General features: G+C 38.5%; 45 protein-coding genes, 1 riboswitch and 1 other annotated feature. Of the genes, 23 read left to right on the plus strand and 22 right to left on the minus strand.

Features of this window, described 5'->3' with window-relative positions; all coding sequences use genetic code 11:
• A partial coding sequence (locus tag L323_RS28745; RefSeq protein ID WP_020815098.1) for an NTTRR-F1 domain occupies window positions 1-624 on the minus strand: 624 nt, incomplete at its 3' end.
• 196 nt (window positions 625-820) lie between these two features.
• On the opposite strand from L323_RS28745, the gene L323_RS28750 reads away from it, so the two are divergent.
• Complete coding sequence (locus tag L323_RS28750; protein WP_020815099.1) at window positions 821-3,709, plus strand: methyltransferase domain-containing protein; 2,889 nt, start codon at window positions 821-823, stop codon at window positions 3,707-3,709.
• Window positions 3,710-3,877: 168 nt separating this feature from the next.
• Here the strand turns inward: L323_RS28750 and trpA are convergent, their stop codons facing one another.
• The 7 genes from trpA to trpE are packed head-to-tail and all read right to left on the minus strand — an operon-like array spanning window position 3,878 to window position 10,325.
• The gene (gene trpA, locus L323_RS28755; protein ID WP_020815101.1) at window positions 3,878-4,648 is read right to left on the minus strand and encodes a tryptophan synthase subunit alpha; all 771 of its coding nucleotides are present in this window, start codon (window positions 4,646-4,648) and stop codon (window positions 3,878-3,880) included.
• On the minus strand, window positions 4,641-5,825 hold the full coding sequence (trpB, locus tag L323_RS28760) for a tryptophan synthase subunit beta (RefSeq protein WP_020815102.1): 1,185 nt from the start codon (window positions 5,823-5,825) through the stop codon (window positions 4,641-4,643). Before trpB ends, trpA begins: the two co-directional genes overlap by 8 nt.
• Window positions 5,826-6,443: a phosphoribosylanthranilate isomerase gene (locus tag L323_RS28765; RefSeq protein WP_020815103.1), complete on the minus strand. Its 618-nt coding sequence runs from the start codon at window positions 6,441-6,443 to the stop codon at window positions 5,826-5,828.
• 24 nt (window positions 6,444-6,467) lie between these two features.
• Entirely contained in the window at window positions 6,468-7,256 is a 789-nt protein-coding gene (trpC, locus tag L323_RS28770) for an indole-3-glycerol phosphate synthase TrpC (protein WP_020815104.1), read from the minus strand.
• Complete coding sequence (gene trpD, locus L323_RS28775) at window positions 7,256-8,281, minus strand: anthranilate phosphoribosyltransferase (protein ID WP_020815105.1); 1,026 nt, start codon at window positions 8,279-8,281, stop codon at window positions 7,256-7,258. Before trpD ends, trpC begins: the two co-directional genes overlap by 1 nt.
• On the minus strand, window positions 8,278-8,859 hold the full coding sequence (locus tag L323_RS28780) for an anthranilate synthase component II (protein WP_020815106.1): 582 nt from the start codon (window positions 8,857-8,859) through the stop codon (window positions 8,278-8,280). Before L323_RS28780 ends, trpD begins: the two co-directional genes overlap by 4 nt.
• On the minus strand, window positions 8,859-10,325 hold the full coding sequence (gene trpE / locus L323_RS28785; RefSeq protein WP_020815107.1) for an anthranilate synthase component I: 1,467 nt from the start codon (window positions 10,323-10,325) through the stop codon (window positions 8,859-8,861). Before trpE ends, L323_RS28780 begins: the two co-directional genes overlap by 1 nt.
• 505 nt (window positions 10,326-10,830) lie before the next feature.
• Here trpE and ytaF point away from each other — a divergent pair.
• The gene (gene ytaF, locus L323_RS28790; RefSeq protein WP_020815108.1) at window positions 10,831-11,454 is read left to right on the plus strand and encodes a sporulation membrane protein YtaF; all 624 of its coding nucleotides are present in this window, start codon (window positions 10,831-10,833) and stop codon (window positions 11,452-11,454) included.
• Here the strand turns inward: ytaF and L323_RS28795 are convergent, their stop codons facing one another.
• Window positions 11,455-12,051: a DUF1836 domain-containing protein gene (locus L323_RS28795; RefSeq protein ID WP_020815109.1), complete on the minus strand. Its 597-nt coding sequence runs from the start codon at window positions 12,049-12,051 to the stop codon at window positions 11,455-11,457.
• A gap of 196 nt (window positions 12,052-12,247) precedes the next feature.
• Between L323_RS28795 and L323_RS28800 the strand changes: the two genes are divergently transcribed.
• Complete coding sequence (locus L323_RS28800; RefSeq protein WP_020815110.1) at window positions 12,248-12,940, plus strand: SGNH/GDSL hydrolase family protein; 693 nt, start codon at window positions 12,248-12,250, stop codon at window positions 12,938-12,940.
• Window positions 12,941-13,018: 78 nt separating this feature from the next.
• Here the strand turns inward: L323_RS28800 and L323_RS28805 are convergent, their stop codons facing one another.
• Window positions 13,019-13,720: a tetratricopeptide repeat protein gene (locus L323_RS28805; protein WP_020815111.1), complete on the minus strand. Its 702-nt coding sequence runs from the start codon at window positions 13,718-13,720 to the stop codon at window positions 13,019-13,021.
• A 96-nt stretch (window positions 13,721-13,816) separates the two neighbouring features.
• Here L323_RS28805 and L323_RS28810 point away from each other — a divergent pair, with 96 nt between their 5' ends.
• Window positions 13,817-14,857: a nucleoid-associated protein gene (locus tag L323_RS28810; protein WP_242835258.1), complete on the plus strand. Its 1,041-nt coding sequence runs from the start codon at window positions 13,817-13,819 to the stop codon at window positions 14,855-14,857.
• A gap of 30 nt (window positions 14,858-14,887) precedes the next feature.
• Here L323_RS28810 and L323_RS28815 read toward each other — a convergent pair whose 3' ends face one another.
• Together L323_RS28815 and L323_RS28820 are read right to left on the minus strand one after the other, a co-directional pair.
• Window positions 14,888-16,342, minus strand: coding sequence for an LTA synthase family protein (locus L323_RS28815; RefSeq protein WP_242835259.1), 1,455 nt, complete (start codon window positions 16,340-16,342; stop codon window positions 14,888-14,890).
• A 427-nt stretch (window positions 16,343-16,769) separates the two neighbouring features.
• Window positions 16,770-18,041, minus strand: a complete 1,272-nt coding sequence (locus tag L323_RS28820) for a CapA family protein (RefSeq protein ID WP_038275486.1) — start codon at window positions 18,039-18,041, stop codon at window positions 16,770-16,772.
• A gap of 238 nt (window positions 18,042-18,279) precedes the next feature.
• Here L323_RS28820 and L323_RS28825 point away from each other — a divergent pair, with 238 nt between their 5' ends.
• The 4 genes from L323_RS28825 to L323_RS28840 all read left to right on the plus strand — a co-directional run bounded on the left by L323_RS28825 (window position 18,280) and on the right by L323_RS28840 (window position 23,162).
• Entirely contained in the window at window positions 18,280-19,461 is a 1,182-nt protein-coding gene (locus tag L323_RS28825; protein ID WP_020815115.1) for a phosphopentomutase, read from the plus strand.
• Between the two features lie 96 nt (window positions 19,462-19,557).
• Window positions 19,558-19,739: riboswitch (cobalamin riboswitch) on the plus strand.
• Between the two features lie 134 nt (window positions 19,740-19,873).
• Complete coding sequence (locus L323_RS28830) at window positions 19,874-20,878, plus strand: ABC transporter substrate-binding protein (protein ID WP_020815116.1); 1,005 nt, start codon at window positions 19,874-19,876, stop codon at window positions 20,876-20,878.
• Window positions 20,879-20,890: 12 nt separating this feature from the next.
• Window positions 20,891-21,943 carry a FecCD family ABC transporter permease gene (locus tag L323_RS28835; protein ID WP_020815117.1) on the plus strand — a complete coding sequence of 351 codons (1,053 nt, stop codon included), beginning with the start codon at window positions 20,891-20,893 and terminating at the stop codon, window positions 21,941-21,943.
• A gap of 1 nt (window position 21,944) precedes the next feature.
• A complete protein-coding gene (locus tag L323_RS28840) occupies window positions 21,945-23,162 on the plus strand; it encodes an ABC transporter ATP-binding protein (protein ID WP_020815118.1) in 1,218 nt (405 codons plus the stop codon).
• A gap of 16 nt (window positions 23,163-23,178) precedes the next feature.
• Here L323_RS28840 and L323_RS28845 read toward each other — a convergent pair whose 3' ends face one another.
• Genes L323_RS28845 through L323_RS28855 form a run of 3 tightly spaced genes read right to left on the minus strand, consistent with a single transcriptional unit; the run spans window position 23,179 to window position 26,463 of the window.
• Entirely contained in the window at window positions 23,179-25,020 is a 1,842-nt protein-coding gene (locus L323_RS28845) for an ASKHA domain-containing protein (protein WP_020815119.1), read from the minus strand.
• Window positions 25,013-25,774, minus strand: a complete 762-nt coding sequence (locus L323_RS28850; RefSeq protein WP_020815120.1) for a DUF1638 domain-containing protein — start codon at window positions 25,772-25,774, stop codon at window positions 25,013-25,015. The genes L323_RS28845 and L323_RS28850 overlap by 8 nt, the downstream gene beginning before the upstream one ends.
• A 44-nt stretch (window positions 25,775-25,818) precedes the next feature.
• On the minus strand, window positions 25,819-26,463 hold the full coding sequence (locus L323_RS28855; protein ID WP_020815121.1) for a corrinoid protein: 645 nt from the start codon (window positions 26,461-26,463) through the stop codon (window positions 25,819-25,821).
• 324 nt (window positions 26,464-26,787) lie between these two features.
• Between L323_RS28855 and adhE the strand changes: the two genes are divergently transcribed.
• The 3 genes from adhE (at window position 26,788) to L323_RS28870 (ending at window position 31,672) form a co-directional block, all read left to right on the plus strand.
• Entirely contained in the window at window positions 26,788-29,391 is a 2,604-nt protein-coding gene (gene adhE / locus L323_RS28860) for a bifunctional acetaldehyde-CoA/alcohol dehydrogenase (protein ID WP_020815122.1), read from the plus strand.
• A gap of 202 nt (window positions 29,392-29,593) precedes the next feature.
• A complete protein-coding gene (locus L323_RS28865; protein ID WP_020815123.1) occupies window positions 29,594-30,763 on the plus strand; it encodes an iron-containing alcohol dehydrogenase in 1,170 nt (389 codons plus the stop codon).
• A 183-nt stretch (window positions 30,764-30,946) separates the two neighbouring features.
• Window positions 30,947-31,672 carry a hypothetical protein gene (locus L323_RS28870; protein WP_031341945.1) on the plus strand — a complete coding sequence of 242 codons (726 nt, stop codon included), beginning with the start codon at window positions 30,947-30,949 and terminating at the stop codon, window positions 31,670-31,672.
• A gap of 68 nt (window positions 31,673-31,740) precedes the next feature.
• On the opposite strand, the gene L323_RS28875 is transcribed toward L323_RS28870, so the two are convergent.
• Window positions 31,741-32,418, minus strand: coding sequence for a GntR family transcriptional regulator (locus L323_RS28875; RefSeq protein ID WP_020815125.1), 678 nt, complete (start codon window positions 32,416-32,418; stop codon window positions 31,741-31,743).
• Window positions 32,419-32,625: 207 nt separating this feature from the next.
• Between L323_RS28875 and L323_RS28880 the strand changes: the two genes are divergently transcribed.
• From L323_RS28880 to L323_RS28890, 3 genes are all read left to right on the plus strand, one after another.
• Complete coding sequence (locus tag L323_RS28880; RefSeq protein ID WP_020815126.1) at window positions 32,626-33,267, plus strand: bifunctional 2-keto-4-hydroxyglutarate aldolase/2-keto-3-deoxy-6-phosphogluconate aldolase; 642 nt, start codon at window positions 32,626-32,628, stop codon at window positions 33,265-33,267.
• Between the two features lie 33 nt (window positions 33,268-33,300).
• Complete coding sequence (locus L323_RS28885) at window positions 33,301-34,401, plus strand: sugar kinase (protein ID WP_020815127.1); 1,101 nt, start codon at window positions 33,301-33,303, stop codon at window positions 34,399-34,401.
• A gap of 92 nt (window positions 34,402-34,493) precedes the next feature.
• A complete protein-coding gene (locus L323_RS28890) occupies window positions 34,494-34,865 on the plus strand; it encodes a PH domain-containing protein (protein WP_020815128.1) in 372 nt (123 codons plus the stop codon).
• A 307-nt stretch (window positions 34,866-35,172) separates the two neighbouring features.
• Here the strand turns inward: L323_RS28890 and hydE are convergent, their stop codons facing one another.
• The 4 genes from hydE to cysK all read right to left on the minus strand — a co-directional run bounded on the left by hydE (window position 35,173) and on the right by cysK (window position 38,706).
• Window positions 35,173-36,210, minus strand: a complete 1,038-nt coding sequence (gene hydE, locus L323_RS28895) for a [FeFe] hydrogenase H-cluster radical SAM maturase HydE (RefSeq protein WP_020815129.1) — start codon at window positions 36,208-36,210, stop codon at window positions 35,173-35,175.
• A 56-nt stretch (window positions 36,211-36,266) separates the two neighbouring features.
• Window positions 36,267-36,803: a bifunctional phosphopantothenoylcysteine decarboxylase/phosphopantothenate--cysteine ligase CoaBC gene (gene coaBC, locus L323_RS28900; RefSeq protein WP_020815130.1), complete on the minus strand. Its 537-nt coding sequence runs from the start codon at window positions 36,801-36,803 to the stop codon at window positions 36,267-36,269.
• Window position 36,804: 1 nt separating this feature from the next.
• Window positions 36,805-37,659: a phosphopantothenate--cysteine ligase gene (locus tag L323_RS28905; RefSeq protein WP_020815131.1), complete on the minus strand. Its 855-nt coding sequence runs from the start codon at window positions 37,657-37,659 to the stop codon at window positions 36,805-36,807.
• Between the two features lie 114 nt (window positions 37,660-37,773).
• On the minus strand, window positions 37,774-38,706 hold the full coding sequence (gene cysK / locus L323_RS28910; RefSeq protein ID WP_020815132.1) for a cysteine synthase A: 933 nt from the start codon (window positions 38,704-38,706) through the stop codon (window positions 37,774-37,776).
• 249 nt (window positions 38,707-38,955) lie between these two features.
• Between cysK and L323_RS28915 the strand changes: the two genes are divergently transcribed.
• From L323_RS28915 to serS, 3 genes are all read left to right on the plus strand, one after another.
• Complete coding sequence (locus L323_RS28915; RefSeq protein ID WP_020815133.1) at window positions 38,956-40,131, plus strand: MalY/PatB family protein; 1,176 nt, start codon at window positions 38,956-38,958, stop codon at window positions 40,129-40,131.
• 37 nt (window positions 40,132-40,168) lie between these two features.
• Window positions 40,169-40,729: a hydrolase gene (locus L323_RS28920; protein ID WP_020815134.1), complete on the plus strand. Its 561-nt coding sequence runs from the start codon at window positions 40,169-40,171 to the stop codon at window positions 40,727-40,729.
• Between the two features lie 68 nt (window positions 40,730-40,797).
• Window positions 40,798-41,004, plus strand: a binding site (T-box leader).
• A gap of 76 nt (window positions 41,005-41,080) precedes the next feature.
• Window positions 41,081-42,358 carry a serine--tRNA ligase gene (serS, locus tag L323_RS28925; protein ID WP_020815135.1) on the plus strand — a complete coding sequence of 426 codons (1,278 nt, stop codon included), beginning with the start codon at window positions 41,081-41,083 and terminating at the stop codon, window positions 42,356-42,358.
• A gap of 128 nt (window positions 42,359-42,486) precedes the next feature.
• Here serS and L323_RS28930 read toward each other — a convergent pair whose 3' ends face one another.
• Window positions 42,487-43,197 (minus strand): YiiX/YebB-like N1pC/P60 family cysteine hydrolase, encoded by a 711-nt coding sequence (locus L323_RS28930; RefSeq protein ID WP_020815136.1) that lies wholly within the window; start codon window positions 43,195-43,197, stop codon window positions 42,487-42,489.
• 25 nt (window positions 43,198-43,222) lie between these two features.
• Window positions 43,223-44,440, minus strand: coding sequence for a macrolide family glycosyltransferase (locus tag L323_RS28935; RefSeq protein ID WP_020815137.1), 1,218 nt, complete (start codon window positions 44,438-44,440; stop codon window positions 43,223-43,225).
• A 117-nt stretch (window positions 44,441-44,557) separates the two neighbouring features.
• Between L323_RS28935 and L323_RS28940 the strand changes: the two genes are divergently transcribed.
• From L323_RS28940 to L323_RS28965, 6 genes are all read left to right on the plus strand, one after another.
• The gene (locus tag L323_RS28940) at window positions 44,558-45,121 is read left to right on the plus strand and encodes a TetR/AcrR family transcriptional regulator C-terminal domain-containing protein (protein ID WP_020815138.1); all 564 of its coding nucleotides are present in this window, start codon (window positions 44,558-44,560) and stop codon (window positions 45,119-45,121) included.
• Between the two features lie 184 nt (window positions 45,122-45,305).
• The gene (spoIIID, locus tag L323_RS28945; RefSeq protein WP_004618537.1) at window positions 45,306-45,554 is read left to right on the plus strand and encodes a sporulation transcriptional regulator SpoIIID; all 249 of its coding nucleotides are present in this window, start codon (window positions 45,306-45,308) and stop codon (window positions 45,552-45,554) included.
• Between the two features lie 213 nt (window positions 45,555-45,767).
• The gene (locus L323_RS28950) at window positions 45,768-47,072 is read left to right on the plus strand and encodes a M60 family metallopeptidase (RefSeq protein WP_020815139.1); all 1,305 of its coding nucleotides are present in this window, start codon (window positions 45,768-45,770) and stop codon (window positions 47,070-47,072) included.
• A 779-nt stretch (window positions 47,073-47,851) separates the two neighbouring features.
• Entirely contained in the window at window positions 47,852-48,343 is a 492-nt protein-coding gene (locus L323_RS28955) for a cation:proton antiporter regulatory subunit (RefSeq protein WP_020815140.1), read from the plus strand.
• A complete protein-coding gene (locus L323_RS28960) occupies window positions 48,344-49,543 on the plus strand; it encodes a cation:proton antiporter (RefSeq protein ID WP_020815141.1) in 1,200 nt (399 codons plus the stop codon).
• Between the two features lie 31 nt (window positions 49,544-49,574).
• Complete coding sequence (locus L323_RS28965) at window positions 49,575-50,210, plus strand: YitT family protein (RefSeq protein ID WP_020815142.1); 636 nt, start codon at window positions 49,575-49,577, stop codon at window positions 50,208-50,210.
• Window positions 50,211-50,310: the final 100 nt, after the last annotated feature.

Consider the following 50,310-nt stretch of genomic DNA (forward strand, 5'->3'; position numbering starts at 1 on the left):
TCCAGTTACACCCGTAGCTCCGGTTGCACCAGTTGCCCCGGTAGCGCCAGTTGCCCCGGTAGCGCCAGTTGCCCCGGTAGCGCCAGTTGCCCCAGTAGCTCCGGTAGGCCCTGTCGGCCCGGTAGGTCCTGTCGGCCCGGTAGGTCCTGTTGGTCCGGATGAAGATGTTAAAGATACATCTTCAACAAGTACATTAGAAGTATTTGGCTCGCCCTGTTTACTTATAGATACAATAGTATACACTGTTCCGGCCGGTGCAGGGGTTGTTGTACCCGTGAATTCCTGCCAGTTATTAAGCGTAGCATCAGGAAGAGTACCTGGTGGAATACTGATGACGAGACCAAGTCCCAGATAATTAAAGTTAGCATCAAAATATGCTATTGTAATAGTAGTAAGTGGATTTGGCAATGCTCCTACTTTTGCCAGAAAAGCGGAGAATTCGTAAGGCTCAGTAAAATCTGCTTCAATTATCTGATAAATAGTAGAGGTTACACCTCCATCAAGTAATTCCGCAGAAAAAGTACCTGAATGGCTGAAAGCGGAAGTTACTATTGCACTGAACGAATTCCAGGGAGGAAAAGTTCCTGTTTCAAAACCGCCATTTATAATAACATTAGTAGCCATTTTTAATTTTGTCACCTCCTTGAAAGTTTTGGGGATAGACATACTCTAAATGTTTAGTATGCTACGTTAACAGTATATGGGTGTATAGCACAATTTGTTCCTTATGTTAACAAAAAACATTAAAAAGTGACGTTATGTGTAACATACATGCAGCATATAAATAGTAACAGATATATTTATAATGATTGGGGTCATCATGGGAGACCAAAATATAAAACTAGCTATATTTTCAAAGGGTGATGATAAATTCATCGAGGATATAGCTAATAAACTGTCAGAGGATTATGATATTAAGAAAATAACTGTAAACATGCTTAACATGGAAAAACTGGAAGAAGGGATGAACTGGGCTGATATTTGCTGGTTTGAATGGTGTGATGAACTGTTGGTATATGCCGGCAGACTTGATATTGCAAAAGAAAAAAAAATAATTTGCAGACTGCACAGCTATGAGGCATTTACAAATTATCCGGCAAGGGTTAATTGGAATTGTGTCGACTGCCTTATATTCGTATCAGAAACAATACGTAAGTATGCAATTAACACTTTCGGAATAGATGAAAAAATTACTACAGTAATACCAAACGGAGTAGATTTATCACAGTTTAGTTTTGAAAATAGAAGCTATGGATTTAATGTTGCCTATGCGGGATATATTAATTACAAAAAAGGGCCAATGCTGCTTTTGCAGGTCTTTAAAGCACTATATGATTATGATAACCGATATAATTTTTATATCGCAGGTCAGTTTCAAGACTCCAGATACTTACTGTATTTCAAACAGATGGTAGAGGAGCTGGGGTTGGAAACAAACTATCACTTTGAGGGCTGGCAAAAGAATCTGGATAAATGGTTGGAGGATAAAAATTATATACTATGCACCAGCGTACTGGAATCTCAGAACATGAGTGTAATGCAGGCAATGGCTAAAGGTATAAAGCCCATTATACATAATTTTGCAGGTGCATCAGAGATTTATCCTCACAAATACTTGTGGAATACGGTTAATGAGGCTACTTTTAAAATTACCGATAATGAATATAATTCTGTTGAATACAGAATTTTTGTTGATGATAATTACTCCTTGGATATGCAGCTCAAATCGATAATGTCATTACTGGAGGATATTTCGGCCAGAAATAAACACATTACAGGCTTTGATTATAAGAATTATTGGATTAAAAGACTGAATTCAAAATTCGATATTGAAGGTGTAGGGTTTATAGGCTTAGGTGAGATATACAACCAATTTCTTTACAAGAACAGAATCCACTTGCTGGATGCAATAGTAAATAAATTATTTGATAATATCAACAGTAAAAGAGTTTTGGAACTAGGCCCCGGAACCGGGATTTTTACAGAACTTTTCCATAATAATAAAGTCACCGGATATGAGGCTGTCGACATTTCAGAAAGGTCAGTCTCAGAATTGAGTAAAATATATCCTGAGTATTTATTCAAAAATGGTGATATAAGCAATCAAACATACTATAGTGGGAAATATGATTTAATATTTGCTGCAGATGTATTGCTTCATATAACAGATGAAACACGGTATAAAAGAGTATTGGAAAATATCTCAATTCATCTGGATACTAACGGGTTTTGTATAATACTTGACCCAATAAGTGTTTTGCAGGTAAAAAGCAAGTCACCTCATATGGTAATAAGAGATAGAGAGTATGTAGAAAAAATTTTGGAAGCTTGCGGTTTGGAATTGGTGGAAATGCTTCCGGTTTCGTACTTTATGAATTACCCATTTGATAAGGACTTGGTGGGAAAATGCGGAGAAGCTGCTATGCAATTGTTTAGTACCCTTCCTGAAATATTCAAGGACAGTGAATTGAGTAACCATGAGAAAAATATTATAGGGGAGTACCTGATGCTAAAAGATAGACAGCTGACATGCAACAAGAATATGGGGCTGACAGAAAAACTCCTTATTATAAAAAAGAAAACAAACCCTTGCAAAATAAGTATTAAGCTTCAGGAAATATATGATACGGATAGTATAAGGGAGCAAATTGCCCTGATTCAAAAGCAAATAAAACAAAATCAAAAATTATGGCATAAATTCTCAGGGAAAGCAGACATTCTTAGGCTTCTGGAAAAGGATGATAACCCGACCTTTGAATATATACGTGACAAGATAAATGAGTTTATCTCCTATGAAACTAATGATTTTGACACTTTTGATTTTACTACTGCCCAAGTAATCATAGGGAAAAGGGAGAAATTTCACAGGTATGAATTAATAGAGTTTATCCTAAATAACAGCCAGGATAAAAAGTTAATTATAAATAATATCTGGTACGACTTGTACAACAAAGAGTATATACTTCCCCAGCAGATTGAAAGCAGCAAAAACTCGCATGAAATCCTATCAATAACAAGTAATATTTTAAAAAAAGGTGCTGTATATAAGAATAATATTTCAGGTTTTATATCAGACCCGCAAATCAAGGCAGAGGTAGAGGAAAATTATCTCGCCTATATGTGGGAAAGAGGAATACCGGCTTCACAATTTCTTCCCTTAAATGTATATCTTAAAATAGCTGAAAGATATACCTTTGCTTCCGGCTTCATGAATAATGAAAGCCGAGTGTTGGAAGCTCCATGCGGCTTCGGTTATGGTGCTGCATACTTATCAAAGGTATGCAATAGTGTAGAGGCAATAGATATAGCAGAGGATAATATAAGATTTGCAAACCGGGCCTACAGACAGTCAAACGTACGTTGGAATAGGGGGGATGTTACCTGTCTGCCTTATCATGCCGGGGAATTTGATGTATATGTTTCATTTGAAGTATTTGAACATCTTCCCGTTGATATGACAGTTAAGCACGTAGAAGAAGCATACAGGGTTTTGAATAAAGGGGGAAAGTTTATTATATCTACCCCAAACAAAGCAATGAGAAGAAATGTTCATAATCCTTTTCATATAAAAGAGTATGAAATTGAAGAATTCAGTACAATCCTCAGCAAAGTATTTGATAAGGTTGATTTTTATTCAGTAGAGAATTATAAGGTGGAAAAAGGGGTAAAGATGACAGCAAATAACATGATAGCAGTCTGTGAAAAATAAGGAGAGGGCTGTTGCAAATAAGTTTTTTATTAACCTGTGCGTGAGTATAAATTGTATCAATGAAAGCTTGGAAGCAATCATTGATATAATTTTATACGGGAGTACAGGTGTTAAAACAGAAAAACTTTATGTTTTGCAACAACCCCTTGTATAACATGAAAACCTGTTTTATATTATAGACTGTTTAATCTTGCTGACATAGTCAAATAGAGGTGTTGCAGCATCATTACCGTATTCCTCGATAATTTTTACAATAGCACTTCCAACAATAATTCCATCAGCATATTTAGAAATCTCTGATGCCTGCTGAGGGGAGGATATACCAAACCCCACAGCTACCGGAACATTAGTGGCAGACCTGACAGAGGATACAATTGACTGCAGGTCTGTTTTTATTTCATTACGTACACCTGTAACTCCTTTTGACGATACACAGTAGACAAATCCCCTTGCACAGGAAGCTAACTTGTTAATACGTTCCTCAGAGGTAGGTGCAATTAATGATATGATATCAACATTATATTTATCGCTAAAAGGCATCAGTTCTCCTTTTTCCTCAAAGGGAATATCAGGAATTATAACACCGTCAATACCATACTCACTACATTCCCTGAAAAAGTGGTCATAACCGTAGGTGAATACAGGATTAAGATAGGTTAGGAAAACAAGTGGAACTTGAGTCTTTTGTCTTATTCTCTTAACTGTTTCAAAAACTTTATCCATAGTTGTTCCGTTTGCTAATGCCCTTATGTTTGCTCTTTGAATAACCTCACCCTCTGCAATGGGGTCTGAAAACGGAATCCCTATCTCTATAAGGTCAGCACCAGCTTTGACCATTTCCAGAACAAATTTCTCAGTCTTTTCCAATGACGGATCACCTGCTGTAAGAAAGCCTATAAATGCCTTACCATTTTTAAACGCATTACTGATTTTACTCATCTATATTCACCCCCATATATTTTGCAATAGCGGCAACATCCTTGTCTCCTCTTCCTGACAGGCATATGACTATTATTTTGTCATTTCCTATTTTAGGTGCAATTTTCATTGCATGAGCAACTGCGTGGGAGCTTTCAATTGCCGGAATGATACCTTCCGTTCGGGACAGATATTCAAAGGCTGCAACTGCTTCCGCATCCGTTACGGGAACATACTTGGCACGGTTTGTGTCATGCAGAGACGCATGTTCAGGGCCTATACCGGGGTAATCCAGTCCTGCCGAGATAGAGTATACAGGAGCAATTTGCCCATACTCGTCCTGACAGAAATACGATTTCATACCGTGGAATATTCCAAGCTGTCCTTTGGCTATGGTAGCCGCATGCAATTCAGTGTCTACACCTTTTCCGGCAGCTTCACACCCTATCAGTTCAACGGATTTGTCCCCGATAAAGTCGTAAAAAAGTCCCATAGCATTACTGCCACCGCCTACGCAAGCCATGGCAACATCCGGTAGCCTGCCTTCTTTTTCAAGCATTTGTTCCCTGACTTCTTTACCGATAACACTCTGAAAATCCCTTACAATCATGGGGAATGGGTGAGGCCCCATAACGGAACCCAACACATAGGCGGTGTCCTCCATTCTTGAAGCCCATTCACGAAAAGTCTCATTAACTGCATCTTTCAGGGTTTGTGTTCCGCTCGTAACCGGGTGAACCTTTGCACCCAAAAGCTCCATTCTGAAAACATTTAAAGCTTGACGCTTAGTGTCCTCCAAGCCCATAAAAATTTCACAATCCAGACCCATTAGTGCAGCGGCAGTTGCAGTAGCCACACCGTGCTGTCCTGCGCCTGTCTCTGCTATTACACGCTTTTTGCCCATTTTCTTTGCAAGAAGCACCTGCCCCAAAACATTGTTTATCTTGTGGGAGCCTGTGTGATTCAAGTCTTCACGCTTTAGATATATTTTTGCGCCACCTAAATCCTCTGTCATTTTTTTTGCAAAATAGAGAAGAGAGGGTCTTCCGGCATATTCCTTTAATAAGGTATCCAGCTCCCTGTTGAAGTCAAAATCATTCTTATAGTAGTTATAACTCTCCTCGAGTTCATTTATGGTGTTCATTAGGATTTCAGGGACATATTGCCCCCCATGCTTTCCGTACCTGCCTTTTAGCATTTACTTCACACTCCTTACCAAATTTACAATATTTAAAATTTTATTTCTGTCCTTAAACGAATCTGTTTCCACGCCACTACTTACATCCAGACAGTAGGGCCTTATATTTTTTATTGCTGTCTCTGCATTTTCGGCTGATATTCCTCCCGCCAGAAAGAAGGGTTTGTCTGTATCTGAAATCAACCCCCAGTCAAATGCTTTGCCTGTTCCTCCGTAGTCATTGCCGGAGTAGGTATCCAGAAGCAAATAGTCGCAGGGAAGGGAACATGATGCTTTTACCGATTCACTGTCTTTGACTCTGACCGCCTTTATTATTGGGTTATTTATTTTCCGACGCAGTAACTCTATATAATCTGCACCTTCGTCTCCGTGGAGTTGGACTATATCAATAATACCCTTTTTGCATAGTGAGGTTATCATGGCTATATCCTCATTTACAAAAACTCCCACAACAGTGACTCTTGAATCCAGATTTTTTCTTAGCTGTTCCGCAGTTTCAGGAGTTACCTGTCTTTTGCTTTTTGCAAAAACAAAACCTATATAGTCCGGCAGAGCTTCATTTACATATTCGATATCCTGGGGTCTTGTCAGACCGCAGATTTTTATTTTTACAGACATAAGACCCTCCAAATGGTAAATGTACTAGTTTTGTGCAGAACCCCGCAGCTTTGCCAGTTCTGCCCCTGTATCACCGCTTCTCATAAGGGTTTCACCAATGAGAACGGCATTTGCCCCTATTTGGCGGAGTACTGTAATATCTTGGGCACTTCGGATACCGCTTTCTGATACAAAACTTATATTTGGGGGTACAAGTTTCCTAAGACGTACACTGTTTGTTATATCAACTTCGAAAGTTTTCAGATTCCTGTTATTTACGCCAATTATTCTGCTGCCTGCTTCAATGGCACTTTTAACTTCAGTCTCATCGTGGGCTTCCACAAGACAGGACAGTCCAAGGCTATCCGCAATCTTGATATACTCTTTCAAAGTATCAGTATCCAGCAAGGCACATATAAGCAATATACAATCTGCACCGATTAATGCCGCTTCATATATCTGATACGGATCAATTGTAAAATCTTTTCTAAGAACTGGAATACTTACTGTGTTTTTTACGTCTTTTAAATATTGGTCACTGCCAAGAAAGAATTCAGGTTCCGTTAAAACCGAGATTGCTCCGGCCCCGGCAGCTTCATAATCTCTGGCTATATCAATATAAGGAAAATTCTCAGAAATAAGTCCTTTTGAGGGAGAAGCTTTTTTTATCTCGCATATAAAAGTAAGCTCTCCATTTTTTACTGCTTTTTCAAAAGCAAAAGGACTCTTATTTTCCAATTTTAATGTCTCAGATTTTACAAAATCAAAAGGCACTTCTTTTTTTAGATTCGAAACACGTATTTTTGTACTATCAGCGATTTTATCCAATATCATCATGGCACCTCTTGATTAAAGCTGTTTGACAGCTCTATAAATTTGACCAGTTGGGCCTTTGCAGCACCGCTGTCAATAAGCTGTTCAGCCATTTTAACACAATCCCTAAGAGTAGTCTGGTTATATGACATATAAAGGCATAGTGCCGAATTCAGTACAACAATATCCCTCTTTGGCCCCTTACTGCCATTTAAAATATTTAGAGCTATTAAGGCATTTTCCTTTGGGTCGCCCCCAACCAATTCCTTTAATGAGCATCTTGAAAAGCCCAGTTGTTCGGGAGAGAGGAAAAAGCTGTTAATGCTGCCGTTGCTTACTTCGCAGATTGTGGTGGTGTTGCAGAGAGTTACTTCGTCCAGACCATCGTGACCGTGAACAACCATTGCACGCTTAACTCCCAGATTTAGCAGAACTCTGGCAAGAGGCTCCACAAGATTCTCATCATATACTCCCAAAAGCTGCATATTTGCACCTGCCGGATTTGCCAGAGGCCCAAGTATATTAAAAATAGTCCTTACTGAAAGTTCCTTACGGACTGGAGCGGCATATTTCATAGAAGCATGATAAGTTGGAGCAAACATAAAACACATTCCGATTTTTTGCAGTATTTCTGCACTTTGCTCAGCGGACAACGCAATATTAATACCCAGTGCCTCCAGAAGGTCAGCACTGCCGCATTTACTTGAAACAGAACGTCCGCCGTGTTTTGCAACGGGTACACCGCCGGCGGAGACCACAAAAGAGGACACTGTTGAGATGTTGAAGGTGTTGGCCTCGTCTCCGCCTGTACCAACTATATCCAGAACATCCTTTTCATGGTGGATTCGCTTGCACTTTTGCCTCATAACAGTTGCACATGCGGTTATTTCGTCAATGGTTTCGCCCTTCATTCTCATAGCTGTGAGGAATGAGCCTATTTGTGCAGTTGTAGCACGGCCCTCCATGATTTCCTCCATAACCTGTGTTGTTTTATCAAGATCTAAATCCTGCTTGTTGATTACCTGATAAATAGCTTCCTGAATCAATTTGCCTCACCGCCTATTCTTAGAAAATTATCCAATATCTTTATACCATTGGGTGTTAAAACAGACTCCGGATGAAATTGCAGTCCGTAAACGTTATAATCTCTGTGCTTGATGCCCATTACCTCACCGCCGTCGTCCTCTCCTATAACCAATAGTTCATCAGGGAGAGTACTGCGTACTGCCGATAGAGAATGATATCTTGCACCTTCAATAATGGGAGGCAGACCTCTGAAAACTGCACTGCCGTTTGCAATGTGTATGAGGCTTTTCTTACCGTGCATCAGGACCTTTGCATATGAAACGGTGGCGCCGAAGGTCTCACAGATTGCCTGGTGCCCAAGGCATACCCCTAAAATCGGCTTTACTTTATGGAAGTGCTTTATTACTGCTTCGCATATACCTGCATCTGAAGGGCGACCGGGCCCGGGGGAAAGGATAATATGAGAAGGGTTTAAAGCTTCTATTTCCTCAATGGTAATCTCATCATTTCTGATGACCCGTATATCGCTGTTTATAGTACCTACAAGCTGATAAAGGTTATAAGAAAAACTGTCATAATTATCAATTAATAAAATCATCAGTCAATCCCCCTTTCGGATAGTTCTATAGCATTTATTACGGCTCTTGCCTTATTTACCGTCTCCATGTATTCTGTTTCGGGAACACTGTCTGCAACGATGCCTCCGCCGGATTGGACATATACTTTTTTATCCTTTAGAATAGCTGTTCTTATTGCAATGCAGGTGTCCATATTCCCCGTAAAATCAATGTATCCTATTGTACCGCCGTAAATCCCGCGTCGATGCCCCTCAACTTCATTTATTATCTGACAGGCACGGATTTTGGGTGCCCCTGAAAGCGTTCCGGCAGGGAGGATAGCAGTTATGGCATCCAGCTGATCCATATCCTTACGCAGCTTACCCGTAACTTTGGACTCTATATGAATAACGTGGGAGAACTTTTTTATACTCAGATAATCCTTAACCTCAACTGTTCCGAATTCACTGATTCTTCCCAAATCGTTTCTCCCCAGGTCAACAAGCATGTTATGCTCAGAAAGCTCCTTATCATCACTTAAAAGGCCTTCAATCAATTCTTTGTCTTTTTCCTCGTTTTTCCCACGGGGTCTTGTTCCGGCGATAGGGAAGGTGGAAAGGTTACCGTTTTCCAGTTTTATAAGTGTTTCAGGTGAGGTTCCGGTTATCTCTAAATCATTAAACTTTACAAAGAACATATATGGAGACGGATTGGTGGTTCGTAAAGTCCTGTAAGCATCCAGAAGGCTTCCTTCAAAGTCTGCTGTCTGCCTGTTGGACGGAACAGCTTGAAATATATCACCTTCAAAAATGTAATGCTTAACCTTTTCCACAATTTCAGCGTACTGCTCTATGGTGAATTTAGGGGTAAAGGGTGACAATAATTTTGAGACAGCCTTTTCAGCAGGGACTTCTTTTTTAATCAAATTTACTGTGCGTTCTATTTCCTTTAGTGCTTTCTCATAATTTTCCTCGAGATTATCGGTTTTTATATTTACAATTACAATAATTTTTTGTTTAAAATGGTCAAAAGCTATTACCTTGTCAAAAAGCATTAAATCCACATCGTTAAAGTTTGCTTCATCTATTCCGTCGAGCTTCAGGGTTCTTTCGGAGTACTTGATATAATCGTATGCAAAGTAACCTACGAAGCCTCCTGTAAAAGGCGGAAGAAAGCTGAGTCTGGGGCTTTTGTATTCGTTCAGTATTTCTCTGATGTGGCTGTTGGGATTATTTGTGAAAACCTCTTTTGAACATTCTCCCTTTATTTCAAGGTTTCCGTCCTTGCAGGAAAGTTCAATTACGGGATCAAAGCCCAGAAATGAGTACCGACCCCATTTTTCGCCGTTTTCAACGCTTTCCAGAAGATAATAACGGCTGCTCACAGCCTTTAGACTTTGGAGTACTGCAATAGGTGTTTTAATATCTGAGAAGATTTCGCAGCTGACAGGGATAATTGTATATCCTGCTGACAATTGTTTTGCTTCCTCCAAGCTTGGTTTGTACATAATACCACTCCTTTTTTTGTACAAGATTTATTTTCTTTGATAAACTAAAAACACCCGCCCTTTGACTGAAATAGTCAAGGACGAGTGTAATAAAATTCACCCGCGGTGCCACCTTGTTTTGTAAGTAAAATAAATCTTACACACTTACGAAATACAAACATATTTCTCACAAATAACGCATGTGTTACGTCGTAGAATACTCTGGAAAGAAAAATCCATTTGACTACGCCCTCAGTGGTCCATTTGATGTACTGCGTTCTGCAAGGCTCTCAGCTTCCCTTGCTCTCTGTAAGTGCACATATCACCGTTATCTCCACATCAACGGTTTAAAGGGCAGATATTAAATTTAATATAAGATTACATCCATAAATAAAAATTGTCAATACGTTTTTACATAAAAAACATAAAAATACTTAAAAGTATAAAATTTACAAATAACAATACGTTTTGAGGACATGCACTATTCTGTGTAAATGAAAATATACTATCCTGAGGTGAAAAGACCGTGGGGGTTATTCTATCAATTTTTTTACTGTGCCTGGCACCGAATTTAGACAATATGGCAATCGGTCTGGCATATGGAGCAAGAAAGATAAATGTACCGTTTAAGTCGAATATATCAATCGCTTTATTTTCGGGTATAGCAACCTTATTGTCCAGTCTTCTTGGAAACATACTTACAAACTATATTTCCGATTGCCTTGGAAAGACCATTGGCGGCTCTATAGTGATTATAATGGGCTTATTCACAATTATAGGATACCTGAATAGCAGAAGGAAATCCAAAAAGGTTCATGGTAACGGTATTCAGTACATAGACGATATAAAGGCTGTAATGGATGACCCGGGTATTGCCGATAGAGACTATTCGGGAGATATATCACTCAAAGAATCCATACTTCTGGGCATAGCATTGGCATCCAACTGTATCGGTACAGGATTTGGCGCCGGAGTGTCAGGAATAAATGCCTTCGTCTTATCAGCAGCAGTAATAGTTTTCAGCCTTATGACTATTTCTTTGGGTGCAATAATAGGCAGACGGTATGCGTCAAAATTTCTGGGTGAAAAAGCAACAGTCATATCGGGCATACTATTGCTGGTTATAGGTTTGTATCAGATAATTGCATAATTATTTGCTTTTAGTCTTATCATTTTTATTTGATGCTTCATTTTGATTCAGCAAGGACAGTATTTTCTCAGCGGCAATCCTATGAGCATTTGCTTCGCTTGAAAGCTGTAAAGCAAAAAGACGCAGGGAGTTTTCATAATCGTTTTCATCCACACTCTCAATAAGGTTTAGGAGCTTTTGAGAAACACTGTTAAATGCATGATCCTGAAGACTTGTCAGTTCACTGTAAAAATTACGGTACTCTTCTTCGTTGTTAAAATTACCCAGCGAACGGGCAATAAGCGGAATTGGTAATATGGGCTTTAGCATTGACATAATGTAAAGTGACACAAGATGCACCCGATCATACTTTTTATTAACGGGACGTTTAAGATAGCCTTCTTTTACATAATTATTCACCATACTTGAGGTAATTGTTTTGCTGGAATCGGAAGTATCACCGAAAATGTTCAGCAGTCTTTCAAGATAGGTTATTACCTGATCCATATACAGGTCTATTCCTGGAAATTGGCTCCAATTTTCAGTTTTATATGAACCAAGGGAGGCCGATAATTGGCCAAGTTCTTCCTTTATATTATTGACTTTACTATTGTCCAAAATGAATATCACTCCTGATAAATGGTTATCTTAATTATAACACATTGTTTGTTTATTACAATATAGTTATTAGAAAGCCTTGACAAGAAGAACTAAAACGGGTAATATAGTAATGAAAACTAGATAATAAAATATTGATAATTAAATACATAATTTTAAAGTCATATAATAACAAGTAATAGGAGATGTATCGTCTATGTCAAATTCAGCAAATAAAAATATAATTGTTTGGGGAGATTCAATTTTAAAAGGTGTTATTCTAGATGAAAAAGACGGCAAATATAAGGTAATGAAGGATAACAGCATAAGCAGCTTTGCCCAGATAACAGGGTTTAATGTGAAAAATAATGCATACTTCGGTATGACATCCACCAAGGCCCTGAACAGAATATCAAATTCCATAGATAAATTAATTACCGATAAAGAAAATATTGTAATAATAGAATTTGGCGGAAATGACTGCGATTTTAACTGGAGCGAGGTAGCTGAAAACCCTGACTTAGTACATCAGCCCAAAACTTCTATTGAAAGCTTCAAAAACACCTTGCAAAATATGGTGGAGATGTTCGGAAAAAAAGGTATAACTCCTGTACTCATGAATTTACCGCCTCTGGAGCCTGAAAGATATTTTAACTGGATTTCCAAAGGATTAAATAGAGAAAATATATTGCACTGGCTGGGTGATGTCGCAAGGATATACCGTTGGCAGGAAGCTTATAACAATGCAGTAGAGTGGGTTTCACGTCAGATGAACTGCAAAATGATAGATGTCAGAGAAAGCTTTTTGCTAAGCAGGAACTATAGTTCACAGATTTGTGCAGATGGTATTCATCCCAATGAAAAAGGCCATAAAAAGATTTTGGAATCCATGCTGGAATTTAGCTTCTAAGATATTAAAATAAGTTTGTAACGGTTAGCCTTTGTGTTGGTTCACCGTTACAAACTCATTCATAGCCACAACTGCAATTTACTCTGTTTCAACCTGCTTTAGCTTATCCTTAATCTGTTCCACTGTAACACCTGACAGGAAATTTGGCTTGTAATTCAAAGCGTTTTTAAGATTTTCTATACAATGTTCCTTGTCTCCCAGCTTCTCCAGTACCAGTGCATAGTCATAGTATGCTTCTGGGAACTTTGGCGACAATGCCATCAACTTTTGAAATATTTCATCTGCTTTTTCGTATCCACCCATCATGTAGTAGGTCTGACCCAAATTATCTAATATTACCCCACCGGTATTATTGTATTCCATGGCTTCTTGATTGAATTCCAGGGCTTTTTCAAGGTTGCCTTTAAGGATATACAAATATCCCAGGCTTCCATATACATTTGTATTTTTATAATTTGGAAATATATCTTCATAAAGTGCAATAGCTCTGTCAAGCTCTCCATTTTTCCACAATGCAAGGGCGTAATTGGATTTGAGACTGTACATGTCATTATCTTTAATCTTTGAAGTGGAGTTAATCTGCTCCTTAAATATCTTTAATGATTCGTCAAGATATCCTTCCTTTAAAAGGAGGTAGCCAAAAGTTATAACTATACCGGGTTTTGCACTTCCGGTTTTGTATGCTTTTTCCAACCAATTTATGGCTTCCTGTGTATTGCCTTTTTGATAGGCACTATTTGCTTTTATAACGTATATAGATGATTTAAATTTTCCAAACATGTAGATTCCTCCTGTTCACTAAAGTAGATTATATCAAATATGTATTATTTTTTGTATTAAAAGTTTGATATAATATAGGACGGGTTTTGACTTCGAATGAAAAAGGAGATATTACTTGATATGGAATACAGTATTCATATAAACACAGCTGTCCTGCATATTTTAGACACCAGCGTAAACTTTCCCGTACTTTCTGATAAGGAAATTGAGCTAAGCGGAGAATTGGCAGATTTTTTGGAAAAGCATATTTCCAAAACCTTTGAGGATACAAACTTGAAAAAGGCCCAGTTTACAGGTGAGGTGAACACAGTACGAGATATGTGCAATGCACTTAAAGAGGATTCGGGCTGTTTTATGGAAGTAACCCGGGCCATTGCAGCAATGACTTTTGATTTTATGCTTAAAAATATTGATATAGCTTCCGGAGACCTTATATGTTGTTATTTTCTTGCAGGGAATGAACCATATCTGGGGCTATTGAAACTCAACTATAAAACAGGATTTACCCACTACGTAAGCCAGATGGAAGAGGGAGCGGTAAATACAATTATACGGCATAAAACACTTTTACCGTCGGACGGACAAAAAGTTGATGAGGCTGTTCTTATCAGTCTGGAAACAGGTGAAATAAAACTCATTGAAAAATCCTACGAAATAAACGGTACAAAGGAATTTTACATGTCCAATTATTTGATTAACTGTACAACTGATTTGTCGGACAACCAAAAGCTGAAAATTATTGACAAAGTAACACAGAAGATAAGCAAAAAATACTATGACGAGGACTTTGACAAGGTAGCAAAGCTAAAGAAGGTTGTATCCGAAGGGCTGGAAGAAAAGAACGAAATACGGGTGGATGAAATAGCCCAGGAGGTATTTGAAACGAATCTTGCCGTCAGGGAAGAGTACATACAGGAGATTCAAAAAGCCGGCCTTACAGAGGAGGCTATTACAGTACCTGAAAAATTAGCAGAGAAAAAATTTAAAACCCATAAAATCAAGACAGATACAGGCATTGAGATAAATTTCCCACTAAGCTATTACGACAACAGGGATATGATAGAATTTGCAAATAACCCTGACGGCTCCATATCAATCATAATCAAAAATGTTGGTAAAATAATAAATAAGAGGTAGGGAGAACCCTACCTCTGGCATTTTATATACTTATTTATGTCGTTCTATAAGGCTGGAAGAAATAAAGGATGGCAGGTATTTACGCCACAAAGGTTCTTCCTCCACATACTTATGGTTTGATATTGTATTAAACAACCAACTGCGGTCAAAGGAACCGCCCTTAAAAGGTATATTTGCCGGGGTAATTTCAGTATCCAACAAGCTTTTTCCATCTGTTTTAACGTTATATGACAGATTTGATGTTGCCAATATGGTTGGAGAAACGTCAAGGAAGGACGCTACAAAAGAATCTTCCTTGTACTTCTTGTGGTCCGGTGTAAGCAAAAACATGGGAACAAACTCAAAGTATTTGTCACCCTCTATAAACGAAGCCTGAGCAAAATCTTGTGAGTTGACATTGGGAGTATGGTCACCATAAATTATTATATAAGTGTTGCTGTATTTTGCCTGAATCTTCTCCACAAAATCCTTTATTGATTTATCAACATAACTAAAGGAATTATAATAGTTCCGTACAATCTCATTTTCTATATCGTCGTAAGCCTTGTTATTATAATAATGTCTTGCACTTTCAAACGGGCCGTGGCTTGTCATTGTGATAATGTGTGTATAAAAAGGTGTTGTACTTTTCTCAATCTTCTCGAAAGCAAATGAGAAGACCTTGTCATCCGGTGCGCCCCAGCCCTCGTCATCGTAGTTCATTGAGCTTATATCATAAAACTTTTTAAAGCCCATTTTTGAAAAAGCTATATTCCTGTTATAAAATGTTCCCACGTTGCCATGAAAAGCCATAGTGTTATATGAAGCCTTTGCAAGTTTGGAGACAACTGAATTGGGGTAGCTGTATGATGACAGCTTGATTGCCGGGAAAGAATCAAGGGTTTCAACACTGTTTATAACTGAAAATTCAGCATCTGATGTACCTCCGCCCTTATGATAGCTGAGGGTATACGGATAATAAACGCTGTTATCCATCAATGAGCTAAGGTAAGGCATAACATAGGAGTCTTTATATTTTTGCTTAACAATATTTGAATCCATTGACTCAACTTGTATTACTACATAATTCGGCTGCTGTGAGGTACTCTTTGAAGTAGTTACAGAACTTGGGGAAGAGATGTTTTTGCCGTAATTGAATTGATTAATCAGCTTTTCTTCCGTATTATTCTGAACTATATTAACTATTCCGTTTACAACAGTACCGTACCTTTCAACTATCCGGGTTTCTCCGGAATATCTGTCATCCATGAACTGTACCACAGACTGGCCATTTGCAAAGTTAAATATCTCAATTACTAAAAGAATTGCTACAGATAAACCAATAATAGCATTGCGCAAAAAAGGCAGCCTTGTACTTTTTACTTCCCTTTTAAAACACTTGAAGAAAATATATAGAGCTACAGGAACATCAATAAAAACTACCAAAAGCTGAACACTTATTGGATTGGCAAAGTGAGAAGCTGAAATCATAGCTTCCTTAAACAAGGAAATCCACTGAAGAAAATGCAGGTAACTGTGGTAATAAAGGAAGTATGATATATTAGTAAAACAATAAATCCCTTGTATTATATACACGATTAAAAAAACGTATCTTGACTTCAGGCTAAGAACAAAGGAAAAAACAATAACACAAACAAGTAAAGAAATCCAGAATTTATAACCTAACGTATCTCCGCCGGTTTTTGGCAACATCAGATAGTTGAAAAGGGTTGTCTTAAATGCATTTAAAATTATTAAAATTGCTGAAACAATTACTGCTTTTCGGTATGGCTTATTCTTGAACGCATTTGAAACTCTACCATAAAAATTATTTAACATTACGTTTTGAATTTACCTTTCTAAGTTATAACAGTTTATACCATAATATATTTTATAAGAATTTATTCGATTTGTAAATTTATATAAAATATTATTATTTACCATTAAATTTTGCCATCAGGCTCATGGTATTATTATATGACTGCTTTACATAGGATTTATTTCTACTGTTTATATAAGGAGCTTTTACATCAGGTGAAGGAACGGGAAGTATTTTATAAACAGGTTTATTCTTTGAAGAATACATATCAACCCATGTCGGCATATAAGTCACATCTTTTATATTTATACCGCCCTTAGTGTCTTTTTCAAGCTTGAGGGTAACGATAACCCCATCCTCAGTATAAACTTTATTAATTCGTTTTGCTTTGTCTGTACGCCTGTAGCCGGATATAAAATTGCCCATGGAATAAATAATAAACTTATTTTTACCGTTTACTTTTACTATTTCTGATTTTTGTACAACGTGGGGATGAGAACCAAGTATTATATCAGCTCCCCAAGACAGAATCTTTTTGGACAAATTTGTCTGATAGGTACTTGGTGTACGGATATATTCATTTCCCCAGTGAAGGACAGTTATAACTGTATCAACTCCCTTTGCCTTTACTTCTTTTATATCATTTTGAATCTTGGATTCGTTTAATATACTAAGATATCTGGATTTATCATTGCTGCTTAACTTTGCTTCATGGCCGTTAAAAAACTGAGAATAGCTTAGGATAGCTATTTTAATACCCTTTACATCTTTAATAACATATTTGTCTTTACCATTGACAGAGCTTCCGATGTTGACCATTTTATATTCTTTGATTTTTTGAATAGTTCTTGTAAGTCCGTTGATACCCCAGTCAAGACAATGGTTGTTGGCTGTAGAGAGTATATCAACCCCTGTTCCTGACAAAGCCGGAAGTATACTGTCAGGGGAGTTAAAAACAGGAAAACTTCTATACTTGATACCTGCACCGGCTGTAACGGTCTCAAAATTTGCTATTGTCAGGTCAGATGAACTCAAATATGGCTTTACATGTTCAAAAAAGCCGGAGAAGTCATATTTTTTACTTTTGGAATCATATGCACTATTGAGATTTCCCTGATGTAGCATAATATCTCCCACGGCTGATATGGTTATTGACTGAGGGGGCGGAGGCGTGCTTGGGGGTTTGGGTGTATCCGATGTATTGTCAGTGCTCTCTGATAAACCCGTAAAACTGCTTTGAGCAGGGATACTCGGTGCCGCAGAATTTATCTGGTTGTTGTTGAGACCGCCTATTGCAAGAATTATTGTTGTGCTGACTAAAAGCAGAAAGCACATAATACACAATACGTAAAAAGTGCGTTTGAAGATAATCATCTTTGTTTTCATTATGTAAACCATTCCTCTTATTTAATTTCGGTTGGTGTCTTCTTGGCCGGAAATATCCTGTTTGTATGAACTACAATAAACTATACCATAATCTTAATGGATATTGGTATAATTTTTGAATTATATGGAAATATTATCAGATTAAAAAGTTTTTAATTTGTTTGAAAAAGCAAATATTTGGTATTAATATAATAGTAATAGGTATATGCATGTAATAAAAATAATAGGGAGAGTAGATATGACAAATATAGATAGAGTGATTATGATAGTCCTTGACAGTGTAGGAATAGGTGAGCTTCCTGATGCCGGCGAATATGGTGATAAAGGAAGCAATACATTGGGAAATATCGTGAAGGTTTGCAATGGAATAAACCTTCCCAACCTCAGCCGGCTTGGAATGGGAAAGATAGATGGAGTAGACTATCTTTCTGTACCCGAACATGTTAAAGGTAGCTATGGACGAATGGCGGAGGTTTCAAAAGGAAAGGACACTATAACAGGACATTGGGAAATTGCAGGACTTCAGCTTGAATACCCGTTTCCCACATATCCTGACGGTTTTCCAAAAGAAGTGCTTGATGAGTTTGCAAAACTTACCGGAAGAGGTGTTCTTGGAAACTGCGCCGCATCGGGAACTGAAATAATCAAGGAGTATGGCGAGGAGCACATGAAAACGGGGAAACTCATAGTTTATACCTCTGCGGACAGTGTATTTCAGATAGCAGCCCATGAGGAAGTTGTTCCTCTGGAAGAATTGTACCGTATTTGCAGTATAGCAAGGGAGATGCTACAAGGGGAACATATGGTTGGACGTGTTATTGCCAGGCCGTTTATAGGCGAACTGGGCAACTTTACAAGAACACCTAACAGAAGGGATTTTTCCGCCGAGCCTACATCGGACACTGTTTTGGATATTCTGAATAAAAAGGGCCTGGATGTTATTGCGGTAGGAAAAATAGAAGACATATTTTCAAAAAAAGGAGTTACTTTAGCTGAACACACAAAAAACAACATTCACGGTATTGACGTTACATTAAAATTTATGGGTCAGAAGAATAAGGGCCTGATTTTCACAAATCTTGTAGATTTTGATATGGTATTCGGGCACAGAAATAATCCGGAAGGTTATAAACAGGCTTTAGAGGAATTTGACAACAGGCTGCCTGAAATTTTGTCTGCAATGAAAGATAACGATATGCTGATAATTACAGCGGATCACGGCTGCGACCCTACTACTCCAAGTACTGACCATTCAAGGGAACATGTACCTGTAATTATCTATGGCAAGGGTATACGAGAGGATATAAATCTTGGAACAAGAAAAACCTTTGCTGATATAGCCTGCACTATTGCAGAGGTATTTAATGCAGAGAACAGATTCCCGGGACAAAGCTTTTTAAGGGAGATTATCAAATATTAATATACTTTGACAAATATGGTATTTAATTGACAAATTCGCCAGAATAAGAAATTTGGACGATAATGTGTCTGATTTGTATTTGCTATTAAGCTTGTTTTATATTAATATATGCAATATAACTTGATAAGAGCTACAGATAAGGGAAGCAGGTTTAAACCCTGCACGGTCCCGCCGCTGTGTTGGAGGAGTTCTCCATATAATCCACTGGTACATTAACCGGGAAGGAATGGAGAGCGTTGATGCCTTAGTCAGAATACCTGTCTGTACGTTTACACTGTTAACTCTACGAGTGATAGGGGGTGTGTTTAATAAAAAAATTCCAGATGGAATTATGCCCTTTAAACACAAAAACGTTTAAAGGGCTTTGTGTTTAAAAGAGTAAAAAATACATAATGTTAGGAGCTACTTTAAAATGAAAAGGAATTTAAAAATCTTATCTTTAATACTCGCAGTGATTTTTATAACCGGAATCTTTGGAGCATGTACTAATAATACAAACCAGCAGGCTTCGGAGACCACTCAGGCAATTGATACGTCGGTGAAAAATACTACAACAGAAAAATTTCCTCTGACATTGGAGGATTCAAAGGGCACAAAGGTTACTCTTAAGGCTAAGCCTGAGAAAATAGTAAGTTTGCCTCTTGGAACCTGTGAAATGCTTATGTCACTGGTAGACAAAAGCAGAATTGCGGCTATGACTTATTATGCGGACGACGCCAAAGTTTCAAATATTGCTGATGAAGCTAAAGGAATAGGTAAGAGAATCGAGTCCAATGCGGAAAAAATAATTGCATTACAGCCTGATCTTGTTTTTATGGATAATCTGGCAGATGCAAATGTGGTTAAACAGCTCAGAGATGCAAATATAACCGTGTTTATGCTAAATACTCCCTCAAATATTGAACAGGTGAAAGATAACCTTAAACTGATAGGAAAAATAGTAGCAGAGGAAGCCAAAGCACAGGATTTAATTGATTGGATGGAGCAGAAGCTAAAGGCCGTATCCGATAGAATCGAGCTAATGACTGATGACCAAAAACAAACGGTACTAGATTACAGTGAAATGAGTACTACAAGCGGTAAGGGAACAAATTTTGATGACATTGTTAAAAGAGCAGGCCTTATAAACCCTGTGTCAAAGGATGGTCTTGAAGGATGGCCTGAGTTATCCAAGGAAATGATAATAAAGTATAACCCCCAGATTATTATTCTGCCGTCATGGTACTATGACACTAAGGTTAACTTTTATACTTTGAATGAGAAGATAAAGGGTGATAAGGCACTGGCTAATATAAAAGCAGTAAAGAATAATAAAATAATTTCAGTACCATATAACCATATCTCATCAGTATCACAATACTCTGTACTGGCAGTAGAGGATATTGCAAAGGTTGCCTATCCGGGACTGTTTAAATAAACCGGAGGAAACATGAAAAATAAAAAAAACAAAAAAAACCTGACAAATGTCGGGTTTATACCGGCAATGCTGGTTCTTCTGCTGATTGTAATGGTTGTGGGAACAGCAATAGGTGCTGTAAACGTACCTTTTTTCGATACCTTTAAAATAATTCTCAAAAATATTGGTATTTTAAAACATGCAACATTTGCTGAAGGACAGGAACCTATTATTTTTCTTGTAAGGTTCCCAAGAGTGCTAGTAGCTGCACTTGCAGGCACAGCCCTTGCCTCATCCGGGGCAGTTATGCAGGGAATGTTCAGAAATCCTATGGCAGACCCGGGATTGCTGGGAATATCCAGCGGTTCCGGCTTGGGAGCTGTTCTGGCTATAAAGTTGGGGTTAACTGCCGCAAGTATGTATTTTATGCCACTGTTTGCATTTACGGGAGCATTTATTGCGATATTTGTAATTTACCTGCTGTCCTACCAAAAAGGTAAAGTACCCGTACTTACACTGATGCTTTCGGGAATTGCGGTGAGTACTTTTATAGGGGCAATAACCAATATTATACTAACCCTGTCCTATGATTATCAGGTTAAGGAGTTTCTTTTCTGGTCCACGGGAGGCCTTGACGGCAGACGTTGGGAACACGTACAGCTGGTGATGGTTCCAATTATACTAAGTGTTATACTTATGTTTGTTTTTTCAAGGGACTTGAATGTTCTTATGTTGGGGGAAGAGGAAGCAAAGTCTGTAGGATTAAGTTCAGGTAAAATAAGGACAGTACTACTGGTGCTAGTTTCCATTGCTACAGCCAGTGCAGTTTGTGTCAGCGGAGCCATAAGTTTTGTTGGTCTGATTGTACCCCACATAATGAGAATTCTGGTTGGTCCCAATTATAAAAAGCTGCTGCCTGCCAGCAGTATTGGAGGGGCTATTTTCCTTGTGGCCTGTGATCTTGTATCACGTGTAGTAGCCATTCCATATGAGATTGGAGTAGGAATAATAACCGCATTGGTGGGAGCTCCTTATTTCCTTTACCTTTTACTAAGAAGCAAAAAGGAAGGAGGAACGGTAATCTGATATGGAGAACATTATTGAAATACAAAACCTTAATTATGAGATTAACAATAAAAAAATACTTGATAATATTTGCCTTAAGGTAAAAGAAGGAGAGCTGGTTGGTCTCATAGGCCCTAACGGTGCAGGTAAGACCACACTGCTTAAATGCCTGAATGGTATTTATAAGGCAGAAGGTACTGTAAAGGTTAACGGATTAATGATAAACCAGATGAGCAACAAAAGCCTTGCCGAAAAGGTAGCACTAATGCATCAGAATACTCAGATAGGTTTCCCGTTCCCTGCAAGAGAAGTAGTACTTATGGGAAGGTATCCTTATCTTAAAAGGATGCAAAGAGAGAGTAAAGAGGATTATAAGATTGCAAGAAAAAACATGGAGTATACAGATACTGAAAAGCTGGAAGATTGTGCAATAAACGAAATGTCAGGAGGCGAAAGGCAGAGAGTGCTTTTTGCCAAAACCTTGACTCAGGAAACAGATATCATACTTCTGGACGAGCCTACCGCAAGTCTGGATATTACATATCAGGAACAGATATTCAAATATTCAAGAGAACTGTCCGAACAAGGGAAAACCGTATTAGCTGCAATCCATGACCTGAAAATTGCAGCAAAATACTGTACAAGGCTTGTTCTTATGAATGATGGACAAATTGTAGCAGACGGAAGTCCTGAGGAGGTTCTTACGTCCCTGAACTTGTCACAGGTTTATGGTGTAAATGCACTGGTTTACAAAAACAGAATAACAGGTTTGTTGGATATTTACATACATAAGGTTAATGAAAAAAATAAATCCGTAAGGTTTCATGTAATAGGCGGAGGGGGAACAGCCGGAAGCGTATTAAGACAGCTTTACGAACAAGGATATTATATATCGGCGGGGGTTTTTTTTCAGGGCGACAGTGATATAGCATCAGCAGAGGTGTTCGGGATAGATTATCTTATGGAAAAGCCTTTCTCCAGTATTTCTGATGAACTTTTCAACGATAATCTTGCATATATAAAGAACTCTCATACAACAATACTCTGCAATATGCCCTTGGGATTGCAGAATATCAGGAATCTGGAGGCTGCGGAACAGGCGGAGAAGCTTGTTATAATAGAGGACGACCTTCCTGAGACCAGAGACTTTACAGGCGGCAAAGCTACAGGGATATACAACCGCCTTAAAAGAAAGGCGGTTGCTGTAATAAATTCCTCTAGACTGCATGAGGTGCTTTAGCGGGAACATATCTGATTTATATATCCTCAAAGGTCATACAGTCTACGTAGTAATCATTAAAATCCTTACTGTTGGAAAGCTCTGTATAATTAATAGATTTACTTATTTCCTGTGCCGCAGACAATAGGGACTTGTTGTTAAGAATATCTATGGCCCCCTGAGCTGCGGCATTTCCGACAGATACTATACGGCCTTCCAGTTCTCCCGGGATAAGGCCGATTTTCAATGCGCTGTCAATATTAATATAGCTTCCGAAACCCCCTGCCAAATACACCTTCTGAATATCTTCAAAACCAATTCCTGCATTTTTGACAAGTACTCTTATTCCTGCGGCTATAGCTGCTTTAGCATTCTGAATTTCACGGATGTCACGCTGGGTAAGAAGTATTTCATTGCCGGAAAGGGTTTCACGAGCTTTGCAAAGTAAAAATCCATTAACTCCATCCACAGAAACTATTCTTTCACAAAGAGGTTCCTGCTCAGGGGACTCCGGCCTCCATGACATATCAATTCTTCCGGTTTCATCAACTATCCCAACTTCAAGAAGCTCTGCAAGCAGGTCAACAACACCTGTACCGCATAAGCCCATTGGTTTTGTGTGCCCAATAGTGGTGAATGTGATTCCATGCTTTATGGAAACGCTGTTTATGGCACCGTTGACACTTCCCATACCGTTTTTTATATTTGCTCCTTCAAAAGCAGGACCTGCCGCTGCCGAACAGGCGTACATACCGATTTTGCCGCCAAGAACAATTTCCCCGTTGGTTCCTATATCAATAAGTAGTGAAGCAGAAGCCTGCTGATGCATACCCACAGCCAGTACTGCTCCCACGGTATCTGCACCCACATACGCCGATACTCCGGGCAGAATATATGCTATACCATTAGGGTTGATATCCACAGGTAATTCCCCGGCCTTTACCTTCACAGTGGAGGTGAAAGCCGGAACAAACGGTGCATAGGCAATGTTTGACGGATTTACTTTAAGGAGCAGATGAAGCATAGTGGTGTTTCCAGCAAAAGTTATTACGTAAACATCAACGGGGGAAATTCCTGCTTGTTTACATAAAATTGTAATACATACGTTTATTGATTGCAGAAGCAAGCTATTCAGCTGTTCCAATCCATGTTCATTTTCCATGGTATAGCTGATACGTGATATTACATCTGCACCGAATGCCTTTTGGGGATTCAGCAGGGAAGTGACGGAGACCTTTTTACCAGTAGTCAAGTCTACTAAGTAGGCTGCAATTGTAGTTGTTCCGATATCTACAGCCACTCCGTACAGGGTATTTGTAGTATTTCCTGATTCCACTGCGATTATATCCCATGGGCTTTTTACAAGGGTTACTTCAAAATTATTTTTTCTTATAACATCAGGGAGATTTCTTAAAAGTCCCAAATCATTTATCACAAGGGGATTATCATTATAGCTCCCATTCATTACTCTGATAAAATCAGAAACAGAATTATCGAGTGCCGGTTTTTCAAGAACGCTATAAACCTTTGTAACCAGTGGATTAAGTTCAGTATTTATCTGTACGCTTTCTGTAGCTATATTTGCAGGAAGGTCATTACTGTCTGTGGAAATTTCAATATCTGATTGAATATTGTACCGGCAAGCTAATCTGTAGCCGTTTTCCAGAGCTGTAAGCCCAAGGAGTTTTATTTCTTCGGCTTTAGCCGGACTGTTAGAACCTTGGATAAGCTTTACTCTGCATTTACCGCAAGTTCCATTCCCATTGCAGGGCGAATCAATACCAAAACCCTTTTCCCGGAGCAGTTCAAATAAATTTTTGCCGTTTTTTGCTGTATATACTTGTGTATTGCCGTTATTTCTGACCGTTACACTAAACATCCTGATTATCTCCTTCGACTGTTATTATGTCATTGTCATTGGATGCGGCAATTTTAGCACCCGGTGGAACTATGAGAACTTCATTCTCATTAAACCTGCCATTTAGCATGTTTTTCAAAAGATCGGGATTACCAGGTACTTCAAAGAAATCCCAATTTAGAAAGTCAGCAGCAGAACGTGCCGCCGACCTGTAAAATTCATTGTTTTTAAAGGAACTCCATGAAATAAAGCCGGCATTATTGTACTCTTTCATCCAGCTTTGTTCCATTTCCATAAGATATTCGGCATTTTCTTCGCCGTATTTCTGAATGTACTCCCTTTGGAGTGTCGTGTATTTAAGTTCTCCCGGCTGCCAGCCCCGCTCAATCCATCCTGTTGAGAACCAGTAAGTTCCGGGTTGCTGCCTGAATAAATCCATATATCTCTCCTTGGAGCCCAGAAGCAGAGTAATACAGTCATGGGCTTTAGGAACTACCATGGGCAGCCTTCTACTGCTTATCCCCGTAATTCCGTTACTGCAAAGTCCATAGCAGACAATTATATAATCGTAATCGGGACAGGTATCAAAGTAGTTATATGGAAAACCTTCATTGGCCCTGTCGATTTCATACTGAAGACGTTTATTCAACTTTTCAGGGGTATCGTGCAAACCCTGATGCACAAACGTTACATCGGTAAAATGCTCTGACTGACTGGCAAGGTAGGATATTTCTCTGTTTAGTACATCGCAGGCTATAATTTTTAGACGAAGCATTTAATTTCACCCTTTACACTCAAACATACGCTATGTAAGTAATGTTAAGCTTCCCCGGCTTTACATGCTTTAACAGCTTCCTCAGCAGCTGAAGCCGCATCCGCTGTATATATATCTGCTGAAATCTTATCGCAATAGCTCTGATTAACAGGAGCTCCGCCAATCATAATAGTCACCTTTTCTCTGATGCCGGCATTTTTAGCAGCATTAACTACGATTTCCATTTCAGGCATAGTAGTCGTAAGTAAAGTAGAGCAACATATTATCTGAGCATTTTCCTGAATTGCCATGTCGATAAATTTCTGTGCAGGTACATTTACGCCCAAATCAACAACTTCCAGACCCCTGCCTTCCAGCATCATCTTAACCAGATTCTTACCGATGTCGTGAAGATCACCAAATACTGTTCCTATTACAACTTTTCCCACAGCCTTTGCACCGCTTGAAATAAGAAGTGGTTTGATAATTTCTGTACCTGCATTCATAGCCCTTGCAGCTATCAGTACATCCGGAACATAAATTTCATCATTTTTAAATTTCTCACCTATAACAGCCATTCCATCCAACAAACCGCTATTTAAAATATTAACAGCTGATAAACCCTCGTCAACAGCTTTTTGAACCAATTCTTTAACAATTTTGGCTTTGCCTGACTGCAATGCCTGTGAAATTTCATTTAATATACTCAATTACACAACCTCACTTTACTATTCATTAGCCATTACTTAAATTATAAATACTATGTCATATATTATACAAAAAAAGTATAAATATTCAAATCATTATATTTTACAATGTTAATTAAAGTAAAAATTGGTTTTTGTGCAATATACCTTATCAAATAATGTTTGTTAATATATGGTAGAAAAGAAAATATCAAAAATACATTGACAATTAATTAACAAAGGGTTAAGTTGTTAAAAAAATAACAATGCCCAGAGTTATAAAAATATTATTATTGGTGTTTAGTAGTTAAACAACTTTGACTTCAAGAATATGGAGGGTGACTTATTATGACTAAGAAAAATTTGGTAGTAAATAGTGTAGACACTCTGTTGGAAAAACTGGCAGAGATAAGGAAGGCACAGCAAGAATATTCAACATTTACACAGGAACAGGTTGACAAGATATTTCTGGCTGCTTCACTTGCTGCTAATAAAAAGAGAATTCCTCTTGCTAAAATGGCTCAGGCTGAAACAGGAATGGGTGTTATAGAAGACAAGGTAATCAAGAACCATTATGCAGCAGAGTACATTTACAACGCATATAAGGATACACAAACCTGCGGTGTTATTGAACATGATGAAGCTTTTGGTATCACAAAGATAGCTGAACCTCTTGGGGTCGTGGCTGCGATAGTACCGACTACAAACCCAACTTCAACAGCAATTTTCAAGGCACTTATTTCTTTAAAAACCAGAAACGGAATTATATTCTCACCACATCCAAGAGCTAAGAAGTCCACTATTGAGGCTGCAAACATAATATTGGAAGCAGCTGTTGCAGCAGGTGCACCAAAGGGAATCATCGGATGGGTTGATGAGCCAACAATAGAGCTTTCCGAAAGAGTTATGAAGGAAGCTGATATAATACTTGCTACAGGCGGACCAGGTATGGTTAGGGCTGCATACTCATCAGGAAAACCGGCAATAGGCGTTGGACCCGGTAACGTACCTGCAATAATTGACGAAAGTGCCGACATAAAGACAGCTGTAAGTTCAATCATTGTTTCAAAGACATTTGACAACGGTATGATTTGTGCTTCCGAGCAGTCAGTAATCGTTTTAGATAAAATATACAATGAAGTTAAAAAAGAGTTTATTCTCAGGGGCGCTTACATGCTCAACAAGGAAGAAACTCAAAAGGTGAGAGAAGTTATATTGGTTAACGGTGCATTAAATGCAAAAATCGTTGGTCAGACAGCTCACACTATTGCAAAATTGGCAGGCTTTGAAGTTCCGGTTGAAGCAAAGGTATTGGTAGGAGAGGTTGAGTCAGTTGAATTGTCTGAAGCTTTCGCACATGAAAAGCTTTCACCTGTACTTGCAATGTACAAGGCAAAGAGCTTCGATGACGCTGTATTAAAGGCTGAAAGACTCATAGCAGACGGTGGATTCGGTCATACTGCTTCATTATATATTGATACTGTAAACAGCAAGGATAAACTTGATAAATTCACTGCGGCAATGAAGACTTGCAGAATAGTTATAAATACACCATCTGCACAGGGAGGAATCGGGGACCTTTACAACTTTAAACTTGCTCCGTCACTTACCCTTGGTTGCGGTTCATGGGGCGGCAACTCCGTTTCAGAAAATGTCGGAGTAAAGCATCTGATTAATATTAAGACTGTTGCCGAGAGGAGAGAGAATATGCTGTGGTTCAGAGCGCCTGAAAAAGTTTATTTCAAGAAAGGATGCCTTGGTGTTGCGCTAAGAGAACTCAAGACTGAGATGAATAAGCAAAGGGCATTCATAGTTACAGACTCATTCCTTTACAACAACGGATATACTAAAGCTGTTACAAATCTTTTGGATGATATGAATATCAAGCATCATACTTTCTTTGATGTAGCTCCGGATCCGACTCTTGCTTGTGCAAAGCTTGGTGCTGAAGCAATGAGAGATTTCAAGCCTGATGTTATTATAGCAATAGGCGGAGGTTCCGCAATGGACGCAGGTAAAATCATGTGGACAATGTACGAACATCCGGAAGTTGATTTCCAGGATCTCGCAATGAGATTTATGGATATCAGAAAAAGAGTATACACATTCCCTAAGATGGGCGAGAAGGCATACTTTGTTGCAATTCCGACATCAGCAGGAACAGGTTCGGAGGTTACACCGTTTGCAGTTATTACTGACGAACAGTCAGGTGTAAAGTATCCTCTTGCAGACTACGAACTTATGCCAAAGATGGCAATAGTTGATGCGGACCTTATGATGAACATGCCTAAGGGGCTTACATCAGCTTCCGGTATAGATGCTTTGACACATGCTCTTGAAGCATATGCTTCAATGCTTTCAACAGATTATACAAAGGGTCTTGCTTTGCAGGCAACAAAGAGCATTTTTGAATATTTACCTTCAGCATATGAGAATGGTGCAAAAGATCCTATAGCAAGGGAAAAGATGGCTGACGCATCAACAATGGCCGGTATGGCATTTGCAAACTCATTCCTGGGTGTTTGCCACTCAATGGCTCACAAGCTGGGAGCATTCCACCATCTGCCTCACGGTGTGGCAAATGCACTGTTGATTACTGAAGTAATGAAGTTCAACATAGCCGAAGCTCCTGCAAAGATGGGTGCATTCTCACAGTACAAGTATCCTGAAATACTCAAGAGATACGCTGAAGTAGCATCCTTTATAGGAATCACAGGTTCCAGCGATGAAGATAAATTTAAAAAGCTTATAGCTAAAATAGATGAGTTAAAAGTTAAAGTCGGATTGCCTAAGACTATCAAGGAGGCAGGCGTGAATGAAGAAAAATTCCTTGCTACCTTGGATGAAATGGTTGAACAGGCATTCGACGATCAGTGCACAGGTGCCAACCCAAGATACCCACTCTTGAGTGAAATCAAGGAAATGTACCTGAAAGTTTACTACGGCAAGTAAGATAAACATCCTTATAAATAATTTGGTTAAGCCGCATAATAAATGTCAATCTGCAGTTGGCATGATTATGCGGCTTATTTTTTGACAGTTCGTTTTTAAATAATAATGATGCTATAATCATTATTATTGGAGTATGAATTAAAGGGTATAAATATATTGGATATTCATACATGCGATATTTCATAAAGGAGGATTTCACCATATGAGTTTTAATTATTTTATTCCTACGAGAATACTTTTTGGTAAGGGGCAGCTCTCAAATCTTCACAGTCATTGCTTGCCAGGGAAAAAAGCATTGATTGTCACATCAGCCGGAACGTCTATGAAAAGGCACGGTTATCTTGGTAGACTGGAAGAGGAGCTTAAAAAGGCAAATGTAGAATTCATTCTATTTGATAAAATATTGTCAAACCCCATAAAACCTCATGTTATGGAGGGAGCAAAAATTGCAAGGGAAAATGGCTGCGACTTCGTTATTGGTCTTGGAGGAGGCAGCAGCATTGATTCTGCAAAATCTATTGCTGTTATGGCTTCAAATGAAGGTGACTATTGGGATTATGTAGGTGGGGGCTCCGGTAAGGGTATGCCTGTTACTGTTGATCCGCTGCCGGTGGTGGCTATTACGACTACTGCCGGTACGGGTACTGAAGCAGATCCGTGGACGGTTATAACCAATGACGAGACCAATGAAAAAATCGGCTATGGCTATGATAAAACTTTCCCTGTTTTGTCTATAGTTGACCCGGACCTGATGATGACGGTTCCTGCACATCTTACAGCTTACCAGGGGTTTGACGCACTGTTCCACAGCACAGAGGGCTATATAAATGTAGTTGCAAATGAAATGAGTGATATGTATGCCCTAAAGAGCATAGAGCTCATAGGAAAATATCTTTCAAAGGCAGTAAATGATGGTTCCAACGAAGAGGCACGTGAAAAGGTTGCTTTAGCAAATACACTTGCAGGAATGGTTGAGTCTACCTCAGGCTGTACTTCAGAACATTCTCTGGAACATGCCATGAGTGCATTGCACCCCGATTTACCCCATGGAGCCGGACTTATTATGGTAAGCAGGGAATACTATACGTTTTTTGCAAAATCAGGTTCATGTAGTCAGAGAATGATTGACATGGCTGTAGCCTTAGGCAAGAAAGATGCAAGGGAGCCTATGGATTTTGTGACAGCCTTGGTAGAGCTTCAAAGGGCTTGCGGAGTGGATGCTTTAAAAATGTCCGAATATGGAATTAAGCTTAGCGAAATGGAAGCTTTGGCAAAGAATGCAAGGCATACAATGGGAGGTTTATTTGCTTGCGATCCTGTGGAGCTATCCGATAAAGATGTTGTTGAAATCTATACTAAGTCTTATAAATAATTAGCAGACCTTTAATACAAAGGAGCCGCATAATAAATGTCAATCTGCAGTTGGCATGATTATGCGGCTTGTTTTTTCAACTTTGTTAAAAATTAAACTTGACCCTGAAATTTCAGTGTTATAAAGTATTCAATAAGACATTTTTAATTATTATATGGTTAATTTATTTAGTGGGGTGATATTATTTTTATAAAGAAAAAAATAAATTGGGAGAAGACTACTTTTTGGTTTGTATTTGCTACATTGGTCTTGTCAACGGTATTTTCAGTTGTAAATGTTATTACTGCACCTTCTAAGCCTTTTGTGGGACAAGCATTTGTCAAGCTTAGAAGCGACTATGTCCTTATGTTGATTCAGTGTATTATGGGTATGATTATTATGTTCCTTCCATCAATTATCGAAAGAAAATGGAAAATAAATATTCCCGGTTTTATGCACATAGTTTTTGTATTTTTTCTGTATGCAGCCATATATCTCGGTGAGGTGAGAAGTTTCTACTATAAGATACCCCATTGGGATACTGTTCTTCACACCTTCAGCGGTGCAATGATAGGAGCACTTGGATTTTCCGTAGTAAAGCTTTTAAATGATTCAGAAAAGGTACAGATTAACCTGAGTCCCTTATTTGTAGCTGTTTTTGCCTTTTCATTCGCCTTGGCAATAGGTGCATTGTGGGAGATATACGAGTTTGCTTTTGATAAGCTGCTGGGGCTTAACATGCAGAAATTTGCGCATGAGGACGGAAGTCTTATGATGGGAAGAGCGGCTTTGGCAGATACTATGAAGGATTTAATAGTTGATTCCTTAGGGGCCCTTGCAACCAGTATTACCGGATTTATTTCACTTAAATTTAAAAAAGGCTGGCTGGAAAAGTTCGAAGTAACCAGAAGCCGCAAGGTAAATATGTAGGCAAAAGGGGTTGTCCCAAAACAGAAAAACTTTCTGTTTTGGGACAACCCCTTTTTATGGCTATTATCTTATAGAAAGTATCCCGGGTACTTTTCCTTTAGAATATCTGCATGTTCTAGACCGTTATAATGATGCTTTTTGAGTAATGTATTACAGCCTACTTTATCTCCTTCTTCAATTTTGGTCATAATGTCAAAATGCTCTTGAAAAACCCTGTTCAGCATTTCAGGCTCATACATGGTCAAAAGCCTGAATCTGTTGTAGTGAATTCTTGTTGTACTAATAATATCCCAGATAGTTTCATGGTTTACCGCCTTGAATATAACCTTGTGAAAGTCATTGTCAAGTTCCAGAAATTCTTCTATATTGCCTTCATTTTCAACTAAATCCTTCTGCAATCGTATATTCTTTTTTATTTCAGCAGGTAAATCCTTCATTCCGTTGTCGATTATTTCACCTGCAATCTGGCCTTCAAGAAGGTTTCTCATATAAACACTTTCCTTTACATAGGAAAGGTCTACAAGGGACACAAATGTGCCCTTCTGGGGATATATATCAATGAGCTTTTCGTAGGAAAGCCGTATAAAAACTTCTCTTACGGGTGTCCTACTGACATTTAGCAGTTCGGATATTTCTGTCTCGCTTATCATTTGACCGGGTTTATATTCAAGATTAAGTATTTTATTTTTAACTTCCATATAAATTACTTCTTTTAGCGGAAGTACATTTCTTTGATATCTATTCATGGTACTCTCCTATGCACACGAAAACTTTTAATGAACTCTTGTTCAATTTTAGCACAGTAAGCAACACATTTACAATTTACAGCTGTACGCTTTTACCTGAACTAAAGAGTAATTGGGTATTAAATTTAGTGGATTGACACTCAACTTGTATACTAGTATATTAATATATAAGATGAAGTTATTCAATATTTTTGATGAGGTAAAATTATGGATAAGAATGAAGTGCTGAAAAAGATTTGCGATTGCGGTGTTGTGGCTGTTGTCAGGGCTGATAGCTCTGAACAGGCTATGAAAATAGCCGACTCCTGCGTAGAGGCAGGAATCAGTGCCATCGAAATAACCTTTACGGTACATGGTGCACTGGACGTAATTAAGGAGTTGGCAAAGTCCAATAAGGACAATAAGATTCTCATCGGAGCAGGTACTATTCTTGACCCTGAGACAGCCAGAGCAGCTATTCTTGCAGGAGCTCAGTTTATTGTAAGCCCTTGCCTGAACAAAGAGGTTGTTAAGGTTTGCAACAGATATCAGGTTGCTTGTATGCCCGGAGCCATGACTGTCAAAGAGGCTGTTGAGTGTATGGAAGCAGGTGCTGACATTGTAAAGGTTTTCCCGGGAGAACTTTTTGGCCCCGCTATTATCAAAGCATTCAGAGGCCCATTGCCTCAGATTAAACTTATGCCTACCGGAGGAGTAAACCTGGAAAACACAGCAGAATGGATAAAAGCCGGAAGTGTTGCAGTAGGAGTCGGCGGAAATTTGACTGCCGGAGCAAAAAAAGGAGACTATGAGTCAATCGTTACTATAGGTAAACAGTTTATTGAAAGGGTAAGGCAGGCTAGGGCCTGATAGTGACTCTACACAGCAAATAAGGAGGCCGTTATGTCTATTCTGAATTTAAAACCTGAAGGAAGTTATACATATGATTGTATTTCTCTGGGTGAAGTAATGCTAAGACTTGATCCGGGAGATGGAAGGATAAGAAACAGCAGAGAATTCAAAGCGTGGGAAGGCGGAGGAGAATACAATGTATCCCGTGGGCTTTGCAAGTGCTTTGAAATGAAATGTGCTGTTGTTACTGCTTTTGCTGATAATGATATCGGCAAGCTCATTGAAGATATGATTCTACAGGGCGGAGTTGATACCTCACTGATTAAATGGATACCTTTTGACGGTATCGGCAGGGCTGTAAGAAATGGATTGAATTTTACAGAGAGAGGTTTCGGAATCAGGGCTGCTCTTGGTGTTTCAGACAGGGCAAATACTGCGGCATCGCAGTTGAAGGCCGGGGACATTGACTGGGAATATATATTCGGTAAACTGGGAGCAAGATGGTTCCACACAGGCGGAATTTTTGCAGCATTGTCTGTGACTACACCTGAGGTAGTTATTGAGGCTGTTAAAACTGCAAAGAAGTATAACACTATTGTCTCCTATGACTTAAACTACAGACCTTCTCTCTGGAACTACATTGGAGGAAATAAGAAGGCACAGGAAGTAAACAAGGAAATTGCAAAGTATATAGATGTTATGATTGGAAATGAAGAAGACTTTACTCAATGTCTGGGTTTTGAGGTTGAAGGCAATGACAAAAACCTCAAAGAACTTGATATAGAAGGCTACAAGAAGATGATAGACAGGGTTGTCAAGGAATATCCGAATTTGAAAGTAGTTGCTACAACATTAAGAGGAGTTAAAACTGCTACTGTTAATGACTGGCGTGCAATATGCTGGGCGGACGGCACAATTTACAAGTCCGTCGAATTCCCGGGCCTTGAGATTTATGACAGGGTAGGCGGAGGAGACAGCTTTGCATCAGGCTTGGTTTATGGGCTGATGACAAGCGGAGATGCTCAAAAGGCTGTAAACTATGGTATTGCCCATGGGGCACTTGCAATGACTACCCCCGGTGATACCTCCATGGCAAACCTAAAGGAAGTTGAGAGTGTTATGAAAGGTCAGAGTGCAAGAGTAGTAAGATGATTGAATTATGTTTTACGGTATAGTATATTGGTAATTGAATACACTTTTACTATGGGTTTAGAACAATATTAAACCATAAGGAGGAATTTTGCATGGCTGAAACAAATAGTATTTTAGCATGGACTCTGGTATCGGAATGTCCTATCCCTGAGGACGTTAACGATCTGATGGTTGATGGAGAGGTGGCGGTAGCTGCGTATAAAACATTCCGTGATACCGCGGTTTTCACCAATAAGAGGCTTATTGTAAGGGATGCACAGGGACTTACCGGTAAAAAGGTTGAGGTATACTCTTTACCGTATTCATCTATTAATATGTGGTCAACAGAAAATGCAGGCAGATTTCTTGATTTTAATGCTGAAGTTGAGTTGTGGACTCGGGCAGGTCATATTAAAATAAATCTGCAAAAAGGTGTTGATATAAGGAAGTTTGACATGCTTATAGCAAATGCTCTGCTTAAATAGCTTTTAGCAAAAATAAATGGGTTGTCGCAAATAATTTTTAACTCTTTAACCTGTACTCAGGAGTATAAATTGTATCAATTGAAGCTTGGTTAAAGATATTTGCAGATGTTTATAGGCGAAGTTGGATATTTTACCGGAAAACCTATACGATATAGGTTTTAGCGACACAATGAATCATGGACGATGAATGTGAGCGACGGTAAAATATCCTAAGCTGAGCCGCTAGAAACTCTTGCAAATATCTTGGAAGCAATCATTGATATAATTTTATACGGGAGTATCAGTGTTAAAACAGAAAAACTTTCTGTTATTCTTTATAATCCCCTCTGTCTACAACAAGTTCATATCCGATTTTCTGCATTCGGTTTTGAAGGCAGAACCTACATTCTGCAGCTTCTTCTCCGGTGCATATCTTGTTGTCATACAATGCATACTTCTTTCTGACTGAAACAGGTGAAAGGTTTGGCATTACAACGTTTGCTCCTGCCAGAATACCCATTTCACGTCCCTTGGAATCAATAGTTCCCAACGCAGTTGTTGCAGGGATAAGGGCTTTGGGGTTCATAAGCCTTAATATTCCTATAAGTAAAAGAGTCAGTTCAAGACTGCCTTGTTTTTCATTGAGAAACCGTGTATCCTTATGTGGTATGAAAGGCCCTATCCCAATCATATGAGGCTTAAATCCCTTTATAAACAGTAAGTCTTCTACTATGTTTTCCATGGTCTGGAATGGAGAGCCTACCATAAATCCTGTTCCTACCTGAAACCCGATTTCTTTTAGATTATACAGACATTGCTTTCTGTCAGCCAATGAAAGTTCTGTGGGATGGAGCTTGTTGTAATGCTCGTCCGTCGCCGTCTCATGACGTAGCAGATAGCGGTCGGCTCCGGCCTCAAAAAATCTTTTGTAGGATTCATAACTGTGTTCACCTATTGAAAGGGTTATAGCACAGTCGGGGTAAGCTGACTTCATATTTTTTATTATTTCAACAACTTTGTCTTCTGAATAATACCCATCCTCACCGCCCTGTAAAACAAAGGTTCTGAAACCAAGTTCGTACCCTGTTTCACAGCATGAGAGGATTTCTTCCATACTTAATCTGTATCTGTCTGCATTTTTGTTGCTCCTGCTGATACCGCAGTAATAGCAATCGTTTTTACAGAAATTAGTAAACTCTATTAAACCTCTTGTATAAATGGAGTTACCAAAATGACTTTTTGAAACAGAACGTGCTTTTTCAAACAGATACTCGCTTATATCTGCGTTGAAATTGTTTAGTATTAGAAGCAGTTCACTTCTTTCAAGCCCTTGTGTTTCATATAGTTTATCGATTAATTCCTTCATTGAAAGGCCTCCTGATTTATTTTAACAACGATACAATATATATACCACCAATGGAGTTATTTAAAATATGTTTCCACAGTATTTACTATAGTTTCAACGTCGGCCAATGCACCCTTTCCAAGGTCTCCGCAGGCCAGAACAGCCTCTTTGGGATCAATAAACCTGTAACCCAGTTCCGAAAGAGTTCTGATATTCCGCTGAACAATTGGATTGTTGTACATGTTGGTATTCATAGCAGGGCAAATGTAGACCGGAACCTTGTTCATTGCCATTACTACTGTTGTCAGCATGTCATCGGCGATACCCGATGCAATTTTGCCTATCAAATTCGCACTGGCAGGAGCAATCAGGCACAAGTCCGCTTTCTTTGCAAGAGATATGTGCTTTATTTCTTTAGGTGTAATCTCCTCAAACATGTTCCAGTAAACCTTGTTTTTGGTCAGGGATTGAAAGGTCAGGGGAGTAATAAATTCCATTGCGCTCTTTGTCATAATAACGTCAACGTTGTAACCACGCTTGGTCAATATATTTGCTATGTCGGCCCCTTTGTACGCTGCGATACTTCCTGTTACTCCAAGAATAATATTTTTCATTCTAAACCCTCCCTTTGCCCAAAGTAATTTCAATACAATGAGCAACTATTGCATCTGCTATTTGTGCCTTTGTCTGATAGGTCAGGTACGACTTATCCCTGAAAATCAGATGCCCTGTATGACTGTCATTGGTAATCCGGCTCATATCATTTGCCAGTACCATTTCACAACTGTTTCTCTCAAGCAGGCCGTAACCAATATCTATTAACTCCTCTTCAGTTACATTGCTCAAAAGCTTAAAGCCTACAAGTGTTGTTTTCGGCTGAATTTTTTTAATAACTCCAATAATTTTAGGAGTCTTCTTCAGACTGATTATAAGGTCGTTTATATCTGAACTAAGCTTATTTTCGTTATTAATTGCTGAATTACTGAATACATAGTCGGTTATGTTTGTAGCAAGGTCTTTTGGATGCAGAGCTGCGATTTTTTCCGGGTTCTCCAGAATATAGCTTTCTATGGATTTGCAAATACTGTCCTTAGTTGAAACGCAATCAACACCATAGTCGCTTACAGCCATGGAATGAACCACTATATCAACCTTGCGGCTGGCAAGGATTTCTTCCAGTGCAGATGCAAGCTGTGCTACACTTTCTATCCTTATTATACTTACTTTATCTGATGAAGGTACAACTGCACTTTGTCCGCAGACATAGTAAATCTTTTCTATAGAAATGTTTTTGCAATTCAAAAAAGCCTCTGCTATTGTAGTCCCTAATCGTCCGGTGGAATTGTTCGAAATAGCTCTTACGTCATCGATTTTTTCTGTTGTTCCACCCGCTGTAATCAACACAACCAATCCGTTCACATCCTCACTATTTACTCTCTTTTTGTGTACTTGTTGAGTATACTTTAACATTTATAATGCCTTATTTCAATGGCGGCAGTATAACATAAAAAGGCAAAAGGCAGAAGAACGCCTTCTTACAGCTTTCATCTGCCTTTTGCCTGGTGATTTAATTTATTAAGCTCATTATTCAGAGAATAAAGGTGTTGAAAGATATCTCTCACCGGTATCGGGAAGTAGTACTACGATATTCTTACCTGCATTTTCGGGACGTTTTGCAAGCTCGGTTGCAGCCCAAAGTGCCGCACCTGATGAAATACCTACCAAAAGGCCTTCTGCTTTGGAAAGTTCTCTTCCGGCTGCAAAAGCATCATCGTTTTCAACTGCAATTATTTCATCATATATCTTAGTATTCAAGGTATCCGGAACAAAACCGGCACCTATGCCCTGTATCTTGTGGGGGCCTGCAGTTCCTTTGGAAAGAACAGGGGAGCTTGCAGGTTCAACTGCAACTACTTTTACATTTGGATTCTGTGACTTCAGGTATTCACCGGTTCCGGTGATTGTTCCGCCGGTACCTATTCCGGCAACAAATATATCAACTTTTCCGTCTGTGTCTTCCCAGATTTCAGGGCCCGTAGTAGCCTTGTGAACCGCAGGGTTTGCCGGATTCACAAACTGACCGGGAATAAAGCTGTTGGGAGTTGATGCTGCCAGTTCCTCAGCCTTTGCAATTGCACCCTTCATACCCTTTGTACCTTCGGTTAATACAAGCTCGGCACCATATGCCTTTAAGAGATTTCTGCGTTCTATACTCATTGTTTCGGGCATGGTAAGAATTATTTTATATCCTCTTGCAGCAGCAACAGATGCGAGTCCGATTCCTGTATTTCCACTGGTAGGCTCGATTATTACAGAACCTTCCTTTAAAATGCCCTTTGCCTCGGCATCATCAATCATAGCCTTTGCTATTCTATCCTTAACGCTTCCTGCCGGATTAAAATATTCCAGTTTTGCAATAACAGTTGCTTTTAAGTCGTGTGTTTTTTCGTAGTTTGACAGTTCCAGAAGAGGGGTTTTTCCAATTAGGTCAGTAAGACTTTTATATATTTTTGCCATGTTTAATACACTCCTTTTATATTATTTTAATGTAATTATCCGTGAGTTATGCATATAGGAAATGAGTATGTATATTTCATATATTTCCTATATAATTAGTATGTATTCATTATATTCCTCGTATATGCAAATGTCAATATTTTTTGAATTAATAATAATATCTTTCATATATGTTTAGTATGATATTGACTTTAATTTTCTAACAATGTAAGATTAAAGGAATTAATTTAAGTGTAAAGGAGGTTATTTATGAACTATAACTTTGACGAAGTAATTGACAGGAAAAATACTAATTCAGTAAAGCACGACTTTCATGGGAGAAACGGAATGCCTGATGATGCCATACCCTTATGGGTTGCAGATATGGATTTCAGAACACCTGCCCCTGTCATAGAGGCTCTTGTAAAATCAGGTGAACACGGTATTTTTGGGTACTCCGAAACAAGGGAGGATTATTTTCTGACCCTCCAGAAGTGGTTTGTGGACAACTATGATTGGGAAATACACCCGTCATGGCTTGTTAAAACACCGGGCGTTGTTTTTGCAATTGCCATGGCCGTCAGGGCATTAACCGGCAAAGGGGATGCGGTTATGATTCAGAGACCCGTGTATTATCCTTTTTCACATGTAATAATTGATAATGAACGAACTCTTATAAATAATCCTCTTATATATAATGGCGGAACCTATTCCATGGATTTTGAAGATTTTGAGTCAAAAATAATAGTGAACGGTGTCAAATTGTTTATTCTGTGCAACCCCCATAACCCGGTAGGCAGGGTATGGACAAAAGAGGAACTTATAAGGCTGGGAGACATATGCCTTAAGCATGGTGTTACAGTTGTAGCTGATGAAATTCACGCAGACTTTATTTACAACGGCTACAAGCATAAGGTTTTTGCAAACATAAAGCCTGAATTCGCCGATATAACCATTACCTGTACAGCTCCCAGCAAGACCTTTAACCTTGCAGGACTGCAAGTATCTAATATCATAATAAGTAACAGGGAACTTAAAGGAGCAATAAAGAGTGAAATTAACAAGACCGGACACGGTCAGATTAATACTATGGGGATTGCTGCCTGTAAAGCAGCCTATGAGCATGGTCATGAATGGCTGCAACAGCTAAAGGTTTATCTGGCAGGAAACCTGTCTTTTGTCAGAAACTTTCTTGCCGAAAGACTTCCACGGGTAAAGCTTGTGGAGCCTCAGGGAACTTATCTGATATGGCTGGATTTTAAGGAATTGGGTTTAACTGAAGCAGAGCTTGAAAAACTTATAGTAAGTGATGCAAAGCTGTGGCTTGACGGCGGGGCAATGTTCGGGGAAGAGGGAAAAGGCTTTCAAAGGATAAATATTGCTTGCCCCAGAGAGATACTGGAAAAGGCTTTTTTACAGCTTGAAGCCGCTGTAAACCGACTATAATAGATATATATTTTTTTGCAGAAGAGGTGGAGTAAGTATGAGTACAATTACAAGGGAAAAAGCGTGGGAGCTGCTTACAGAGTATAATAAGGATACTTTTCATTTGAAGCACGCACAGGTGGTGGAAGGTGTAATGAGATATTTTGCAAGGCAGCTGGGTTATTCGCAGGAAGAGGATTTCTGGGGAGTCGTGGGTTTACTGCATGATCTGGATTTTGAGCAATATCCTGAGGAACACTGTATAAAGCAGCAGGAAATCATGAAGGAAAGAGGAATAGACCCGAGAATTATTCGTGCTACAGCAAGTCACGGCTATGCACTCACAGTAGATATCAGGCCGGAACATCAAATGGAAAAGGTTCTTTATGCAGTAGATGAACTTACCGGACTGATTGGCGCAGTTGCTCTTATGAGACCTTCAAAAAGTGTTTCAGACCTTGAGGTAAAATCAGTTAAGAAAAAATATAAGACATCCAATTTTGCAGCCGGATGTTCCAGAGAGGTTATAGAACGTGGGGCTGAATTACTGGGTTGGGAACTGGATTACCTGATACAGCAGACTATTCTTGCCATGCGTGAATGTGAAGTGGTGGATTAAAACAGCATGCATACTTGAAAACCGGAATAAATATATATATAATAGAAAATAATATATTAAAATATCAAAAAACAGCGATTATAAAAGCTATGATTTATTTATTTCTCTAGAGAGCCGGTGGGTGGTGAAAATCGGTGAAAGCATAAATCTATCCACTTTTGGAGCTGTCGATGATGAATCGAGAGATTGGTACCCTTTATAGTACTTATGTCGAGAGGTCGGTAATTTATATACCGGCAATTTGGGTGGCAACGCGGATACCTTCCGTCCCAGTATTATTTGGGACAGAAGGTTTTTTTGATTTTATTTAATTCGTTTTAAACTAAAATATTTAATACAGGAGGAACAAGGATGTTAGATTTAAGATTTGTCAGAGAGAATCCCGAGATTGTAAAACAAAATATAAGGAATAAATTTCAGGATAGAAAGCTTGGTTTAGTTGATGAGGTTATTGATCTGGATTCTGAGCTGAGAAGCGCAAAGCAGGAGGCGGAAACGTTAAGAGCCAACAGAAACAAGATTTCAAAGCAGATTGGCGGACTTATGGCTCAGGGGAAGAAGGCTGAGGCAGAGGAAATGAAGCAGCAGGTTACAGCTCAATCTGAACGTCTCGCAGAGTTGGAAGTAAAAGAGAATGAGCTTGAAGAGAAGGTGAAAAACATTCTCATGTCCATTCCTAATATAATTGATCCAAGTGTTCCCATAGGAAAGGATGACAGCGAGAACGTGGAGGTTCAACGTTACGGTGAGCCAGTAGTACCCGACTTTGAGATTCCTTATCACACTGAAATTATGGAAAAGTTAAAGGGAATTGATTTGGATAGTGCCAGAAAGGTTGCAGGTAATGGCTTCTACTATCTGATGGGGGATATTGCAAGACTTCATTCCGCTGTAATTTCATATGCCAGAGATTTTATGATAGACCGTGGCTTCACTTACTGCATACCTCCTTTCATGATACGAAGCGAGGTTGTAACAGGAGTTATGAGCTTTGCTGAAATGGAAGCTATGATGTACAAAATAGAGGGTGAAGATTTGTTCCTAATTGGAACAAGTGAACACTCCATGATAGGTAAGTTTATAGACACCATAATCCCCGAAGCTTCACTGCCTCACACTCTTACCAGCTATTCACCCTGCTTCAGAAAGGAAAAGGGAGCTCACGGTATAGAGGAGAGAGGAGTTTACAGAATACACCAGTTTGAAAAGCAGGAAATGGTTGTTGTCTGTAAGGCTGAGGACAGCATGATGTGGTACGATAAAATGTGGCAGAACACAGTAGATTTATTCCGGTCTCTGGATATTCCAGTTAGAACTCTGGAGTGTTGTTCAGGAGATCTTGCTGATTTGAAGGTTAAATCAGTGGATATAGAAGCGTGGTCACCAAGACAAAAGAAATATTTCGAGGTCGGAAGCTGTTCAAACCTTGGTGATGCTCAGGCGCGCCGCTTGAAAATCCGTGTTGACGGTGAAAATGGAAAATACTTTGCTCACACACTGAATAATACTGTTGTTGCTCCTCCGAGAATGCTTATTGCATTTCTGGAAAATAACCTTAATGCTGACGGTTCGGTAAATATACCGACGGCATTGCAGCCTTACATGGGCGGTAAAACGGTAATTAAATAAAAATGGGCTGTTGCTTAACTTGTACTCAGAGTATAAATTGTATCAATGGAAGCTTCGAAGCAATCATTGATACAATTTTATACGGGAGTACAGGTGTTAAGCAGTCCATTTAAACTTAATTTAATGTATTAGCCCTGCTTATAAACAATGGATACTTTATCACTTCTTAAAAAATCATAAGGGAAAACAGCTTTTCCTCCATTTCCATCCAAATCAACTCCGCTTTTGAAATAACAATCCCAAACAAACTGTGAACAATAGTATTTATCTATCTTTGTTTTCTGGAACATATTGCTGAAATAGCTGAATGGAGTACCGATTCTGGTATGTCCGTATGCAATTGCGTCTGCTATAATTTTTGAATCAATCTTTGGACGTACAACAAGGATTTTTTTGTACCTAGTTCTCCAGTCATTTTCACGGTTCCCTATGCCATCCTGAAAAAGTTCAAGAACTTTTGTAGGGTCAGAATCTACAAATGCGGCATGTGTGGTAAGGGAACCCATAGTAATCGCATTGATATCACTGTTAGTTTTATCAAAGACTGTAATGAGGATATCTCCCGGTTTTCCAACTGACTTGTCTGTAGAATTATACAAATCCATGTCCTTTTCTACAGTTAGGTTGTTCCAGTTTTTTTCTATGTATGCCTGAAAGCTTAATGTATCAATTATTTCTTTATAAATTGACTCTGCTTCAATCGCATTTGTCTTTGATTTATCAACATAAGATTGAATTCCCGGGTCAATTTTAATATCAAATGCATAAACATTTGTACCAATAACATTTGCGAAAATTAATGCTGAACAAAGCAGCGACGAAATTAGTTTTTTCTTCATAATAGACCTCCTATAATAATAAAAATTAAATGTAAATAAGCTCACCTGCTGCCTTTTTGCTGCCATTTAACTTAAGAATTTCATCAACTCCTTTCTTGTACCCTCCTGATTCTCGCAGTGACTTACCTATTTTTTCACTGTTTACTTTGTAGGACTTGTCTGAAAGAATCTTGGTAACGGAATCTTTTAAAAGCGCAGGAGATACTTTATCTTTTTCAATTACTATGCCTGCACCCAGTTCGGCAACTCTGTATGCTACAACCGGCTGGTCAAAAAAATGAGGTACAACTATCAACGGTACGGAATAATACAATCCTTCATTGGTACTATTCATTCCCCCGTGAGTTATAAAGAGATCCGCATGTTTTAAAATCTCCAGCTGTGGTACATAACTCCTGATAATAAAGTTGTCAGGAATGTTTTTAAAGCTGTCGATATCTATATTCATGCCAACAGACATAATAATTTTTGCATCCATGCCTCTGAAAGCTTCAAAACAGCTTTCATAAAATTCCACAGACTTATTAAAAATAGTGCCGAGAGAAATATAAATTATTTTGCTTTTTTCCTTACTTATCAGTTCAGGCTCCAGTATTTCTTTTCTGTCAGATATTGAAGGACCGATAAATTTATAGCAGTCGTCAAAACTCTCACTATTCATCTGAAAATATCTGGAAGTGTAAACTAAACTAAGGTCGCTTTTCAATTTGTGTATGCTTAATAAATCAGGCACAATTATCCCGTACTTGTCCCTTAAAAAATTAATAGTTGCTGCGAACTCTGGCTTATTAAGAAGCCCTTTTATAACCGGCCCGAACCTTGTAAAAAACTCCGCCAGATAATTTGTTTTATCATTTACTGCAAAAGTCGAATTTGAGCTGATGGCAGGGATTTTTAATATTCTTGCTATTTCTGCCCCTACAAAAAATAATGAGTCATATATAACGTAGTCAAAATTATCCTTAATGCTGAAAACAATCCCAATAATCTTCACATAAACATGAGCTATTTCCATTAACTGAGGTTGAATTTCTGTAGGGCTGATATCACCGTTATTGAATCCAAGTTCGTCAAAATTCTTATATCCAATAAATCTGGCACCTGCATATTCTATTTTGTCCTTAAATTCTTCTCCTGCTATATATGTAACTTTCTCTCCTCTGTCCACCAATTCACTAACTATACTAATGGTGGGGTTTATGTGTCCCTGTCCGAATACATTAATAAATAATACGTGAGACATAACTATCACTCCTTTATTGGAAATAATTTACTATTGAGAATTATATTACCAATTAGTATACTATTTAAATAGACAAAATTGAAAGTTTGTCCAAAAAGTAACAAAGGAGTGATATTAGTGAAATATCAACATAAAAAAACCAGAACCAGAACAGCTATAATTGAGGCCTTCCAGTATTTAATGACAATAATGCCATTTGACAAGATCAGGATACAAAATATCACTGATATAGCGGAAGTAAACCGACATTCCTTTTATAATCACTTTAACGACAAGTATGACCTGCTGTACCAGATAGTAACACAGATGCTTGTAATAGACTATGATGCTGTTGCGGGAGAATCATTAATACAGCAATCAATAAATCAGGTTCCCAGAATCCTTCGTTACTTTGAGGAGAACCGCAAATTCTTCAAAAGTGCTTTTAAGGACGATAAGCAGCAATCATTTAACAATTTTTTTCAAAAGCTGATTTTTGACTGGTTTACTACTATATTGAATAATACGGTTGGCGCGGATAAAGCCCAAAGGGATTCATTTTACATAACTCAGACAAGATTCTATGTTGCAGGCTATAGCCAGCTGCTAATGTATTGGCTGTATAATGAGCCTGACAAGTCCGCAGATGTTCTTGCCGAAGAAATTATTAAAATATTTAAAGGCGCGTTTAATAGCAATTAAGATAAAATTAGTTTTATAACGCTTCTTACTAAATTTTACATCTATCATTCATAAGCCCTCCCCAAGAGGCATATATATACACTGTAGACGATGCCATACAGCTTTTTAGTGAGTTTAAACTTGCTTAAAGGATAATATATCTACGATGCAGTGAATAATGCCTTATCAAAAGGGGGGTATATGGTTGAAGGAGTACATAGAAGAGCGGGTCTTGGAACTCGCAAATTATATCATCGACAAAAGGACAACAGTACGATACGCCGCTAAAAAGTTTGGAATAAGCAAGAGCACCGTCCACAAGGACGTAACCGAACGTTTGGAAAAAATAAATCCTGTACTGATGAATGAAGTGAGGATAATACTCGAGGAAAATAAGGCAGAAAGGCATATACGCGGTGGCGAAGCAACAAAGGCAAAATATCAGGCGAAATAAATTTACATAGAGACGTCAAATCAAGAAAAGCCGGGAGCGAGAGCAACCCGGCTTTTGCATTCAAAAAGGGGAATATGTTAATCTGTATTCCTCTTATTTCAATAAATGTACTGCAATTTATTAAATGATAATAATTGACAGAATATATACTTATTGGTAATATGTAGGAATGTTTTTCTATTACCTAATATTTAATACCAAGGAGGAATTAAAATGAAGAAAAGACTAAAAGTTTTTTGTACAGGTTTGTCTCTGATACTTGCCCTTCAAGCATTACCCGTAAATATACCTGTACTTAAAGATGTAGTAGGTGCAAATCAAGTCAGTGCTGTTACTACAATAGCAAATGGAAGCTTTGAGAGTGGTTCATCGACTACACCGTCTAACTGGACCGCTGATGAATGGACAAGCGGAAGTAATTTTACATGGGAGCAAAGTGCCGGTATAAACGGAAGTAAATGTATCAGTATAACATCAAATTCCTATAATGATGCCAGATGGGTTCAGACAGTTCAGCTTACACCCGGTAAGGCATATTCACTGAGTGCTTATGTAAAAGGTGAAAATATTATTTCTGATGGAGCATCTAACACAGGAGCGAATATTTGCTTAATGGGTGAATGGACGTCAAGTGGTAGTACGGACTCAACAGGAACCTTTGGGTGGAAGAAAGTATACGTTGATTTTGTTGCTCCTCAGAGTGGTAGTGTCCAGATTGGATGCAGACTAGGATTCTATGGAAGCTTAATGAAGGGCAAGGCATATTTTGATAATATTGAAATAACTGAGCTTGAAAGACGTAGTGGCACAAATCTGTATTTGGATCTTGAAAGCAATCAATGGTCAAATTTCACGGGAACAAATGACACTCGTTGGATTGGTCATCTGGATAACGCATATAATAAATATTATGAATTAGTTGGAACAAAACCGTTCAACGGAGCAAATATCGGTATTATGTCCTCTCATATATATCTTGGCTACTGGGCTATAGCGGGAAACCCGATTAACTGGAATCAGCCGTATGTGGCAGAGGAAATAGGACGCATTAACTTAAATGATGACTGGTCATTCGGGATACTTCACGAAATTGGGCATGATTTTGACCAGGAGAGTTGGAACTGGGATGCAGAGTTCTGGGCTAACACAAAAATGTACTATATACTTGAACAGCTTGGAGGAAAGGTTTGGCAGAATAACATGTACTATGTTGGCTCCCAGTTGGAAAATTACTATAGGACAGATGCATCAGGAAGCTATAATAACTCAATAGCAAGAGGAACTTACAGCGGAGACGGAGTTACATATTGCTTTATCAGAATCAAGAATACAATAGGTTGGGAACCGTTTAAGCAAACATTCAGATACTTTACAAGTTCAGGTGTAAATCCTTCAACCAAGGTTGCAAAATTTGACTTGTTTCTGGACAAATTATCTGAATATTCAGGCTATAATGTCAGATCAACATTTCTGACAGGAGAGTTGGATACTATCAGGAACTATCTCACATCCAATTGATGCGACTGTCAATTGAATTGAGAGGTAAAGGACTTTGGGATTATATCTCAGGGTCCTTTTTCATTACTAATATTAAAATCCATCCAAAGCAATTTGTTTACATAAATATACGGTTAATTGGGTAATCAATTTGTGTTTCACTAATTATTTGAAATGTCAAAAAAGATTTGATGAAATAACAGATGATTTATTGAGATAATCATCGATAACAAGTATTAAATGTAAAATTTGAAATAAAGTATTGAAAATTGTGCTTAAATAGGCTAAAATGAAAGTACGGTGAATACCATCTGATTCTTATCTGTTAAAAAAATGGTTGGTTAGAATTTGTATAGCCATTTGATTATCAATTTTTTACTACAGTTTTATCTGAAGTATTGAAACAAGATTATAACTAAATATGCAGATATAATGGCTCGACGTAAGTTACAGGGACTGTTTCTCTAACAATGAAGTGAGAGAGGCAAAAAAAGGTCCTTTGATTAGTAACTTATCATTATACAATCGGACTGTTATTACACCGAATCATACGGATTTAATTAGAGTCCCACAGGTTTTTGTGGGCGAACCTCATGAGTCCTGTCGCAATTCCAGAATAAAAATATCTGAAAGAGAGGCGAGGTGGTTATAAATAATTAAAGGCAGCAACGCTGTGATGGAAAGAATCGAAAATTTAAGACAGGAGAAAATACTTATATTAGTGTATAAGCAGACTTTAGCCTAAGAACGGGTTTTGACAGGATGCTTATAAAAACAACGAAATTTCGGAGGGGATACTTGTGGTAATCAGAGAGCTGGATTTACCAGGGATTGGGAAAAAATTTGAAATGGAAGTCAACGGTGGAGACAAAATTGTGGTTATAGTTCACGACGATGGCCGCCGGGAGTTGTACCATTTTTATAATGGAGAAGAGGACAGTGCATCTATGGTCAGTATGGAGGATGCAGAAGCAAGGCTGCTGGCAGGTATTATCGGGGGTATGGCATACAGCCCCAAGTCATTGGAAAACATAGAGGTAGTATTAGGCGGTCTGGTTATTGAGTGGTATAAGGTGGAGGACGGCTTCGCATGTATTGGTAAAACCATTACGGAAATGAATATACGCAAGTTAACCGGAATCACCATACTCGCAGTGATTGAAAAAAATTGTGAAAGGAATATCAATCCCGGACCGGACTATCAGTTTACCCATGACTCCACATTAATTGTCATGGGGGAAAGAAAGAACTTGAAAATATTCAAAAATTATATTAGGGATGGGAGGTTATAAATGCAAAATTTAATTTTCGAGATTGGTTTAGCGGTTGCATTAATAGCAGCAATGGGGTTGATATCAAAAAGGCTGCGCTTCTCAGTTATTCCATTTTACATCTTGATTGGGATGGCTGTGGGGCCGCATGCACCGCATTATGGTATATTTGATCTTAGATTTATTGAAAGCTCCCAATTTATTGAGTTTATGGGACGTCTGGGTATTCTTTTTCTTCTTTTTAGTTTGGGTATGGAATTCTCTGTATCAAGGTTTGTCAAATCAGGCAAATCAATATTAACGGGTGGTTTATTCTATATCTTAATCAACTTTTCCACGGGTTTGCTAATGGGATGGATTGGAGGTCTTCCAATAAAAGAAACTCTGGTTATATGCGGTATCATGACCAGTTCCTCAACAGCAATTGTTGCAAAGGTGCTAATGGACCTTAAACGAACGGCTAATAAGGAAACGGAAATAATTATGGGAATGATTATGTTTGATGACTTGTTCATTGCCATACATATTTCTATACTGTCAGGATTACTTTTAAGCGGATCCAATTCTGTATGGGGAATTATTTTCACTGCGGCCACAGCCATAGTATTTATACTGTTTATACTGTTTGCGGGAAAGAGACTGATTAAATATCTTGACAAACTTTTGGATATTAAATCCACAGAGTTATTCTTACTTATAGTAATGGCATTTCTGTTCCTGGTGGCAGGATTTTCAGAATCTTTGCACGTTGCTGAGGCCATAGGTGCATTACTGGTGGGACTGGTATTTGCAGAGTCTGTACATTCAAAAAGAATAGAGCACAATATTCTTCCCTTCAAGGAGTTTTTCGGAGCTGTTTTTTTCTTCAGTTTCGGACTTACAATTGACCCGCTGTCTCTGGGTGGTGCAGTCTGGATGGCAATTATTGCGGCGGTGCTTACAATTATTGGTAATATGGTTTCAGGTATAATAGCGGGGCATACAGCAGGGATTAGCGGAAAGGCCAGGGCAAATATAGGCCTTACGCTGGTATCAAGAGGTGAGTTTTCGATTATCATGGCAAACATGGGCAAAGCCGGAGGACTTATGCCGGTAATCCAATCCTTTGCGGTGTTATATGTGCTTATTTTAGCAATTACCGGCCCGCTAACGGCTAAACAGTCAGCTCCGATTTATAATGGATTACAAAAGATTTTCGGACGCAGGAAGAGGGAAAGGTAGTTATGAAGCTTTTGTAAGGAGGTCTCATGTTATGAATGAAAAAAAATATTCGATTACTAAAAAAGTTGTGAATTATTTATTCATCTTTTTAGGTGCGTTATTGACTGCAGTGGGTGTAGAAATATTTTTTAGTTCACATAATCTGATTGCGGGCGGAATTATAGGAACGGCTGTCATGATAAGTTATATCATGGAAATTCCAATTGGTGCCATAATTGTCTTGCTGAATTTTCCTTTTGTGATATTCGGATATCGCCACAAAGGAAAGAAATTTCTTTTGCCTACTATATTAGCAGCAGCATCCATGATTTTCTGGTTGTCGGTTTTCAGGTCGGTTCAGATGGAACAACAGTATATTCTACAATCTACTATTTTTGGGGGTATATTTCTCGGAATGGGTTTGGGGCTGATTCTGAGATTTGGTGCTCTTGTGGATGGTTTTAAGTGCCGAAGAAAATATTATGAAATGAATGGAATTAATTCTTTCGGTACAATATATATTGCAGTAAATTTATTGATAGTTTCCTTGTCCGGATTGGTTTTCGGGTGGGAACAGGCTATATACTCGCTGATTGCTTATTTTATAGTCTTTAAATCTATTGATGTGACTTTTGACTTGTTAAAACGTGACAGTGTTGTCGCCGGGAGTGAACAAAACGTAAGATAAAGGTAATTCAATAAAAAATCAGAAAAATTATTTTTTTCAGAGGAAAAGGTAATGTGTTTCTCTGAAAAAATCAAATACACAAAAAGCCGGGGTAACCCGG

The organism is Ruminiclostridium papyrosolvens C7 (genome assembly GCF_000421965.1).
GTDB classification, from domain to species: domain Bacteria; phylum Bacillota; class Clostridia; order Acetivibrionales; family DSM-1351; genus Ruminiclostridium; species Ruminiclostridium papyrosolvens_A.

Coding starts and splice junctions, on each gene's coding strand:
- L323_RS28965 (WP_020815142.1), top strand. CDS start 49,575: ATGAATGAAAAAAAATATTCGATTACTAAAAAAGTTGTGAATTATTTA.
- L323_RS28890 (WP_020815128.1), top strand. CDS start 34,494: ATGGCTGAAACAAATAGTATTTTAGCATGGACTCTGGTATCGGAATGT.
- L323_RS28960 (WP_020815141.1), top strand. CDS start 48,344: ATGCAAAATTTAATTTTCGAGATTGGTTTAGCGGTTGCATTAATAGCA.
- trpC (WP_020815104.1), bottom strand. CDS start 7,256: ATGATATTGGATAAAATCGCTGATAGTACAAAAATACGTGTTTCGAAT.
- L323_RS28830 (WP_020815116.1), top strand. CDS start 19,874: ATGAAAAGGAATTTAAAAATCTTATCTTTAATACTCGCAGTGATTTTT.
- coaBC (WP_020815130.1), bottom strand. CDS start 36,803: ATGAAAAATATTATTCTTGGAGTAACAGGAAGTATCGCAGCGTACAAA.
- L323_RS28865 (WP_020815123.1), top strand. CDS start 29,594: ATGAGTTTTAATTATTTTATTCCTACGAGAATACTTTTTGGTAAGGGG.
- L323_RS28920 (WP_020815134.1), top strand. CDS start 40,169: ATGAGTACAATTACAAGGGAAAAAGCGTGGGAGCTGCTTACAGAGTAT.
- L323_RS28950 (WP_020815139.1), top strand. CDS start 45,768: ATGAAGAAAAGACTAAAAGTTTTTTGTACAGGTTTGTCTCTGATACTT.
- L323_RS28820 (WP_038275486.1), bottom strand. CDS start 18,041: ATGAAAACAAAGATGATTATCTTCAAACGCACTTTTTACGTATTGTGT.
- L323_RS28915 (WP_020815133.1), top strand. CDS start 38,956: ATGAACTATAACTTTGACGAAGTAATTGACAGGAAAAATACTAATTCA.
- hydE (WP_020815129.1), bottom strand. CDS start 36,210: ATGAAGGAATTAATCGATAAACTATATGAAACACAAGGGCTTGAAAGA.
- L323_RS28905 (WP_020815131.1), bottom strand. CDS start 37,659: ATGTTAAAGTATACTCAACAAGTACACAAAAAGAGAGTAAATAGTGAG.
- L323_RS28885 (WP_020815127.1), top strand. CDS start 33,301: ATGTCTATTCTGAATTTAAAACCTGAAGGAAGTTATACATATGATTGT.
- trpA (WP_020815101.1), bottom strand. CDS start 4,648: ATGAGTAAAATCAGTAATGCGTTTAAAAATGGTAAGGCATTTATAGGC.
- L323_RS28825 (WP_020815115.1), top strand. CDS start 18,280: ATGACAAATATAGATAGAGTGATTATGATAGTCCTTGACAGTGTAGGA.
- L323_RS28780 (WP_020815106.1), bottom strand. CDS start 8,859: ATGATTTTATTAATTGATAATTATGACAGTTTTTCTTATAACCTTTAT.
- adhE (WP_020815122.1), top strand. CDS start 26,788: ATGACTAAGAAAAATTTGGTAGTAAATAGTGTAGACACTCTGTTGGAA.
- L323_RS28750 (WP_020815099.1), top strand. CDS start 821: ATGGGAGACCAAAATATAAAACTAGCTATATTTTCAAAGGGTGATGAT.
- serS (WP_020815135.1), top strand. CDS start 41,081: ATGTTAGATTTAAGATTTGTCAGAGAGAATCCCGAGATTGTAAAACAA.
- L323_RS28835 (WP_020815117.1), top strand. CDS start 20,891: ATGAAAAATAAAAAAAACAAAAAAAACCTGACAAATGTCGGGTTTATA.
- L323_RS28930 (WP_020815136.1), bottom strand. CDS start 43,197: ATGAAGAAAAAACTAATTTCGTCGCTGCTTTGTTCAGCATTAATTTTC.
- L323_RS28935 (WP_020815137.1), bottom strand. CDS start 44,440: ATGTCTCACGTATTATTTATTAATGTATTCGGACAGGGACACATAAAC.
- L323_RS28765 (WP_020815103.1), bottom strand. CDS start 6,443: ATGTCTGTAAAAATAAAAATCTGCGGTCTGACAAGACCCCAGGATATC.
- L323_RS28845 (WP_020815119.1), bottom strand. CDS start 25,020: ATGTTTAGTGTAACGGTCAGAAATAACGGCAATACACAAGTATATACA.
- L323_RS28850 (WP_020815120.1), bottom strand. CDS start 25,774: ATGCTTCGTCTAAAAATTATAGCCTGCGATGTACTAAACAGAGAAATA.
- L323_RS28840 (WP_020815118.1), top strand. CDS start 21,945: ATGGAGAACATTATTGAAATACAAAACCTTAATTATGAGATTAACAAT.
- L323_RS28805 (WP_020815111.1), bottom strand. CDS start 13,720: ATGTTTGGAAAATTTAAATCATCTATATACGTTATAAAAGCAAATAGT.
- L323_RS28800 (WP_020815110.1), top strand. CDS start 12,248: ATGTCAAATTCAGCAAATAAAAATATAATTGTTTGGGGAGATTCAATT.
- L323_RS28810 (WP_242835258.1), top strand. CDS start 13,817: ATGAAAAAGGAGATATTACTTGATATGGAATACAGTATTCATATAAAC.
- L323_RS28880 (WP_020815126.1), top strand. CDS start 32,626: ATGGATAAGAATGAAGTGCTGAAAAAGATTTGCGATTGCGGTGTTGTG.
- trpE (WP_020815107.1), bottom strand. CDS start 10,325: ATGTACAAACCAAGCTTGGAGGAAGCAAAACAATTGTCAGCAGGATAT.
- cysK (WP_020815132.1), bottom strand. CDS start 38,706: ATGGCAAAAATATATAAAAGTCTTACTGACCTAATTGGAAAAACCCCT.
- trpB (WP_020815102.1), bottom strand. CDS start 5,825: ATGCTAAAAGGCAGGTACGGAAAGCATGGGGGGCAATATGTCCCTGAA.
- L323_RS28875 (WP_020815125.1), bottom strand. CDS start 32,418: ATGAATAGATATCAAAGAAATGTACTTCCGCTAAAAGAAGTAATTTAT.